This is a genomic window from Pseudonocardia sp. MH-G8, assembly GCF_002262885.1.
GTDB lineage: Bacteria > Actinomycetota > Actinomycetes > Mycobacteriales > Pseudonocardiaceae > Pseudonocardia.
In genome coordinates, this window is sequence record NZ_NKYF01000012.1 from 1 (window position 1) to 57,671 (window position 57,671).

A 57,671-nucleotide genomic window follows, 5' to 3' on the forward strand; every position below is an offset into this window, starting at 1 on the left:
CGGGCACCCCGACGGCCGGCCCGATCCCGACGCCGACATCGACGCCGATCAGCGGCTGCGCCGCTACGACCCCCGCATCCTGGACCGACCGGCCACCGACCCACCACAACCACCGCCAGGGCAGGAAACGGGCCCGGACCCACCACCCGACGACGAACCGCCCTTCTGAGCCCCGGCCGACGTGGTCGTCGACGTGATGGCCGTCGCCGAGCGCCGGCTGATCACTCAGCCCACTGCGAGCCGGCGGAGGTAGGCGTCCCGGGACGGCTCGAGGTGCGCCACGCAGACCTTCACGAGCCGGTCCGGATCGCCGTCCTGCAGCGCTTGGATCATCTCCCAGTGCTCGGCCTGGGCGCGCAGGAGGTACTGGTCGTCTGCGACCGTGAGGGAGCGGATCGAGGAGGCCATGCGGGCGTGGTGGCGCACCGCCTCGACGAGGGTGCGGTTGTCCGACAGGCCGAACAGGATGGCGTGGAAGGCCAGGTTGGCCCGGTGCGCGCTGCGCCGGTCCTGGGCGGCGATCGCCGCGTCGTGCGACTGCTGGCACTCCACGAGCGGGTCGAGCCGCTCGGGCGGCACCGGCACGGTGATGCTGCGCGCGCAGTTGGCCTCGAGCAGCGTGCGGACGTCGTAGAGGTCGCGGACCTCCTTCGCCGTGTAGGAGCGGACGAACGCCCCGACGTTGGCCCGGCGCTCGACGGCGCCCCGGGATTCGAGCGTGGCGAGGGCGCTGCGAACCACGTGGCGCTTCGCGCCGAACCGCTCCATGAGGTCGTCCTCGACGAGGCGCTCTCGCGGGTGCAGGACACCGAGGGCGATCTCCTCCTCGAGTTCGGCGGCCAGCTCGGCGACGATCCCGGCGGCCCGCGTCCGCACCGCCCCGTCGTCACCCATCCGACCGGCCTCCTCGCCCTCTCCCCGGTCCGTCCATGCTCCCACGACGGCCTCCGGTGGCCGGGCCCCTCAGGGCACGAACGGGCTCAGCACCAGCACGACCGCGAACCCGGTGAGGCCGACGAGCGACTTCATGACGGTCCAGGACTTCAGCGTGTCGGCGACGTTCATGCCGAAGTACCGGTTGGCCATCCAGAACCCGGAGTCGTTGACGTGGGAGAACCCGGCGCCGCCGCAGGCGATCGCGATGCAGGTCAGGGCGACCGTGGCCGGGCTCGCGCCGAGCGACTCCGCGAGGGGGGCGCTGAACGTGGCGCCGGTGACCATGGCGACCAGGCCCGAGCCCTGCGAGATCCGCATGACCGCGGCGACGACGAAGCCGAAGACGACGAGCGGGATGCTGGCGTCGCGCATCGCCGCGGACAGGGTGTCGCCGAGCCCGGACGACACCAGCACGCCGCCGAACACGCCGCCCGCACCGGTGACGAGGATGATGTTGCCCGCCGGGCCGAGCGCGGTGCCGGCGAGCCTGCCGAGCTCGGCCCGCCCGATCCCGCGGCGGACGCCGAACACCCACATGCTGAACAGCACGGTCAGCAGCAGCGCGATGACGGGGTTGCCGACGAAGGTCAGCGCCGTGGCAACCGGCGACTCGCCGCCCATCAGGCGCCCGACGGTGCCGACGAGGATGAGCAGCAGGGGCATCAGCAGCGCGAGGACCACGGACCCGAAGGAGGGCAGGTCCCGCTCCGGCTCCGTCCGGACCTCGACCGCGGACGTCGCCGTCGCCGGGGAGGTCGCGCCGCCGCCCGTCGTCGGGGCGGCCGGGGCCACGACGTCGGTCGAGCCGACGATGGCCGTCGGCGGGACGACGTGGATGCGGCGCGCGATGAACCGACCGAACAGCGGGCCGGCGACGGCGACGGCGGGGATCCCGCAGACGGCGCCGAAGAGCACCACGAGACCGATGTCGGCGCCCATGATCCCGGACGCCGCCAGCGGGCCGGGGGAGGGCGGCATGAACGTGTACGCCGCGCTCAGCCCCGCGCACAGCGGGATGCCGTAGTGGAGCAGGGACTTGCCGGTGCGCTGCGCGACGCCGTAGAGCATGGGGACGAGGACGACGATCGCCACGTCGATGTAGACCGACGTCGCGACCAGGAACCCGGCCAGTCCGAGGCCCCAGGAGATGGTGCGTTCGGAGAAGCGCTCCACGAGGGTGACGGCGATCCGTTCGGCGGCTCCGGCGTGCTGCAGGATCATGCCGAAGATCGCGCCGAGCGCGATCACGAGCGAGAGCTCGCCGAGCGAGTCGCCCATCTCGCCGACGATCAGGTCCATGAGCTGGGTCGGGCCGTTCCCGACGGCCAGGCCGAAGGCGAGCGTGGTGAGCAGGAGCGCGAGGAACTCCTGCACCTTCAGCACGATGATCAGGGTGAGGAGGACGCCCACGGCGAGCACGGCAGCCGTGACGACCCAAGTCTCGTAGGACAACATCGTCTCCAAAATGGTCAGGCGGGACCGCGGCGCGACGGGACGCTCGCGCGGGTGTCGACGGCCTGCAGGAATCGGAAGTCGCAGCCTTCTTCGGCTTGCGTCACCTCGTCGACGTAGAGCTTCGCGTAGCCGCGTTCGGGCCGCGGACGTGGCGGCGCGGCGGTGGCGGCACGGCGGGCGAGCTCGGCGTCGTCGACCTCGAGGACCAGGGAGCGGTGGGCGACCGACAGCGCGATCGTGTCGCCGGTGCGGACGAGGGCGAGCGGGCCGCCGACGGCCGCCTCGGGGGAGCTGTGCAGCACGATCGTGCCGGCCGCGGTTCCCGACATCCGCCCGTCGGAGATGCGGACGATGTCCTTGACGCCGGCCTTCGCCAGCTTGCGCGGGATGGGGATGTAGCCGGCCTCGGGCATTCCGGGGAAGCCGACGGGGCCGATGTTGCGCAGGACGAGCACGTCGGACGCGTCGACGTCGAGGTCGTCGCGGTCGATCCGCTCGGCGAGGTCGGCCGCGTCCTCGAACACGACTGCCCGGCCGCGGTGCTCCAGCAGCGCGGGGGTGGCGGCCGACTGCTTGATGATCGCGCCGCCCGGCGCGAGGTTCCCGTGCAGGACGGCGATGCTGCCGCCGCTGTGGATCGGGTTGTCGCGGGGGCGGATGACGTCCTGCGGGAACGGCGCCGGGGCGTCGTCGAGCTCCTCGCCCAGCGTCCGCCCGGTGACGGTCAGCGCGGTCGGGTCGAGCTGGTCGCGCAGCTCCAGCATCAGCCGGGGGATCCCGCCGGCCCGGTGCAGGTCCTCCATGTAGTGGTCGCCGGAGGGCTTGAGGTCGACGAGTACGGGAGTCTCGCGGCCGAGCGCGTCGAACGCGTCGAGGTCGAGGCGGTAGCCGCAGCGGCCCGCGATGGCGGCCAGGTGCACCAGCGCGTTGGTGGAGCCGCCCATGGCGAGCAGGATCCGGAAGGCGTTGTCGAACGCGGCCGGTGTGAGGATCCGGTCGAGCGTCAGCGCTTCCTCGGCCAGCCCGACCGCGCGCGTGCCGGTCGCCTCGGCCACGCGCATCCGGTCGGCGGTCACGGCCGGGGGCGTGGCGCTGCCGGGCAGGGCGACGCCGAGGGCCTCGCTCACCGCCGCCATCGTGCTGGCGGTGCCGGCCACCGAGCAGGTGCCGACGCTGCCGACCAGCCGGCCGTTGACCTCGGCGATCTCGTCGGCGTCGATCTCCTCGGCCCGGTAGCGGCCCCAGAAGGCGCGGCAGTCGGTGCACGCGCCGACGGTGCGCCCGCGGTGCGAGCCGGTGAGCATGGACCCGGTGACGAGCTGGACGGCCGGCTTGCCCGCCGACGCGGCGCCCATCAGCTGCGCCGGGACGGTCTTGTCGCAGCCCCCGATGAGCACGACCGCGTCCACCGGGAGGGCCTTCAGCATCTCCTCGGTGTCCATCGCCATCAGGTTCCGGAGGAACATGCTGGTGGGGGAGGCGAAGCTCTCGTGCACCGAGATCGTCGGGAACGACACGGGCAGCCCGCCGGCGAGCATCACGCCGCGCTCGATGGCCTGGATCAGCTGCGGGACGTTGCCGTGGCACGGGTTGAAGCCGCTCTCGGTGTCGACGATGCCGATCACCGGGCGGTCCAGCGCGTCGTCGCCGTAGCCGGCTCCCTTGATGAACGCCTTGCGCAGGAACAGGGCGAATTCGGCGTCCCCGTAGCTGGTGAGGCTCCCCCGGAGGCCCTGGTGCTGCGACGGCATCGTCATCATCCTTTTTATTGATAATCGGTGACCGGAGGGATGAGACCACGTTCGAGCAGGTGGGCGCAAGCGCCGGGCTGCGCGTGCGCTCAGCGCAGGGCTGCCCCGTCCCGTGACCAGGCTTCCCAGAGGCGCGCGTAGCGACCACCGGCCGCGACGAGCTCGTCGTGGGTGCCCCGCTCGACCACCCGGCCCGTCTCGAGGACGACGACCAGGTCCGCGGCGGCCGCCTGCGTGAGCCGGTGCGCGATCACGAGTCCGGTGCGCCCGTCGAGAGCGACCGCGGCGGCCCGCTCGAGCTGCCGCGCGCCGGAGCTGCCCGCCTCCGCGGTGGCCTCGTCCAGCACCGCCACCGGACGGTCGGCCAGCACGAGGCGCGCCAACGCCAGCTGCTGGGCCTGCTCGACGGTCAGGACGATGCCGCCGGCGCCCACCACCGTCGACAGGCCGGACGGGAGGCCGTCGGCCCAGCCGAGCGCGCCCACCGCGTCGAGGGCGGCGCGCAGCTCGTCGTCGGTGGCCTCGGCGCGGGCGAGCCGCAGGTCCTCGGCCAGCGGCCCCGCGAAGACGTGCACCTCCTGGGTGATCAGTGCGACCGTCTCGCGGATGCCGTCGGGTCCGAGCTCGTGCAGCGGCGCGTCCCCGATCCGCACGGTGCCCGCGGTCGGTGTGTGCACCCCGGCCACCAGCTTCGCCAGCGTCGTCTTGCCCGCTCCGCTCGAGCCGACCAGCGCCACCGTGGTGCCGGGGTCGACGTCGAGATCGATGTCGTCGAGCACGAGGTGCCCGTCGACGTAGCCGAAGGACGCCCCCTTGACCGTGATCCCGGCGTCCACCGGTCGCGTGGTGCGGACCGGCGCCGGTGGCGCGGGCAGGTCGGCGACACCGATGATCCGGGCGAGGCCCGCACCCGCGGACTGCACGGTGTCCAGCAGGAACAGCACCTGGTTGACCGGGTTGAACAGGTTGATGAAGTACAGCGCGGCCGCGGTGGCGGTGCCGATCGTGGCGGTGCCGCTGCGCACCAGCAGGAACCCGGTGGTGAGCACCGCGACGGCCCCGACCAGCTCCGCGCCGTTGAGCCGCCCGAAGAACCGCGTCTGGAAGCGCACCACCTCCATCGCCAGCCGCACCACCTCCGCTGACCGGTTGCGGACCAGCCCGGCGTGCTGCTCCACGAGCCCGAACGCGCGTACCGTCGCGACCCCGCCCACGGTCTCGAGCAGCTGCTGCTGCTGTGCCCCGCCGGCACGGCGCTGCGCAGTGTAGAACGGGCCCGACCGGCGCAGGAACCAGCGTGCCGTCGCAACCTGGATCGGCACCGCGAGCAGGGCCGCGATCAGGAACCGCCAGTCGAGCACGGCCAGGCCCACCAGGGTCAGCGCGATCATCAGGGCGGCGCGGGCGAAGTCGGGCACCGCCTGGCGCACCGCATCGCCGACCAGTGCGACGTCGGTGGTCACCCGCGACGTCAGGTCCCCCGAGCCGGCGGCTTCGATCTGCTCCAGCGGCAGCCGCAGCGCGCGGTCGACGAACCGCTCGCGCAGGGCGGCGAGCATGGTCTCGCCCACCCGGGCCACCAGGCCCACCCCGACGACGGCGAGCACCCCCTCGACCACCGCGACGGCCACGAGCGCGAGCACCGGGCCGGTGACCGCGTCCGCGCCCTGCCCGGTCGCCACGATGTCGACCACCCGGCCGAGCAGCGGGGCGGTGAGCAGCGCGCTCGCTGTGGCGGCGACCAGCGCCACCAGCGCGGCGAGCGCCCGGGTGCGGTGCGGGCGCAGCAGCTCGCGGAGCACGGCGAGCACGCGCGCACCGGAGGTGACCGGGAGGAGCGTCGGCTCGTTCACAGCTCCACCACCCGATCCGCGACACCGAGCAGCGCGGGGCTCGAGGTGACCACGACCGTCGTGCGGCCGGCGCGCATCCGCCGCAGCCCGGTCGCGATCTCCGCCTCCGTGACGGCGTCGACCGCGGTGGTCGGGTCGTGCAGCACGAGGACGGTGGCGTCCGCGGCGAGCGCGCGGGCCAGCGCGATCCGCTGCCGCTGCCCGCCGGACAGCGCGCTGCCCTGTTCGGCCACCTGCGTGGCGTCGCCGTCCGGGAGCACGTCGGTGACCTGGTCGGCGCGCGCGGCCGCCATCGCGGGCTCGACCCGCTGCCCGCCGGCCGCGACGTTGTCGCGCACGGAGCCGGCGAACAGCCGCGCATCGTGCGTGGCGACCAGCACCCCGGCACGTGCCGAGCCGAGTTCGGCCGTGGCGAGGTCCTTGCCGTCGAGCTCGATCGTTCCGGCCGCGGGCTCGACCTGCCTGCCCAGGCACGCCAGCAGCGCCGTGGCCGCTGCCGGATCGAGGGACCGGACGCCGAGCAGCTCACCGGGCGCGACGTCCAGGTCGACCCCGTGCAGCGGCCCGCAGTGCAGGCCTCGGACCGTCAGCCGTCCCGGGCCGTCGGGCAGCTCGTGCGTCCCGCCGTGCACCGCGGAGGCGGTGGACAGCAGCTCGGCGACCCGGGTGGCCGATGCCCTGCCCTGCGCGAACCGCGCGCTCACGCGACCGAAGACCTGCAGCGGGCCGAGCAGGAACTGGGCGAGCCCGACGGCGGCGACCAGGCCACCGATCGAGAGCGCGCCGTCCGCGGCGAGCCGCCCACCGACCAGCGCCACCAGTGCGAGGAACAGACCGTTCGCCGTGAGCACCGCGCCCGAGTAGCGCGCCTGCGCGCCGGTGGCGTGCAGGGTGGCCTCCAGCGCGTCCTGGCTGGTGGTGGCGTAGCGGGCCACGGCGGTCGGTTCGGCACCGATCCCCTTCAGCACCCGGATACCGGCCACGAGGTCGGCGGCCACGCCGGACGCGCGAGCCGCGCGCTCCTGCTCCGGAGCGCTGCGCCGTTCGAGCGGCCGGCCCAGCAGGTGCACGAGGTACAGCAGCGGTGGGGTGCCCAGCAGGACGAGCAGCCCGAGCGGCACCGACGTCCGCAGCAGGGAGATCGCCGCGACGACCAGCGCCGCCAGCGCCGCGAGACCCATCGGGAGGGCGAACAGGGACACCCCCACCCGCTTCGCGTCCGCGACGGCGACAGAGGTGAGCTCGCCCGGCAGCCGCCCGCTGTCGGCCCCGCCGGTGGGGTCGAGCACCCGGTCGGCCACCAGGTGGCGCAGGCGCTGGTCGGTCCGCACGTCGGCGAGCCAGGCGAACCGCGCCCCGAACCGGTAGCAGGTCGACAGGAACGCGAAGTCCACGGCGAGCACCGCGAGCCACAGCACGAGCGCACCGACGTTGCCGGTGCTCACCGCGCGGTCGATCACCACCCCGACGAGAACGGGGACCAGTGCTTCGCCGACCTGGTGTCCGCACAGCAACAGCGTGGCCGCGGTGACCGCGCGACGCTGGTCGCGGAACGATCCCGTCAACACCGCACGACCAGCGAGCACCTCCGGCACCGGCTGAGGCTACCCTCGCCGTGCCTCCGCGAGCAGGCCGGTGAGGAGCGCGGTCAGTTCCTCCGGCGTGGGCGTCCGCGGGTTGTTGCGGGTGACGGCGTCGGCGAGGGCGGTGCGGACCAGGTCGGGCACCATCTCGTCGGTGACGCCCAGGTCGGGCAGCGGCTCGCGCATGCCGAGCCGCTCGGTGAACTCCCTGACCGCCGCGACGGTCCCGGCCGCCGCGGCGCCCGGCTCCACGACGCCCAGGCAGCCCATGTCCACCGCCACCTGCGCGTACTCCGGGGTGCTGGCCGGCAGGTTGAACGCCAGTACGCGGTCGAGCACGGCGCCGAGCGCGACCCCGTGCGGTGTGCCGGTGTGCGCGGTCAGCGCGTGCGCGATCCCGTGCACCAGCCCCAGCCCGGAGATGCTCAGGGCGAGCCCCGCGAGGTGCGAGCCGAGCAGCAGCTGGGCCCGGGCCTCCCGGTCGGCGCCGTCCTCGACGGCGCGGGGGAGCCAGTGGTGGACGAGGCGGACCGCGTGGTGGGCGTAGGCCTCCGACACCGGGTTGCGACCCCGCGAGGTGAGCGACTCGATGCCGTGGACCAGGGCGTCCACGCCCGTCGCGGCGGTGGCGCGCGCAGGCAGCCCGACGGTGAGGTCGGGATCGAGCACGCTGACCCGCGGCGCGACCGAGGCGTGCCCGAGGTAGACCTTGCAGTGCCGCCCGGTGTCCTCGATGACCCCGAAGCCGTTGGTCTCGGCGCCCGTTCCCGCGGTCGTGGGGACGGCGACGACCGGCAGTCCCGGCCCGACCGGTTCGGCGGCGAGGTCGAGTGCGGCGGCGGCGCCGGCGTTGACGGCCAGCAGCGCGATGCCCTTCGCGGCATCGAGGCTGGAGCCGCCCCCGACCGCGACGACGGCCGCGTCGCCGAAGGCACGGGCCCGCGCGGCGCCCTCGTCGATCGTCGCCACCGACGGGTTCGGCTCGACCTCGGCGAACACCCCGGTGTCCAGGCCCGCCCCGGTGAGCACGGCGCGCACGCGGTCGAGGATGCCCGCGGCCGCGATCCCCCGGTCGGTCACGACGAACGCGCGGGACCGCCCGACCGAGGCGACGGCCTCGGGCAGCCGGTCGAGGGCCCCGCGGCCGAACTCGATGCGCCCGGGCGGGGTGATGGTGAAGCTGCTGGTGGAGATCATGCCGCCCACCGCCGGACGGCGGCCTCGTCGAGCCGTACGCCCAGCCCGGGAACCGGGGGCACGGCGAGGCAGCCGTCCGCGTCGATCCGCAGCGGTTCGGCGAGCATGAAGTCGCGACGCTCCGGCGTCCAGCCGGGCGGGTCGTAGGGGTACTCGAAGTACGGCCCGCCGCCGACACCGGCCGCGACGTGCAGGTTGGCCAGTACGCCGATGCCGTTCGTCCAGGTGTGCGGGGTGAAGGCGCGGTGCTTGAGGTGGGCGAGCTCGGCCAGCATCCGCGCGCGGGTGATCCCCACGGCCAGCACCACGTCCATCTGGTAGACGTCGAGCGCGTCGTTGTCGAGGTAGCCGAGGATCTGGCCGACGCTGTCGAGCATCTCCCCGCCCGCGATGCGCACCCCGGTGGCGCTGCGCAGCGCCGTGAGCCCGGCGACGTCCTGGTAGGGGAGCGGCTCCTCGACCCAGAAGACGCCCAGGTCGCGCAGCCGCTCGACGGTGTGCCGCACCGTCGCGTAGTCCAGGGCGGGCTGGACGTCGCCTGCCATCCGCCAGGACTGGTTGAGGTCCACCATGATCTCGAAGCCGTCGCCGACCGCATCGCGGGTGGCGGCGACCGCCGCGACGCCCTCGTCGATGCGGTCGCGGTCGATCCGGATCTTCATGGCGCGGAAGCCCTGCTCGCGCAGCGCCAGCGCGGACTCGGCGCGCTCGGCGGGCGCCTTGAGCTCGCCGCAGGACGCGTAGACCGGCACCCGTCGCTGCGCGTTGCCGAGCAGCGCGGCCACCGGCAACCCGGCCACCTGGCCGAGGAGGTCCCACAACGCGACCTCGAGCGGCCAGAACCGGCCCGCGTGGAAGTTGATCGTCTCGATCGTCCGGACGTGCTGGGCCATGTCGAGCGGATCGCGCCCGACGAACAGGTGCTCGTGTCCGGGGAAGCCGTCCATCGTGTCGCCCGAGCCGATCCCGACGAGCCCCTCGTCGGTCTCCACGCGGACGATCGTGGCGTCGAAGCGCTCCCGGGGACGGGGGTCCCACGCGGCGGCGAACGGCGGGTCGAGCCGCAGCTGCAGGCGGTCGAGCCGGATGTTTGTGATCTTCATGGGGAAGCGGGCCCTCCGTGGTCCTCGAGGCGTCACGGTGGCAGCCTGGTCTCCCTTGCGGCAACTGCCGTTGCGCATATGGCACTCAGGGAGCGGACGCATGGCGGCACGCACGTACGCAGCAGGACTGCGGCGCGACCTCGACGTCCTCGAGGTGCTCGGTGGCGAGGAGGCGTCGCGTCGGGGTGGCCTGGGGGTCCTGCGCGTGGCCGAGCTGGTGGGCCGGGAGAAGACCCAGGTCTCCCGCTCACTGGCGTCGTTGGCCGAGGAAGGGCTGGTGGAGCGGGATCCGGAGCTGCTGGCCTACCGGCTCGGCTGGCGGGTGTTCGCGCTTGCGGCCCGCACGGCGGAGGCCCGGTTGGCCGAGGTCGCGGCGCCGCACCTGCGTCGTCTGGTGGCGCAGGTCCACGAGACGGTTCACCTGTGCGTGCTGCGCGGCGGTGGGGTCCTGACCCTGCTCAGCGAGGCGCCGCGGCACGCCTTCCGAGGTCTGGGGTGGGAGGGCGTGAGCGTTCCCGCGCCGCGCACGTCGGCCGGCCGGGTGCTCGTCTCCGATCTCGACCGCGCTGCCCTCACCGAGTGGTTCCCGGCGCAGGAGTTGCGCGCCGCGCCGCCGCAGCAGCGGATCCGGACCATCGACCAGCTGGTGGCCGAGACGCGCTGGATCGCGGCCCACGGGTACGCGAAGGTCGACGGGGAGTTCGAGGAGGGACTGGTCGGCGTGTCGGCGCCCGTGCGCGACTTCCGCGGTCAGATCGTCGCGGCGATCAACATCTCCGCGCCGAAGGGTCGGTTCGGGCACAGGCTCGACGCGGGAGGGGAGGCCACCGCGGCCGTGGCCCGGCAGCTGTCCCAGGACCTCGGACACCGCCACGGCGAGGCCTCCCCGTAGGTCACCGGGAGCGGGCGTCGTCCCGGACGGTGATCGCGGCGGCGGGGCAGCCGGTCGCGGCGTTGCGCGCGACCTGCCACTGCGGCGCCGGTGGAGCGGGGTCCAGCAGCTCGACGATCGCGTCGTCGTCGCGCTGGTCGAACACGTCGGGCGCGGTGAGCACGCACTGCCCCGAGCCGACGCACGCGTCCTGGTCGACCTCGATCCTCATCGGTCCCCCCAGGTGACGGGCAGGCTGCGCACGCCACCGGTGATGTGGTCGGTGCGGACGTCGAGCGCGTCGAGCTCGATCGCCAGGCGCAGCCCGGGCAGCCGGCGGGCGAGGGTGGCGAACACGGCTCGCAGCTCGGTGCGGGCGAGGCTCGCACCGATGCAGAAGTGCGGCCCGTGGCCGAAGCCGACGTGCCCGCGCTCGGCGCGATCCGGGTCGAACGCCTCGGCGTCGGCGAAGACCGTGTCGTCCCGGTTCGCCGCGTTGATCGACAGGATCAGCGCGTCGCCGCGGCGGATGGTGACCCCCGACATCTCGACGTCGGTGTGGGCGTAGCGCAGCAGCCCGAGGTCGCCCGGGGCGCCCAGCCGCATGATCTCCTCGATGACGGCGTCGATGCGGCCGTCCGGGTCGGCGGCCAGCGCGTCCCACTGCTCAGGACGGCTCAGCAGGAACAGCGTGCCCAGGCCGATCCGGTTGACCGTGGTCTCGTGCCCGGCGAACAGCAGCCCGACGCAGAGCCGGACCATCTCCGGGTAGCCGAAGCTCTCGTCCTCGGCCTGCGCGCGCACGAGGTCGGTGATGACGTCCTCGCCCGGCTCGGCGCGCTTGCCCTCGGCCAGGCCCGCCATGTAGCGGCCGAACTCCTCGCGGGCCTCGCGCGCGTCCTGGCCGGAGAAGGTGGCCATCCGGTCCGACAGCGAGCGGAAGTGCTCGCCGTCGGCCTCCGGCACCCCGAGCAGCCGGCAGATCACCGCAACCGGCAGCGGGAAGGCCAGCTGCGCGTGCAGGTCGACCCGCCCGTCGGGCGAGGCGGCGTGCGCGGCGAACATCTGATCGACGTAGCCGTCCACGAGCTCCTGGACGTGCCCGGCGAGCAGGCGCATCCGCTTGGCGGAGAAGGCGGGGGTCAGCAGCCGGCGCATCCGCCGGTGGTCGGCCTCCTCGGACTCGTGGTCGCCGCTCGGGCCGTCCTGCACGGCAGCGGTGCTGATCCGCGATGCCCGCTCGGGCTCGGGGTGCGAGCGGCCGAACCGGCCGTCGCCGAGCAGGTCACGGACCTCGGCGAAGCGGGTCACCAGCCACGCCGGATCGCCCGCGGGCGTGAGCACCGGCGCGATCGGGGCCTCGCGGCGCAGCACCTCGTAGAACGGCGCGAGGTCGAGCAGGTTGGGCCGGGTGAACGGGAGCTGCGGGCGTTGTTCGGCGAGGGTCATCGATCGTCCTCCTGGGGTCGGATGACCCCACGGTACGATTAATTGGCAGTTGCTGCCACAAAGTCTGACCGATTAGGGTGCCTGCCGTGGCGCAGCAGGGCGGTACGCGACGAGGGCGTCCGCCGCTCGGCGAGCAGGGACGCCGCCGGCAGCGCCTGGAGATCTCCCGGGAAGCGGTGCGGCTGTTCCGCGCGCACGGCGTCGCCGGCACGTCCGGGGTGCGGATCGCGGAGGCCGCCGGGGTGTCCGAGCGGACGCTGTGGCGGCTGTTCCGGACCAAGGAGAGCTGCGTGGAGCCGCTGCTCACCGAGGCCCTCGACGGGTTCTGCGCGGTGCTGCGCTCCTGGCCGGCCGGGGTCGAGCTCGCCGAGCACCTGCAGGTGGCCTACACCTTCGTGCCGCGACCGTCGCGACCCGACATCGGCATGGACGCCGACATGGACACCGACTCGGACACCGACGCGGTGCTCGCGGTGGTGCGGATGACCCGTGACGACCCGGCGCTGCGCGCGGTCTGGCTGGTGCTGCAGGAACGTGCCGAACCGACCCTCGCCGAGGTCCTCGCGCCGAGGGCCGGGCTGCCCCCGGGCGCGTCCGAGGTGCGCGTGCTCGCCGCCACGGTGAACGCGGCGCTGCGCGTGGTCACCGACGACTTCGCGCACACCGCGGCGGACGGCGTGACCTCGCACGACGTCGAGGGGCACCGGCAGCGACTGGCCGAGACGCTGCGCGCCGCCACTCGGGTGCTCGCGCCCGGTGGGGCGTAACTCACGTCGATCTCCGCAGCGATACGGGCGCAATGCCCGAAAGATGAGCTTTGCACCGTCGGTCCGGACCGCTACAGTGGCGAACGCGAAGGGGAGTAGTCCTCCGCGGCGGTGCCGTCAGTACGGGTCAGGACGAGCTGGCCCCGGTGCCGCCGGTCCGGATCATCGGCCCAGTCAGGGCTCCCGGGCGGACGAGACTTTCAGCACTCGATGCTGTGCTGAAAGGGATCGTCATGAACGTGCCCGTCTGGATCTGGTTCGCCACCATCGCGCTGGTCATCGGGATGATCGTGTTCGACTTCGTCGGACACGTGCGCAAGCCGCACGAACCGACGCTGCGTGAGTCGGCGGTGTGGTCGATCGGCTACATCGCATTCGCCCTGGTGTTCGGCGTGGGTGTCGGGCTGTTCTCCGGCTGGACCTACGGCGGTGAGTACATCGCCGGCTGGCTCACCGAGAAGGCGCTGTCGGTCGACAACCTGTTCGTCTTCCTGCTGATCATGACGAGCTTCGCGGTGCCGAAGATCTACCAGCAGAAGGTCCTGCTGATCGGCATCGCGATCGCGATCGTCATGCGCGGCATCTTCATCGCGATCGGTGCCGTGGTCATCGAGCAGTTCGCCTGGGTCTTCTACCTGTTCGGCGCCGTGCTGTTCGTGCTGGCCTACAAGCAGATCAAGGAAGCGGTCGCCACCGACGACGAGGACGGCGACGCGGGCGACAGCCGCCTCATCCGGGCGGTGCGCCGGGTCGTCCCCACCAGCTCCCAGTACGACGGCGACAAGCTGCGCACCCGCGTCGACGGCCGGGCGGTCTTCACTCCGATGTTCCTGGTGATCGTCGCGATCGGGCTGACCGACCTGCTCTTCGCGTTCGACTCGATCCCGGCGATCTTCGGTCTGACCCAGGAGCCCTACCTGGTGTTCACGGCGAACGCGTTCGCGCTGCTCGGCCTGCGCCAGCTGTACTTCCTCATCGGCGGGCTGCTGGAGCGCCTGGTCTACCTCGCGCACGGCCTGTCGGTCATCCTCGCGTTCATCGGCGTGAAGTTGGTCCTGCACGCGCTGCACGAGAACAACCTGCCGTTCCTCAACGGCGGTCAGCCGGTGCCGGTCTGGACCATCCCGACGTGGCTGTCGCTGCTGGTCATCTCGGGCACGATCGCGGTGGCCGCGGTGGCCAGCCTGATCACCTCGCGCCGCCGCGCCGCGGCGGTCGAGGCGACCACGGCCGAGGTTCCTGCCCCGGCCCGCGACTGACGACGGCAGTGCCGCAGTGCTCTACGGCCTGGCAAATCATGAGGGGTGCTGAGTCATGCCGATCACGTTCTATACCCCGGACTTCTACGTGTTCAACAACTTCTCCGCGCACGCCGTCGAGTTCGAGGGGGAGCTCTACTCGACCGCCGAGCACGCCTACCAGGCGGCCAAGTGCATTGACCCGGAGGGGAAGGCGGAGATACGCCACGCTCGCAGTCCCTTGCAGGCCAAAAGTTTGGCAAACGGGAAGTACAGGACTGCCAGGGATCCTGACTGGAGCGACAAGAAGCTCGTCATCGTGGAGGAGATCCTTCGGGCGAAGGTGGCGCAGCACGCCGAAGCACGAGAAGCTCTGATCAAGAGCTGTGGCGAAGAAATCGTCGAGGACTCGCCCACCGACTACTTCTGGGGCGCCGGCGCCGACGGGACCGGGGCAGAACATCCTCGGCAGGATCTGGATGAAGATCCGCGACGCGGACACCTGAGCCGCCGGTGGCGCAAGTGGGACAGCGTCCCGTATTATCCGGGACATCGTCCCACTTGCTTGGAGGAACGCCGGAGATGACGACGTACGTACTGGTGCACGGGGCCTGGCACAGCGGGCAGGCCTGGGCTCGGATCGTCCCCCGGCTGGGGTCCTCGGGGCGCCGGGTGCTGACGCCGACCCTGACCGGCTACGGGGAGACCCGGCACCTGATGGGGCCCGAGGTGGGGCTGACCACCCACGCGGACGACGTCAGCAACCTGCTCGTCGACGAGGACCTGCGCGACGTGGTCCTCGTGGGGCACAGCTATGCCGGGATGGTCATCTCCGCCGTCGCCAACCGCGTTCCCGAGCGGATCGCGCGGCTGGTGTACCTCGACGCGATGGTTCCGGCGCACGGGGAGACCGCGGTGGACGTCATGCCGATGTCGAAGGTCCTCGTCGATGCGGCGCAGGCGTCCGAGAGCGGGTGGCGGGTCCCTCCGCTGCCGGAGATGCCGCCTCCGATGGGCCTGTTCGGGGTGACCGAGCCCGCCGACGTCGCCTGGGTTCGCACGATACTGTCCGACCATTCCGTCCGCTGCCTGCAGGAACCGGTGCAGTTCGACGACCCCGAAGCGGACCGCATCCCGCGCACCCACATCCACTGCACCGTCCGGCCGGAGGGGTTCGAGGCGAGGCGCGTCCCGCCGGTGCAGCCCAACGGGGAGCCGGCGCACGTCCTCGAGCTGCCGACCACGCACGACTGCATGATCACCATGCCGGACGCGTTGGCCGACATGCTGGGTGACCTGGGCTGACCGGTCGCCGCGAGAACCGATCGACCTAGGGTGGTGGCATGACCGACGAGGGGAGGGGCAGGACGTCGCCCAAGCGCGTCGACGCCCGTCGCAACGAGGTCGCCGTCCTCGAAGCCGCCGCGGCCGTGTTCGTGGCCTCCGGGGTGGACGCGCCGATCCGCGACATCGCCGCGCGCGCAGGCGTCGGGACGGCCACCGTCTCCCGCCACTTCCCGACGCGCGCGGACCTGATCGTCGCCGTCTACCGCCACCAGGTGGAGCAGCTCGTCGACGCGGGCCGGACGTTCGCGGCGACCGCGGAGTCCCCGCACGCCGCGCTCGCGCAGTGGATGAACCTCTTCGTCGACTTCGTCGTGACGAAACAGGGCCTGGCCACCGTGCTGCAGTCCGACGAGCCCTGCTTCGACCCGCTGCACGCCTACTTCGTGGATCGGCTCGAACCGGTGTGCGCGCAGCTGCTCGCCGCGGCGGCGGAATCGGGCGAGATCCAGCCGGGGCACAGCCCGCACGAGCTCATGCTCGCGGTCGGTGGCCTCTGCGCGGCGGCCGGCCGGGGAGGCGACTACGACGCCCGCCGGGTCGTCGGGTTCCTCGTCGCGGGGCTCGCCACGGCCTAGGTTTCATGTGCACATCGCCGTCGGCACCGGGGAGATCAGCATGGGCACGGACACCTTCTGGGACGACGTCGAGGACCACCTCGTCCGCTACATCCCCGCCTTCACCCCGCGCATCATCGAGCGCGCGCAGGGCTCCTACGTCTACGCCAGCCAGGGCAACGCCATCCTCGACTTCACCTCGGGGCAGATGAGCGCGGTCCTCGGCCACTCCCACCCCGCGATCGTGGAAGCGGTCGCCGACTCCGTGGCGTCGATGGCCCACCTGTTCAGCGGGATGTTGAGCCGGCCCGTGGTCACCCTGGCGAAGCGGCTGTCGGAGTCGCTGCCCGACCACCTCACGAAGATGCTCCTGCTGACGACGGGTGCGGAGGCCAACGAGGCCGCCCTCAAGATGGCCAAGCTGTACACGGGCAGGTACGAGATCGTCTCGTTCGACCGCTCGTGGCACGGCATGACCTCGGGCGCCGCCGCGGCCACGTTCTCCGCGGGGCGCCGCGGCTACGGACCGGTCCTGCCCGGCAACCTCACGCTGCCCACGCCCAACGCCTACCGCTCGCCCTTCCGTAACGCCGACGGTTCCTACGACTGGCAGGCCGAGCTGGAGTACGGGTTCGCGACGGTGGACACGCAGTCCACCGGCTCGCTGGCCGCGTGCCTGGTGGAGCCGATCCTGTCCTCGGGCGGCATCGTCGAGCTCCCGCCCGGCTACCTCGCGCGGCTGAAGGAGATGTGCGTCGAGCGGGGCATGCTGCTGATCGTCGACGAAGCCCAGACCGGACTCGGGCGCACCGGCGCCATGTACGCGTTCGAGCACCACGGTGTGGCACCGGACATCCTCACGCTGTCCAAGACCCTGGGCGCGGGGCTTCCGGTGGCCGCGGTCATGACGAGCGATGAGATCGAGCGCCTCTGCGCCGAGCGCGGGTTCCTCTTCTACACGACCCACGCGTCCGATCCGCTGGCGGCGGTGGTCGCCAACACAGTGCTCGACGTCATCGCACGCGAGGGTCTCGTGGAGCGCGCCGCGAAGCTCGGCGACCACCTCACCGACCGGCTCACCGACCTTCAGAGCCGGTACGAGGTGGTCGGTGACGTGCGCGGGCGCGGGCTGCTCCAGGGCATCGAGCTGGTCACCGACAAGGAGACCAAGGCGCCGGCGGACGCCCTCGGCGCCGCCATCACCACAGCCTGCCTGGAGCGGGGCCTGCACATGAACATCGTGCAGCTGCCGGGGATGGGCGGGATCTTCCGGATCGCCCCGCCGCTCACCATCGCCGAGGCCGAGCTCGACTCCGGGTTGGACATCCTCGAAGAGTCGATCCGAGCAGCGACCCCGCTAGCGGGGCACCCGTCCGACGTCGGCGTCGAGACCTGAGCGGTCCCCGCTCGCCGCAGGCTGTTATGAGGGCGGCAGGGAGAAGAGCCCTCGTGGTCCCCGGTACCGGACACCCCTGTACGGCCGGTTCAGGGCCTCCTTCACGTGCCACCACGCGTCCCGCTCCGTCTCGGCGTACCCGTGGGACGTCTTCCCGCTGTCGAGTACGACAGTCCAGCGGTACCGACCGGTTGCCTCGTTGAACGTGACCGACCCCCTCCTCTGCGACTCGATCATCAGTCGTGCCTCCGTCTCGTCTGCCGCCTCGCCCATCGCGAACCCTTCGGATGTCTCGGTGACCCAGAACGCCATACGGGCAGGATAGACCGCAAACGCGCCATACGGATAGCAGAGAACGTGATCGGGTTTATGCGCGCCATGCCGGTGCAATCGGCCGTGACCAGGACATATGGTGCCCAAGTGGGCCCGAGCTACGTCACGACGACAGAGGCAGCGAAGCTCGTCGGCCTGTCCAAGCGGACGTTGCAGCGGTATCACCGGGACGGCGTCCTGGAGCCGGAGTACGTGACCGCCGGTGGACATGCCCGCTGGGACCCAGACAAGATCATTGAACAGCTCAAGGCACGGCGGAGGCGCTCGGAGTAGCGGGACCGCGTGAGTCGGCGCAGCCTCATGAACGTTCGGACCGGGTGCGTGCGGCGATCCGACGGTCAGGAGTTCGCGTCCACCCGCTCGACGCTGCGCCGGTGCAGCCGGTAGGCGAGGACGATCGAGACGAGGGCTGCGGCGATGAAGCAGAGGAAGATGGGGCTCTGCAGCATCGTCATCGGGGAGATCGCAACGGTCTGCCGCAGCGACAGTTCGAGCATCGGGCCCAGGATGAATCCCATGACGAACGGGGCGACCGGCAGCCCGCGCTTCGCCATCGCCCATCCGGCCACGCCGGCGACGAGGCAGACGACGATGTCGAACACGCTGTTGCGTGCGGTGTAGGCGCCGACGCCGCAGCAGACGAGCACGACCGGCCCCAGGACGCCGTAGGGGACCCGGGCGATCTTCGCCCACACCCCGGCCAGCGGGAGGTTGAGCACCAGCAGGATGACGTTGGCGACGAAGAAGCTGGCGATGACGGCGGCGGTGATGTCGCTGTTGGAGGTGAACATCGTCGGTCCGGGCACCACGCCGTAGACCATGAGTGCGGCCATGATCAGCGCCATCGTCGGTCCGGTCGGGATGCCGAGGCTGAACAGGGGCACGAACCCGCTCATCGCGGTCGCGTTGTTCGCCGCCTCGGGCCCGCCGATGCCCTCGACCGCGCCGTCGCCGAACCGCGAGCCGCCCTTGCGTTGCGCGCGCCGCCGTTCGCTCGCGTAGCTGAGGAACGTCGTGGTCGAGGGCAACATCCCCGGGACGAGCCCGAGCGCGAAACCTGTGAGAGTGCCGCGGCCCGCTGCTCCCGCGCTGCGCCGCAGCTCGTCGCGGGTGGGCAGGAAGCTCCCGACGGGGGCGGCGTGCGCCGGCGGCGTGCCGCGTTCGAGGGTGCGCAGCACCTCCGCGATGCCGAACAGGCCGATCATCACCGGAACGATGTCGAAGCCCTGCATCAGCTCGAGCGAGCCGAAGGTCAGGCGCTGCTGGCTGCTGGTGAGGTCCAGCCCGACGGAGGCCAGCAGCATCCCCGCCGCGGCCATGCCGATGCCCCGGACGATCGAGCCGGACGAGAGCCCGGCGATGGCGGTGAGGCTGAACAGCACCAGGCCGAGCATCTCGGGCGGTCCGAACTCGAGCGCGAACCCGGCCAGGTGCGGCCCGATCAGCCAGACCCCGAGCGTGCCGAGGATCCCGGCCACGAAGGACGCCCCCGCGGCGATGGCCAGGGCCGCCCCGGCGCGGCCCCGCCGGGTCATCGGGTAACCCTCCATCGCGGCTGGCAACGACGACACCTCGCCGGGGATCTTGAGCAGGATCGCGCTGGTCGACCCGCCGTACATCGCGCCGTAGTAGATCGCGGCGAGCACGACGATGGCCGTGGCAGGACCGAGGTAGGTGGTGAGCGGGAAGAGGATCGCGACGGCCGAGACCGGGCCGAGGCCGGGCAGCACGCCGACGACCGTCCCGGCGAGGCAGCCGAGGAGTGCCAGCAGCAGCACCTGCGGCTGGAAGACCGTGGCGAAGCCGGCGAGGAGTTCGGACAGACCCATGCGAGGCGTCCCCTTTCAGAACCTGAGGATCCCGGCGGGGAGGACCACTCCCGTGAGTTCGAACAGCGCGACGAACACGGCGTTGATCGCCACGGTGTAGGCCACCGAGCGCCACCAGCCGTACCGGGAGATCACCCGGAGGAACACGAAGACGACCGCGACGCCCGCGACGACGTAGCCGAGCGTTCCGAGCAGCAACGCGTACGCCGCGACGAGCAGCAGGCAGACGAGCATGTCGGCCCGGGGACGGGCGGGGCGGGCGTGCCCGTCGTCCGCGGGCTCCTCGCCGGCGGCGACCGAGGGCCGCTCCCCGCAGCAGGTCGTGGCCACGAGGATCACTCCCAGGACCAGGACGTACCAGCCGGCCATGTCCGCCTGCGCAGCGGCGTCGACGGTGAGCAGCAGTCGCAGCCCCTCCTCGAGGGCCGCCCCGGCGAGCAGCAGGAGGACGAGCATGGGGGAGTAGGCCAGCAGGGTGCGGGTGCGCGGGGTCGTGCGTGGCCTCGTCGTGGCCATGGGACCTCCTCGGGACTCAGCCGGCGACGCCGATGCGCTCGGACAGGGCAGTGAAGCGGTTCGTCTCGTCGTGGATCTCGGCGCGCAGCGCGTCGCCGGTCCGCACGGTGGGCGAGAGCCCGACGGCCGCGAGTTGCGCGGCGACGTCCGGGTCCTCGGCGATGGCCCCGACGGCGTCGGCCAGCTTCCCGGTGAGGCCGGCGGGGATCCCGGGTGGTCCGGATACGCCGACCCAGTACTGCATGTCGAGATCGGGGTGACCGAGCTCGACGGTGGTGGGCACGCCGGGCAGCTTGTCGACGTGGGTGTCGCCGGTGAGCGCGATCGCTGTGAGCTTGCCCGTCGTGTGGAGGCTGAACGCGGAGCTGGCCCCCCCGGCGCCGAAGTCGATGTCGCCTGCGGCGACCGCCCGCATCACCTCGCCGGAGCTGCGGAAAGGCACGCGTTTGACGCGGGCGGCGTCGATGCCGTTCCCGGCGAGGAACTGCAAGGTGGCGTAGTCGCTGGTGCTGCTGCCGCCGATCCAGCCGACGGTGAAGTGGTCGGGGTCGGCCTTCGCGACCGCGACCACGGCGTCGTAGTCCTGGAAGGGCGCGTCGCCGCCGACGACGTAGACGTGCGGGCCCTGCGCGAACTTCGCGACGAACGTGCGGTCCGACCAGTCGTAGGGCAGGTAGGGCAGTAGGCCCTGGATGGAGCTGGACCCGGCGCCGTCGGCCAGCAACGTGTACCCGTCCGGTGCCGCCGAGCGGACGGAGCTGACTCCGATGATCTGGTCGGCGCCCGGCTTGTTGATCACGTTGACCGGAACGCCGAGCTCGTCGGACAACGCCTCGGCCGCGGCCCGGGCGGCGATGTCGGTGGACCCTCCCGCCGAGAAGGGCACCACGTAGTCGATGGAGCGGCTCGGGTAGCTGCCGATCGGCTCGTCCTGCGCGGCGCAGGACGCCAGCAGCATCCCTGTGAGCAGGACGGCGACCGCGCGCGGCAGCAGGCCGGTCCGCATGCCCCTCACCCCGCCCGGAGCCGGTCGCGTGCCCGCTCGGTGGCGGCCGTGTCGGGCGATCCGTCCTCGGCGAGCACCACGCCGTAGTGCTCGCCGGCGGCGCGGACGCTGACCCTGCCTTGGACGACGTCGGTCGCGACGAGCTCGGCGGCGCGCTCGAGCGGGTCGCCGTAGCCGCCGGAGCCGGGGCTCTCGATGCGCACGACGTCGTCGCGCTCGAGTGCGATCCCCGATACCCGGCCGCCGGGCAGGACCCGTTCGCCGTCGGTTCCAGGGCGGATGACGAACCGTCCAGTGCTGCCGTCCCCACCACCGTGCAGGCCCAACGGCGGGAACGTCTGCCGATCGGCGTGGGCCGAGAAGTCCGCACGCCCGGACAGGACCCGGATGTCGCGGCGGACTCCCAGCCCGCCGCGGTGGGTCCCCGCCCCACCGGAGTCGGTGATCAGCTCGTAGGTGTCCACGCGCAGCGGGTACTCCAGTTCGAGCGCCTCGATCGGCAGGTTCGACGAGTTGGTGACGTGCACCTGAACGGCGTCGAGCCCGTCCCGGTCCGACCGGGCGCCCGCGCCACCCGCGATCACCTCGGGGTAGACGAAGAAGTCCTCGTCGGGCCCGGCGAACGTCACGTAGGTGATGGAGCTGTGCGAGCCGGCGGGAACCCGGCCGGGTACGGCCTGGGCCAGCGCGGCGAGCAGCACGTCGGCCACCCGCTGGCAGGCGTCGGTGCGGGCGGCGACGGCGGCCGGTGGCCGCGGGTTGACGATGCTGCCCAGCGGCGCGTCGATGCGCACGGCGTCGAAGAAGCCGCCGTTCGCGGGGATGTCGGGATCGAGCGCGGCCTTGAGGGCGTAGTAGACCGTGGCCTCCAGCGCCGACCGCACGACGTTGATCGCGACGTCGGCCTGGCGGCCGGTGCCGTCGAAGGAGATCGAGACCTGGTCGCCCGCGATCGTGACGGCGGCGACGATGCGGATCGGCTCCTGGTCGGGAGAATCGCTGTCCAGCCAGTCGGCGGCGGAGTAGGTGCCGTCGGGAATGGCGGCGACGGCGACCTCGAGGCGTCGGCGCGCGTACTCGAGCAGCTGCTCCGACGCGGCCTCGAGCACCGCGCTGCTGTGCTTGGCGTGCAGTTCGGCGAACCGCGTCCCCCCGATGTGCACGGCGGCGAGCTGCGCGAGGAGGTCCCCGCGGCGCTCCTCGGGCAGCCGCGAGTTGAGCGTGACGAACGCCAGCGCCTCCTCGTTGACGGCGCCGTCGATCATGAAGCGCACCATCGGGATGCGCAGGCCCTCCTGGAAGATGCTGGTGGAGTCCCCGGAATTGCTGCCCGGCACGTGCCCGCCCACGTCGGAGTGGTGGGCGATGTTCGCGCTGAACCCGACCAGTCGGCCCTCGTGGAACACGGGTGCGGCCATCGTGATGTCGGGCAGGTGGGTGCCGCCGCCCGTGTAGGGGTCGTTGGTGATGTAGACGTCGCCCGCGCGCAGGTTTTCGGGGCCGTGGCGGTCCAGCAGGGCGCGCACCATGCCCTTCATCGAGCCCATGTGGATGGGGATGTGCTCGGCCTGCGCGATGAGCCGGCCGTGGGCGTCGAACAGGGCCGTCGAGCAGTCGACGCGTTCCTTGATGTTGGTGGAGTAGCTGGCGCGGCGCAGCACCGCGCCCATCTCCTCGGCCACCGACAACATCGCGTTGCCGATCACCTGCATGCTCACCTGGTCGACCTGCACCCCGGTCACTGGCTCACCACCTCGATCAACAGGTTTCCGAAACCGTCCACGGTCGCCGACCAGCCCGGTGGGACCAGGGTGGTCGAGTCGAGCTGCTCGACGACGGCGGGCCCGACGATCACGTCGCCGCACAGCAGCCCGGCGCGGTCCAGCACCGGGGTGGGCAGCGCGCCGTGTTCGGCGCCGAAGTCGACCTCGCGTGTGCCCAGCAGCGCGTCCGTGCCGGGCCGGCCGCTCCCCGTCGACAGGCGGGGCAACTCCGGCTTGCCGACGTGGCCGTGTGCGACGGCCCGGAGGTTGACCAGCTGGACGGGGGAGTCCGGGTGCGCGAACCCGTAGGCCTTCTCGTGCTGGGCGTGGAAGTCGGCGACGACGGACGCGAGTGCCGCCGGGTCGAGGCCCGAGGAAGGCAGGTCGATCCGCAGCTCGAAGTTCTGCCGCGGGTACCGGGCGTCGGCCAGCACCGTCACCTCGTGTCTCTGGGCGATGCGGGCCTCGTCGGCGAGCCACGCGCTGCCCTCGGCGACCAGTTCGGCGATGGCCGCGTTGAGGTCGGGCAGCGCGTCCGCTTCGGCCCGGCGCAGGAAGGACCGGGTGAACTCGCTGCGCACGTCGCTCACCAGCAGGCCGAGCGCGCACAACGTGCCCGGTCGCGGCGGGACGAGGAGCCGGGTCATGCCGACCTCGGCGGCGACCTCGGCCGCGTGCAGCGGACCGGCGCCGCCGTAGGCCATGAGCACGTACTCCCGCGGGTCCTCCCCGCCCTCGACCGAGACCTTGCGCACCGCGCGGGCCATGTGCGAGTTCGCCAGCCGGCCGATCCCGCGCGCAGCATCGAGCACCGTCGTGCCGAGCCCGTCGCCGACGCCGCGCACCGCCCGCTCGGCGGCGACCAGGTCGATGGGCATGGTGCCGCCGAGCGCGCTCTGCGGGTTCTGCCGCCCGCGCACGACGTTGGCGTCCGTGGTGGTGGGGAGGGTGCCACCGTGGCCGTAGGCGGCGGGGCCGGGCCGTGCGCCGGCGCTCTCCGGGCCGACCCGCAGTCCTCCGGCGGCGTCGACGGAGGCGATGCTGCCGCCACCGGCTCCGATGGTGTGCACGTCCATCGACGGCACCCGGATCGGGTAGCCGCCGAGCCCACGCTCGTTCGCCGGCAGCGGTTGCCCGCCGCGGATGAGGCACACGTCGGTGGAGGTGCCGCCCATGTCGAAGGTGATGAGGTCGTCGATGCCGGCGAGGCCCGCGAGGTAGCAGGCACCGACGACGCCGGCGCTCGGCCCCGACAGCAGGGTGGTCACCGGCCGTTCGGCCACGGTGTCGGTCGAGGCGAGACCGCCGTTGGACTGGATCACCCGTGGCCCGACGGGCAACCCGGCCGCGTTCACCCGCTCGCCGAGCCTGCGGATGTAACGGGCGACGACCGGGCCGATGAACGCGTTGATCACGGCGGTGGAGAAGCGTTCGTACTCGCGGAACTCCGGCGCCACGCGGCTGGAGCGGGAGACGAACAGATCCGGCCGCCGCCGGGCGAGCGCCTCCTCGAGGCGGCGCTCGTGCACCGGGTCTCGGTAGCTGTGCAGGAAACAGATGGCCACCGACTCGGCGGCGGAACCCTCGAGCGCGTCGACGGCCCGATCGACCTCCGCTTCGGTCAGTTCCTGCACGACGTCGCCCGCCGACCCGAGCCGCTCCGCGACGCGGAACGTGCGGTCGCGGGGGACGAGCACCGGGGGCTTGTCGGCGAACAGGTCGTAGAGGTGTGGCCTGCGCTGCCGGGCGATCTCCAGGACGTCCGGCACCCCCGCGGTCACCAGCAGCGCCGTGGGCGCACCCTTCAGCTCGAGCAGCGCGTTGGTGGCGACCGTCGTGCCGTGCCCGAGGTAGCTGACGTCGGCCGGCGCGCGCCCGGCGTCGTCGAGCACCGCCAGGATGCCCTCCGCGACGGCGATCGACTGGTCCTGCCCGGTGGAGGGCAGCTTGACGACGTGGAACCCGCCGGTCTGCGTGTCCAGCGCGGTGACGTCGGTGAAGGTGCCCCCGACGTCGACTCCGATGCGGATCATGCTGTCCTTCCGGTTTGGGTGTGCGCCGGCCCGGAGGCGGCTCTGGCGAGGGCGAGCCGGCTGGGCAGCGCAGGGCCGCCCCGTTCGAGCAGCTGGTCGACGGCCAGCGAGGCGAGGACGGGGGAGAGCTTGAAACCGTGTCCGGAGAATCCGCTCATGGTGACGATGCGGCGCAGGCCCGGCGGTGCGCCGATGAGCCCGTGACCGTCGGGCGTGTAGCCCTCGACGAACGCGCGGGCGTCGGCGGCCCGCGGTTCGAGCCCGGTGAACAGCTCTCCGACGGCCGCCTCGATGCGCCGCGAGTAGGCCGCCGGGACCGTCGCGTCGAACGCGGACAGCTCGGGCACGGTCTCCTTGGGGACGTGCAGGTTCACCTTGACGAGACCGTCACCCGCGGGTGGGAAGAAGGACAGGTCCGCTTCGGGGCCGCTGCGCCGGAGGCCGACGGGGAAGCGCTCCGGCGCGAACGCGGCGGGCTCCGTGGCGCGGAACCAGTGCAGGACGACCCGGCGCACCTCGTAGCGGCCGTGGACACCGGGCACCAGGTCTGCCGTCCACGGTCCGCCGCACACGAGCACCCGACCGGCGCGGACCACGCCGTCGCTGGTGTGCACACGCACCTGGTCCCCGGCTTCCTCGATCGCGGTGCAGCGCACGCCGGTGCGCACGGTCGCGCCGAGATCGCGGGCGAGGCCGGCCGCCGCTCGGATCGCCGTGCTGGGGAAGAGCAACCCGCCTTGCGGGTCGATCACACCGGTGTCGTCGGCGTGCAGGCGGTGCTGGGGGTGGCGGGCGGCGAGCTGGTCGTGGTCGAGGACCTCGTGCGGCAGGTCGAACTCACGGGCGCTGCGCAGCACCTCGGCGACGTCGGGGTGCTCGGGCGCGCCGATGGTCAGCGCCCCGCTGCGCAGCAGCAGCCGAGTGCCTGTCGTCTCGGAGAGCTGCTCCCACATCGACGACGCGCGCTGCAGCAGGGGTACGTACCAGGCACCCTCCTTGTAGGCGACGCGGAATATGCGGGTCCGGCCGCCCGCGGCCCCGCGCTCGTGGCCGAGGGGCTCGTGCTGTTCCAGGCCGATGACGCGCAGGCCCTCGCTCGCCAGGTGCCAGAGCGCCATGCTCCCCATGGCCCCGACACCGACCACCGCGACGTCCGCGTCGAGCGGACGGCGTCGCTCGGAGCCCGGATCGGGCATGTGCACCTCCGTGTACGAACCTGAGATGCGAGCAATGTAGGGAACACGACAAGAAGGGGTCAATGCTGTAGTGAAAACTTCAGGTAACGCGTCGCGGGTCGCGCCGCTGCACGAACGCGTCGCCGCGCTCGGGTACACGCTGTCGACGAGCGAGCGCACGGTCGCGGAGTTCATGGCCGACCACCCGGAGGTCGTGGTCTCGTGCTCGGCGATCGAGCTGGGGGCGCGGACGGGCACCAGCGACGCGACCGTCGTGCGTGCCGCGAAGGCGCTGGGCTACCAGGGCTTCCGCGATCTGAAGCGGAGCATGATCGAGGTGCTCGCGCGGCAGCGGGACCTGGCCGCCACGATGGACGACCGGCTTGCCCGCGTCGCCGCCGGATCCGACCAGGTGCTGCGGGTGCTCGACGACACGATCGGTCTGCTGGCCCAACTGCGCCGCAGCCTCGACCCGGAGGCGTGGCAGCGCGCCGTCGGCGCACTCGCGGCGGCTCCCTCCGTGATGACCTTCGGCATCGGTCCGGCCGCCTCCCTCGCCGACTACCTGTGCCTGTCGCTCAAGCGGATCGGTGTTCCCGCCCGCGGGAGCGGTCTGACGGGATTCCGGTTGGCCGACGATCTACTGGCTCTGCGCGCGGACGACGCGGTGGTGGTGTTCGCCCCGATCCGGCAGTTCCGGGAGATCTCCGTGATCGTCCGACACGCCCGTGCGGTCGGCGCCCAGGTCGTGCTCGTGACGGAGAGCCTCGGGATGGCCCTGGCGCCGCAGGTGCACGCCGTGCTCGCCACCCCGCAGTCGACCACGACGGCGGCCAGCGAGATCACCGGCGGGCTGGTGCTCGCACACGCGCTGACGCTGAGCGTGGCGTCGGCGGCGCGCGACACCGCGGTCGAGGCGCTGCGGCTGGTCAACCAGCTGCGCGCCGAAGTCGTGGGCGACGAGCTCGACGTCACGCCCCTGCCCCCACTCGACTAGCTCAGCACCCGTGGGGCGTCACGGGTCCGGGAACATGCGGGTCATGGTCTCCTCGTCGCCCGCGGGGATCCGGTCGATGCCGAGCATCTTGTCGATGACCATGTTCTGGAAGCGGTGCAGCGGCTCCTCGAACCGGAAGCACATGCGTCCGCCCCGGTAGGCCGGGTTCTCGATGCCCTCCTGGACGCGTTCGACGATCTCGAGGTCCTGGCGGTTGACGAGGTCCCAGAACTGCTCGAGCTGGGCGAGGCCGTCCTGCGCCGTGGGGTCGTCGAGCGATTCCGGGTGGCAGAGCAGGACCGCGGTCTCGACCGTGCGGTTCGCGCTCACCGGCTGGTTGAGCAGCACGAAGGCGTGGTTGGGCAGCACGACCAGCGCCGTGCTGGGGAAGAGCCAGACGAACCGGCCGCTCTCGGCGTCCTGCGCACCGAGCGAGCTCAACGGCCGCAGCCCGTCCCAGCCACCGGCGTCGGTGTTGCGCGACACCGGAGTGGTGCTCATGCCCGTGTACATGCCGGGGCCCTGCCAGCGGTAGTGGTCGGAGAACTTGGAGACCTTGTTCAGCTCCGGGTGCACCCAGGGCAGGTGGTAGTACTCCATGAAGTTCTCGCCGACGAGCTTGTAGTTCGCGGCCACGTCGTAGGTGCGGCGGCGCTGCGGCACCCACTCCTCGAGCCGGTGGTCGGTGAAGCGGCGGGGGAGGTCGCCGAGCTGGGTGGCCAGCGGGGCGGGATCGGCGGCGAGGTTCACGAACAGGAAGAAGCCCCAGGTGTCGACGGCGACCGGGAGCAGGCCGTAGTCGGCGCGGTCGAAGCCCTTGGCCACCGAGGTGTCGAAGACGGGTTCCTGGCCTGCGGGGACGTCGGAGCCCTCGAACAGCGGGGTGCCCAAGCAGGATCCGTCGGTGTCGTAGGTCCAGCTGTGGTACGGGCAGCGGATGCGGCCGCGGTGGCCGACCTCGCGTGCGCCCGGGGAGAGCAGCTTGGTGGCGCGGTGGCGGCAGACGTTGTGGAACGCCCGCAGCCTGCCCCCGCGGTTGCGGGTGACGATGATCGACCGGCCCGCGACCTCGACGACCACGCACGCGCCCGGGCGGTCGACGTCGGCGGCGAGCCCGACCGCGACCCACCCGGTGGTGAAGACCCGCTCCTGCTCGAGGGCGAAGAACTCCGGCGCGCAGTAGGCGTCGGGGATCAGCGTGGACGCCAGCTCCACCGGGAGCCGGGTGTGGCGGTAGGTGGCCTCGTCGGTGAACCGCGCCGGGTCGACCGGGCGCGCCGGCAGCGCGGCATGGGGGTCGACGGCCCGGGCCGCCGTCGCGTCGATCGTCATCGCGGTGGTCTCCCTTCGGGTTCAGACGTGGAAGCTGCGCGGGAACGACGGGTCGGTCAACGCCGGGCGCGTGATCGAGAAGGCGTCGATCGGGTGCGACGGTGCGCGCTCGAGCGCGAGGTCGGCGAGCAGGCCGCCGATGAGCGCGGCGAACTTGAACGCGTGCCCCGCGCCGATCGCGACGGCGATCTGGGGGTGCTCGGGCAGGGTGTCGAGCACGAAGTCCTGGTCCGGGGGCACGGTGTACAGGCAGGTCTTCGAGTACAGCTCGGGCCCGCCGAAGCGGGGGATGTGCCGCTCGACGAACTCGGCGTAGCGCTCGCGGCGCACCGGGTCGGGTTCGAAACCGCGGGTGTCGGCCGTGGTCTCGGGCCCGCCCATGTGCTGGCCGAGTTTGGTGGCGACCTCGCCGTAGACCGGGAAACCGTAGAAGTTGTGGCTGCCGTGCCACATGAACACCGGGAACCGGGCGGGGGAGAACTCCGCGAGGTGCGGCGTGGCGTAGTAGGTGACCTGCTCCTGCAGCACCGTCAGGGGCAGCGCCACCCCCGTCTCGGCGAGCAACTGGTTGGTCCAGGCGTCGGCGGCCACGACGACGCGGTCGGCCCGCAGGGTGCCCTCGTCGGTGACGACGGCGACGCCCTCGCCGTCGGGGCGCACCGCGTGGACGCGGGTGTGCGGCCGTACCTCGGCGCCGTGGGCCCGGGCCAGCGCGATGTGCACCGCGTTGGCACGTGCGGCGTCGACGATGCCCGATTCGGCCTGGTAGAGCGCCTGTTCGCCGCCGCCGACCCGGAACTGCGGCCACCGCCCGACGAGCTCGTCGGCGTCGAGGAGCTCGTAGTCCACGCCGAAGCGGTCGAACACCTCGGTGTAGCCCTCGATGTTGCGGGTGCCCGTGGCGGTGCCCCGCCGGGCGACCCGGTCCTCGATGACGAGCCCGCCCGTGCGGGTGACGATCTGCTGGCCGGACTCGGCCTCGACCTCGTGCCATGCCGCGTAGGCCGGTGCGGCAAGCGCGGCGTAGTGCGCCTGGTGCTGCGCGAGCCGGATGATCCGGGAGTGGTCCTGGGAGGCGCCGCGGTGGTGGCCGAGCTCGAACTGCTCGATCCCGAGGACCCCGGGGCCGAGCTCCGTGGCGAGGCGGTGCAGCGCCGCGGAGCCCAGCCCGCCGAGGCCGACGACGATCGCGCGATGACCCGTCATGACGGGAGTGTCAGCGCCACCGACCTTCCGCGTCCATCGAAGAATCGAACCCAGGATCTTGTACGTTCCGTACATGATTGATCGGCGGCTCCGCGTGCTCCAGGCGATCGCGCGGCACGGAACCGTGACCGCCGCCGCGCAGGTGTGTCGGCTGACCCCGTCCGCGGTCTCGCACCAGGTCCAGGCCCTGGCCCGCGAGCTCGACGTCGCCCTGCTCGAACCCGCCGGCCGCGGGGTGCGGCTCACCCCCGCCGCGCGCACCCTGCTCGCCCACTCCGAGATCCTCACCGCGGCGTGGGAGCGCGCCCAGGCCGATCTCGACGTCCACCGCGCCGGCGACGTGGGCGGGACGCTGCGCTTCTGCGGCTTCTCCAGCGCCGCCGCGGCGGTGGTGCCCCGGGCGCTGGACCACCTGCGCCGCGGGCACCCGGCGCTGCGCGTGCACCTGCGGGAGGTCGAGCCCGCGCGCGCGTTCGACCTGCTCGCCTCCGACGACACCGACATCGCGGTGGTGGTCGCGACACCGGACATCCCACCCGTGACCGACGCCGCCTTCGACCAGCACGCCCTGTACGACGAGCCCCTGGACGTGCTCGTGGGGCCCGATCATCCCCTGGTCGGCGCCGCCGAGGTCGCCCTGAGCGACCTCGCGGCCGACCCGTGGATCTGCAGCGATCCCGGGCGCGCCTACCACCAGCTCGTCACCCTCGCGTGTGCGAGCGCAGGCTTCGCCCCCGACATCGCCCACTACGCCGACGAGTGGGACACCGGCGCCGCGCTGGTGGCCCGCGGGTTCGGCGTGGCCATGGTCCCCCGCCTGGCCGACCTCCCCGCCAGGCACGACACGCGACGCATCGCGATCAGCACGCCGCCGGTGCCGATCCGGCACGTGATCACCGCCGTCCGCGCGGGCTCGCAGGGCAGGCCCACCATCGCCGCCGGACTCGAGGCACTGCGCCACGTCACCGCCGTGGCCCCGTTGGGGCTCGACCCCGCCGGCTCGGAGGTCCTCAGCTCCCGAGCCCGGGGAGCGCACGACGATCCAGCCACGCGGTGAAGAACGCCGAGAGGTCCGTGCCGGCGTGCCGCCCGGCGAGCTCGACGAACTGCGCGGTGGTCACCGTCGCGTGCCGGTGCCGCGCCGTCCACTCCCGCAGCAGCGCGAAGAAGGGCTCGTCGCCGATCCGGCCGCGCAGCGCGTGCAGCACCAGCGCGCCCCGCTTGTAGATCCGCTCGTCGAACATCCGCGCCGGGCCGGGGTCGGCCAGGACGAGGTCGGCCGGCTGCGCAGCCACCCGCGCGTGCCACTCCCGGGCGTGCGCCGCGGCGGCGCGGCCGCCGGAGGACTCCGACCAGAGCCACTCCGCGTACGTCGCGAAGCCCTCGTTGAGCCAGATGTGGCGCCAGTCGGCGATCGTGAGGCTGTTGCCGAACCACTGGTGCGCCAGCTCGTGCACCACGAGCCGCTCGTGGGTGCGCCGCCCGTCGAGGTGGTTCGATCCGAAGATCGACATGCCCTGGGCCTCGATCGGGTCATCGAGCTCGTCGTCGGTGACGACGAGCTGGTAGTCGGCGAACGGGTAGGGGCCGAAGAAGCCCTCCAGCGCGGTCATGATGGCGGGGTGCCGGCCGAGGTCGCGTGCGGCGTTGCGGCGCAGCCGGGCCGGGATCACCGCCACCTGGGGCACCGGGCCCTCGGCGAGCACGACCTCCTCGTAGCGGCCGATCTGCACGCTGACCAGGTACGACGGGGTGGGCTCCGCCCGCTCGTACACCCACGTCCGCGTGCCCGCCGAGCGGCGCCGCGCGGAGAGCACACCGGTGGCCGCCACCGTGTACGGCGCGGCGGTGGTCACGGTGATGCGGTAGGTGGCCTTGTCCGAGGGGTGGTCGTTGCACGGGAACCAGGACGGCGCGCCCACGGGCTGGCTCGCGACGAGCGCGCCGTCGGTCAGCTCGTCCCAGCCGACGTCGCCCCATCGGCTGGCGACCGGTGCGGGGTTGCCGACGTAGCGCACCTCGACGGTGAACCGGCCCGCGACGGGGCGGTCCGGCGTGATGTGCAGCTTGCCTGCGCGGTGGCGGAACTTCGCCGCCTCGCCGTCGACGAGCACCCGCGGCACGCGGAACGCCTCGAGGTCGAGGCTGAACCGGGAGAGCGGCGCGTCGGCCACGGCGGTGAGCACCGCCCGCCCGGTGAGCCGGTTGGCCGCGACCTTGTAGTCGATGTCCAACTCGTAGTGCGCGACCCGGTACCCGCCGTTGCCGTGGGTGGGCAGGTACGGATCGTCCGACCGGGCTGCGCCGGCCGTCGGCTTGCTCAGCCCCACGAGGTGATCGGGTTGCCCAGCCAGCGGGTCGCGGCCGGGACGGTGTCGCCGCGCGTGACCAGCGAGCCCGGTCCGACGGTCGTCCCCACGCCGATGCCCGCGCCCGGGAGGATGATCCCGTTGGGCCCGAGCGTCGCGCCCGCGTCGATGCGCACCTCGTCCATGCTCATGATCCGATCATGGAACAGGTGGGTCTGCACGACGCAGCCCCGGTTGACGGTGGCGCCGTCGCCCAGGTGCACGAGGTCGGACTCGGGCAGCCAGTAGGTCTCCAGCCACACGCCGCGCCCGATGCGAGCGCCCATCGTCTCCAGCCACGCCGTGAGCACCGGGGTGCCGCTCGCCGGCCCGACCAGCCACGGCACGGCCAGCACCTCGACGAACGTGTCGGCCAGCTCGTTGCGCCACACGAACGAGCTCCACAGCGGGTGCTCCACCGGTCGGAACCGGCCCACGAGCAGCCACTTCGCCGCCGTGGTCACGCCGGCGGCCGTGATGCCGGCACCGAGCAGCAGCGGGCCCGCGAGCACCGCGGCCACCAGGAACCCGCTGGTGGCGTGGATCGCCACCAACTGCCCGACGACGAGCACGGCGAGGGCCGCGGAGCACATCACCGGCACCACCCGGCACAGCTCGATCAGCCCACGCGCGATCTTGAGCCGGCGCGGCGGGTGGAACGTGCGGCTGGTGTCGCCCTGCTCGACCGCCCGGCGCAGCGGCATCGGCGGCAGGCCGAGCCAGGACGAGCCCTTCTTCGCCTTGCGCGGTGTCGCCGAGAGCACGCCGACGAGCCCGCGGTTGGGTACCGACCGGCCCGGAGCAGTCATCCCGGAGTTGCCCAGGAACGCCTGCTTGCCGACGCGCGAGGGCGCCACGTGCATCCAGCCGCCGGAGAGCTCGTAGGTGCCGACCATGGTGTCGTCGGCGAGGAACGCGCCGTCCGCCACCGTGGTCATCTTCGGCAGCGCGATCACCGTCGACGCCTCCACGTCGCGGCCGACCTCCGCGCCGAGCAGCCGCAGCCACGCGGCGGTGAACCGGCTGGAGTACAGCGGGAACAGGCCCGTGCGGGCCATGCCCATCAGGCGCTCGGTGCTCCAGACCTGCCAGCCGGCGCGGCTGTGCACCGGGTGGAAACCCTCGGCCATGTTGATGCCGAGCAGGCGCACCCCGGCCACGACGAGCGCCGCGTACGTCAGCAGGTACGCCACCGTCGCGGGGGCCACCACGAGCAGCGCCCCGGTCGTCGCCTCGGCGGGGGACGCCGCGCCGACGACCCCGGCCGCGAGGATGGCGAGGGCCGGCAGCGCCGCCGCGGCGGGAACGAGCCCGAGCGCCATCGACGTCACGCCGTAGGCCAGCGCCCACGAGCGCGAGTGCGCCGGGCGGGTCGACGGCCAGCGCACGTCGCTCTTGCCGGTGCGCCCCGCGGGCGAGCCCGCCCAGCGCTGGCCCGCGGGCACGGCGCCGCTCACGGTCGACCCTGCGGCGATCTCGGCGCCCTTGCCGATCCGCGCGCCCGGAAGCAGGGTGCTGCGGGAGCCGATGGTGGCGTCGGCGCCGATGCGGATCTTGCCGATGTGCACGACGTCACCGTCGACCCAGTAGCCGCCGAGGTCCACCTCCGGCTCCACGGCTGCGCCGCGCCCCAACTTCAGCATTCCCGTCACGGGAGGGGCGGAGTGCAGGTCCACGTCCTTGCCGATCTTCGCCCCGAGTGCGCGTGCGTAGCGGCTGGTCCACGACGCGCCGGAGACGCCGGTGGCGCCGGACAGCTCGGCGAGGCGGGTGGCCGCCCACAGCCGCACGTGCACCGAGCCACCGCGCGGGTGGCTGCCGGCACGCACACCGCGCAGCAGCAGCCGGGCGCCACCCGCGGCGATCCCGATCCGCCCGGCCGGGCTGAACAGCACGAGCCAGGCCACTGCGAGCGACCACCACGGGACGGTGGGCGCCCAGGGAACCGCGATGGCGGCGACCGTCGAGAGCGCGGCGGCGATGCTCGCCCAGCGCAACCCGACCAGCGCCAGCATCGGCACCATGAGCAGCGCCTGCGCGAGTGCCGCCCGCCGCGGGATCGGAGCGACGTGGCGCCGCGTGGTGCTGGTCGCGCTCAGCGCGTCCAGCCGGGCCGCGAGGGACCCCAGTTTCGGGTGCAGGTACAGGTCGTTGACCGACACCTGGGGGTGCCGGGTACGGATGCGTGCCACCAGCTGCGCCGCGGTGAGGCTGCCGCCGCCGTGGGTGAAGAAGTCGGCCTTCGGGTCGGCCACCGCCACGCCGAGGATCTCCGACCAGCCCTGCGCCAACCAGCCCTCGGTGGGGGTCAGCAGGCCGGCGGCGACCGGGTCGGCCCCGCTCGCCGCCGGGAGCGGCCACGGCAGCGCGTTCCGGTCGACCTTGCCCGACGTGCGCGTCGGCAGGTCGTCGAGCACCGCGAGCAGCGGCACGAGCGCGGCGGGGAGCCGCTCGCGCAGGGCGAGCGCCGCGGCGTCGGTGTCCAGCTCGCCGTCGGGCACCACGTACCCCACCAGCACCTGGTTGCCGGCCCGGGTGCGGCGCACGGCCGCCGCCGCGCCGCGGACGCCGGGCAGCGTGAGCAGCGCGGCGTCGACCTCGCCCAGCTCGATGCGCCGCCCGCCGAGCTTGACCTGCTCGTCGCCACGCCCGAGGAACACCAGGCCGGCCTCGTCGGCGCGGACGACGTCGCCGCTGCGGTAGGCGCGCTCCCAGCCCAGCGAGGGCAGCGGCGCGAACTTCGCGGCGTCCTTCTCGGTGTCGAGGTAGCGGGCGAGCCCGACCCCGCCGATCACCAGCTCGCCGCTCTCTCCCATCGCGACCGGCTCTCCCGCACCGTCGACCACGGCGAGAGCCCAGCCGTCGAGCGGCAGCCCGATCCGCACCGGTCCGTCGCCGGTGAGCTGTGCGGCGCACGCGACGACGGTGGCCTCGGTGGGCCCGTAGGTGTTCCACACCTCGCGACCCTCGACGGCCACCCGCTCGGCCAGCTCGGGCGGGCACGCCTCCCCGCCGAAGATCAGCAGGCGCACGTCCTCCAGCGCCTCCGGGGGCCAGAGCGCGGCGAGCGTCGGGACGGTGGAGACGATTGTGATCCGCTGCACCTGGAGCCACGGCCCGAGGTCGACCCCCGTGCGCACCAGCGCCCGGGGCGCCGGGACCAGGCAGGCGCCGTACCGCCACGCGAGCCACATCTCCTCGCACGAAGCGTCGAACGCGACCGACAACCCGGCCAGCACGCGGTCACCGGGGCCGATCGGTTCGTCGGCGAGGAACAGGCGGGCCTCGGCGTCGACGAACGCCGCGGCGGAGCCGTGGCTGACCGCGACACCCTTCGGGGTGCCCGTCGAACCGGAGGTGAAGATGATCCACGCGTCGTCTCCGGGGCCGGGGGTGCCCGGCGTGCCGATCGGGGCCGCGTGCGTCGCCATCGACCCGTTGTCGCCGAGGACGACGCACACCCCGGCCTCGCCGAACACCTGCTCGGCCCGTTCGTCGGGATCGTCCGCGTCGACGGGGACGTACGCGGCGCCCGCGGCGAGGATGCCCAGGATCGCGACGTACAGCTCGGCGGTGCCGGAGGAGATCCGGACACCGACGCGGTCACCGACCCCGACACCGGCGTCGGCGAGGCGCCGCCGGACCACGTCGATCTCCTCGGCGAGCCTGCGGTAGCTGAGCACCGTGCCGCCGGCGTCGACCGCGGCCTCGTTGGGGTGCTTCGCGGCGGTCTCGGCGAGCACGTCGAGCAGCGTGCGCCGCGACGGTGCGGGTACGGCGGGGTAGAGCGCGGGAGTGCTGGGCAGTGCGAGTGTCACCGGGCACCGGCCGGGGTGGGCTCGGTCCGGGCACGAGGACGGCAGCGTGCAGCGCGCGAGCGCATGTCTCACCTTCCGGGGTGAACGTGCTGTGTCGACAGCCGGGTCGAGGCTGGATGCGGCACAGGCGGCACCACCCGGGGCACAGCGATCTCGGTACCCAGACTAACGGTAGGTGTTCCGGCGGTCGCGCAGACGTGGGTGAGTTCACGGGGGAGCGCCCACCTGACGATCGGCTTGCGGAACGTGCGGCTGACCGGCCGGAGCCCCCCGGCGGGCGCGGGATCGGCCAGGATCTTCAGTGGGACACGGCGATCGGAGGAGCGATGCAGGTACTGCCAGGTGCCGGGCGCCGGGACGCGGTCGCCCGCAGGCTGGCCGCCGAGTTCGACGGCGTCCTCCCGTGTGTCATCGTGGAGGCCGAGGTCGCGGCTGCGGAGGCGGAGTTGCGCGGCCAGGTCCCGCCCGGATCGCTCGACGAGTTGCTCCACCACCTGGCCGGGTACCGGCTGCGGCAGCGTGCGGGTGCCCACTGACGACCCGCGGGGCGAGGAGGATGCGTGCAGGCTCGGCTGCTGCTGGTGGAGGACGACGAGCGGATCCGCCAGGCCCTCGGGCTCGCGCTCGCGGACGAGGGCTGCGACGTGGTGGAGGCGGCGTCCGGGGAGCAGGCGCTGGCGCTCCTCGACACCACCACGGTGGACGTCGTCCTGCTCGACCTCATGCTGCCGGGGGTGGACGGCCTCGAGGTGTGCCGAACCCTGCGCGCCCGCGGTGACCTCCCGATCATCATCGTCTCGGCGAGGACGGACTCGGCCGATGTGATCGACGGGCTCGAGGCGGGCGCGGACGACTACGTCACGAAGCCCCTGGTGGCGAGCGAGCTCTCGGCGCGCATCCGGGCGCTCCTGCGCAGGCGCCACAGCACCGGGGAACCACGGTTCTCGTTGCGCATCGGCGACGTCGAGATCCTCCCTGACGAGGACGTGGTGCGCCGGGCCGGCGAGGAGGTCCACCTCACCCGCACCGAGTTCCGGCTGCTCGCCGAGCTCGCCGCCGCGGCAGGCCGCGTCGTCAGCCGGGAGGAGCTGCTCAAGCGGGTGTGGGGTTACGACTACTTCGGCGACACCCGGCTCCTCGACGTCCACATCCGGCGGTTGCGCCGCAAGATCGAGCATGATCCCGACGACCCGGAGCGCGTGCTCACCGTGCGCGGGCGCGGTTACAAGGCCGGCTGAGCCCCGCGTGCCGATCATGCGGCTCACGCTGCGCTGGCGGATAGGTACGGCCTTCGGCCTGGCGTGGCTCCTGCTCACCGGCGTGCTCGCCGCGGCGACCTGGAACCTGGCCGCGGGCTACATGCTGGGGCAGCGCGAGATGAGCGCGGTGCGCCAGGCCGAGGTCAACATCCGCCTCGTCGACGACTCGCTGCGGTCCGGCGCGGAAGGGCTCGACGAACTGCTCACCGGCCTGACCTCCGACTCCGATTCCACCGTGTTCCTCTCCAGGCCGCAGGGGTGGATCACCAGCGGTCGGCGGGTCGACCCCGCGTCCCTGCCCGACCCCCTGCTGGCGCTCGCGCGCAGCGGGGTGCCGGACACCCGGCGCCTCACCGTGGAGCACATCCCGGTGATCGCCGTGGCCCTCCCGGCAGGCAGCGGGCCCGACGTCTTCGTGGAGCTCTTCCCGCTGGTGGAGCTGGAGCGGACGCTGCGGTTCCTCGGCATCGTCCTCGTCTGCGGGGTCGCGGGGGGTGGACTGCTGGGGTTCGCGCTCGGCGCGTGGGCGAGCAAGCGGGCGTTGCGTCCCCTGACCGAGCTCACGGGCGCCGCGTCCCGGATGGCGAGCGGCGACCTGCGGACCAGGCTCCCGGAACACACCGACCGGGACCTCGCGGCGCTGGCGTCGGCGTTCAACGACACCGCGGAGGCGCTGGAGGCGCGGGTGCTGCGGGATGCGCGGTTCGCCGGCGACGTGAGCCACGAGCTGCGCTCCCCGCTCACGACGATGGCGAACGCGGCCGCCGTGCTGCGGCGCCGTCGCAGCGAGCTCGCCGGGACGGCGGGCCGGGCACTGGACCTGCTGCTGTCGGAGGTGGACCGGTTCGAGCGGATGGTCGTGGACCTGCTCGAGATCTCGCGTGACGACCAGGACTCCGACGACCCGTCCGGTGAGGTCGTGAACCTGGGCGAGCTGCTGCGCAACGTTCTCGACGTGCGGGCGCAGGCGCCCCCGGTGGTCGAGATCGAGGACCGGCCGCTACTGGTGCAGGGCGACCGCCGCAGGCTCGACCGGATCGTCGCCAACCTGCTCGACAACGCCGACCGGTACGCCGGAGGGGCGGTACGGGTGGCGGTGCGCCGGCGCGACGGTCGTGCTCGCCTCGAGGTCGACGACGCCGGACCGGGTGTGCCCGAGGAGTTGCGGGAGCGGGTGTTCGAGCGCTTCGCCCGCGGCGTCCAGGCGGGGCAGCGGGGCCCGGGCGGGGGGAGCGGGCTCGGGCTCGCCCTGGTCGCGCAGCACGTCCGTCACCATCGCGGCGCGGTCTGGATCGAGGACCGCCCCGCGGGCGGAGCACGCTTCGTGGTGGAACTCCCGGAGGCCGACCACTGAGCGTCGGCCCCACGTTCGGGTGGCGCCTTTCGTCAGCTGATCGTCAGGTTTGCGAGACCGGCTGCCGGGAGCTGCGAACTGCCTCTCCCGGGGGCGTCCGAATCCCCCGTCCTGCCTGGTCAGGCGGTGGATGTCGGTATCGAGTGCCGGTGTTCGCAGGCGTCCCCTCGGCGGGATCGGCCGTCGTTAGGGTGCTGGTCGGCGGACGGCGTGGGAAGCAGTTCGGGAATGACCACGAGCGTCCGTCGTGTCGTGATTCTGCGAGAAACCGGGGTTCGCACCTTCCATGCATTCACCGAAATTCCACTCCACGGTTCCGCGTCGCGTGCGGAGCCGCCTGCTCCCGGTGACGGCCGTCGTCGGCGCGGTGGCGCTGGTCGTGAGCGGGTGCGGGACGCCGACGCCCGATCCGCTGCCACGCCGCGAGGTGCCGGCCCACGAGGCCGTCGACATCGCCGCGCCCTGCTCGGGTTCGCTGCCCGCCACGACAACGGCAGCTACGACGCCGGCAGCCGACACGGAGGGCGCCGACGTCGACGCCCGGTTCGACGCCGGCACGAACGCGATCATGCTCACCGGTGGGGAGAACGTCTCCATCCCGGCGCTGAGCGAGGAGATCGCGGATCCGGCGGCGCTGCGCGAGGTCGAACCGGGGGAATGGATGCTCGGCGCCGACCTCGTCGTGCTCTCCGGAGCGTCTCTGCGGGTCAGTGCCCCGGACGTGCGCTGGCTCAAGATGGCCAGCGGTGACGGCGCGGCCGTGGCGCTCCGGGCGCTCGGCGGCTCCGTGGACATCGCCGGTTCGTGCATCACGTCGTGGAACGACGCCGCCGGCACCGTCGACGAGGAGTACCGCGACGGCCGCAGCTTCCTCCTCGCCAGGGACGGCGCCTCGCTGACGATCGACGCATCCGAGATCCGCTACCTCGGCTCGGGCGAGGTCGAGTCGTACGGGCTGTCCTGGCGCACCGCGGGGACGACCGGGAGCATCACCGACAGCGTGGTGTCGCACCTCTACTACGGCCTCTACTCCTACGAGATCACCGGGCTCCAGGTGCTCGACAACGAGTTCCACGACAACGTTCTCTACGGCGTGGACCCGCACACCGGATCCACCCAGATGGCGATCGAGCGGAACGTGGTGCACCACAACGGGAAGCACGGGATCATCCTCGCGGAGGACTGCACCGACAGCGTGATCCGGGACAACATCGTCTACGCGAACAACCACCACGGCATCGTGATGTACCTGCACTCCGACCGGAACCTCATCGAGGGCAACGAGTCGTTCGGCAACGCCGCGCTCGGCATCAACATCAACGAGTCGAACGACAACATCATCCGCGCCAACAAGGTGTACGACAACGCCGACTCGGCCGTCGGGATCGGTCAGACCTCGAGGCAGAACCTGGTGGAGTCCAACCAGTTGCGCGGCAACGAGAAGGACGGCGTCCGGCTGGTCAGCCTGGCCGCCGAGACCACGGTGCGCGCGAACACCATCGGCGGCAACGGGCGCTACGGGATCTACATCGACACCGAGGGCGCGTTCGACCTCGTCGACAACGTCGTCTTCGGCAGCGAGGCCGGCTTGATGGTGCGCGGACGCGAATCGGTCGACGAGGGCGACAACGAGTGGTTCGGCAACACCGAGGACGACGTGATGCTGAGCTGAACCGGCCTCAGCCGACGTCCTGGTGCACCCGGAACGGGTCCAGTGCCGGAACCGCCGCGCCGCGCTTGGCCTTCGGCGCCTCCGCCACCTGCGGCTCGGGCGTCGGCTCGGGTGCCGACTCGGGCTGCTGGTCGCGCTGCTGGTACGCCTCGCGGACGGAGTTGGAGATGCGGCCGCGCTCGGAGACCTGGTGGCCGTTCTTGCGGGCCCACTCCCGGATCGCGGCGGTGTATTCGCGGTCGGCGCTGCCGCTGTCGGTTCGCGGGGTGACCGCGGCGGCGGTGGGGGTGGCGGTGGTGGTGGTGGTGCGCGACCGACCCGCACCGCCTGCCCGCCGTGCGGCGGCGATGTAGGTGGCCAAGGAGTCGCGGAGCTCGCTCGCGTTCCGGTCGGACAGATCGATCTCGTACTCGCGACCCTCGAGGGTGAAGGTCACGGTCTCGGCGGCTTCGGTGCCGTCGAGGTCATCCACGAACCGGGTTTCCACGCGCTGTGCCACAAGTCACTCCACTTCCGATTACGCAGCCTCCTCGACAGCCGATATGCGGGAGCTGCAGCCGGTGGCGAGCCTACAAGACAATGTTCGGGGCACCGCGTTGGTAGGTGTTCCTATTCGTTTGGTGCCGGCGGGTGGTTCGGCAGGTGGTTGAGGACCAGGTCGTGCAAGTCGCGGCTGCGCAGGACGCCGGCGCGGTAACGAGCGGCGAGCGGCCCGGACACCGGCCGGCTGGTGATGAGCGGGACGGGCTGCTCGTGGCGCCCGCCGTGGGAGCGGAGCGCTGCGTGGAGTCCCGAGAGGTCGTGGTCGCGCTCGCGCGCACCGAGTGCGACGTGCGCCGCGGCGGTGACGGCGAGGTCGCCGATGCGGTCGACCGGATGCTCGTAGATCGTGGCGGCGTCGCCGCGGTCCCAGACCTCCTCGACGCCGGGCAGGGCGGCGAGGACCGCCCGTGCCCGTGCGCGTGCCGACTCGGGCAGGTAGAGCCAGGCGAAGGACCCCAGCGCGCCGTGGTGCCTCACGTAGGGGTCGGTGATGGGGAGGACGACGTCGTGGACCTCGACGCCCGCGTCCTGCAGCACGTCGGTGAGGTAGTGGACGGTGGGCGTCCCGTCGGGTGCGTGCTTGGCGTTCATGCCGTGGTCGGCGGTGATGCCGACGGTGAAGCCCTCGTCGAGGTACTCGCCGAGCAGGGTGTCGAACGCGACGAGGAACCGGTCGGAGAGCTCCTCGCCGGGCGCCGTCGCGTGCTGGACGCGGTCGGTGAGCGAGACGTAGAGCAGCCGCAGGTCCCGGTGGTGGCGGTAGATCGCGAGCCCGAGGCGCATCGCGTAGTGGCTGGCGTCCCAGTCGTAGATGCCGGGTGCCTCGACGCCGACGAGGTCCTGGAGGTCCTCGACGCCGTACGCCGGCAGGCCGGTACCGGCTGCTTCCTCCACGCTGATGCTCGGGACGCCACCGTGCCCGAGCAGGCGGCGCAGCTTCTCCTTCGTGGTGACCATGAGGGTCGGGACGTCGTGCGCGGCCAGGACCGCGTGGATGCTGGGCGCCCGCAGGAACTTCGGGTCGTTCAGCAACTCCAGCGTCCCGTCCTCGAGGCGGCAGTAGTTGCCGGGGACGCCGTGCAGGGCGGGCGACACCCCGGTGACGATCGACAGGTTGTTCGGGTTGGTCAGGCTCGGCATCTCCGAGGCCCCGAGGCGGTACTCGCCGCCGGCGGCGAGCATCCCGGCCAGTCGCGGCATGATCGCGCGGTCGAGGGCGTCGTCGAAGTAGTCGGGGTCGCCGCCGTCGACGGTGAACACCACCGTGGGCTCCTGGGGCACCCGGTACACGCGGTCGTTGGCGGTGATCGTCCTCGCGGTGGTCGTGTTCATGGGGCGGTCCTTCCTCTGGCCAGCGTGACGAACTCCTCCTCGGGCCGGCTGAGTGACCGGCCGTGCCTGAGGACGAGGTGGACGGGGCGGGTGGCGGGCGCCGGGTGCAGGTCGAGCTGCACGACCTGCCCCAACCGCAGCACGGCGTCCGCGGCGACCCTGGTCACGCAGGCGATGCCGAGGCCGGCGACGACCGCCTGCACGACGGCGGTGGTGCTGCTGATCGTCCAGATCCGGGCCCGCGGGATCCCCCACTGCTCGAGGAGATCGAGCTGGTAGGCGCGGGTGGTGGAGCCGTGCTCGCGCACGAGGACGGTGCTGCCCCGCAGGTCCGCGGGCACGACCGGGCCGCTCGCCAGCGGGTGGCCGGCGGCGGCGATGACGACCTGGGGTTCCTCGGCCACGAGCACGTGCTCGTGGCCGGGGCGGGGACCGGCGTCGGCGGCGACGGCCAGGCCGACCTCGCCGGCGTCGAGCAGCCGGAGGGTCTCGGTGGTGTTGTCGATCCTGAGGTCGAGGCCGACGTGGGGGTGCAGGCCGGCGTACTCCACCAGCAGCCTGGGGAGGACCCCTTCCCCCGCGGTGGCGGTGCCCCCGATGGACAGCGTGCCGCGGACGGGCCCGTGGCCCAGCCTGCGCAACCGGTCCACGGCCTCGTCGTAGGTGTCGAGGACGCGGCGGGCGTAGTCGAGCAGCGTGCCACCCGCGGGTGTGGGGTGCAGCGAGCCCGACTCGCGGTCGAACAGCCGCGCACCCATCTCCGCCTCCAGCTGCCGGACGTGGGTGGACACGGTCGACTGGGCCATGTCCAGCGCCCGCCCCGCTGCCGTGAACCCACCGGTCTCGCAGACGGCGACGAAGACCTTCAGCCGCTGCAGGCTCGGGCCGCTCACGTCCCGGACCTCGCGGGCACCGGCGCCGCCGCCTCGTCGGCAGGTTCGGTCAGCACGCCCGGCCGGCGACCGCTCATGATCGCCGTGACCTGCGCGGGCGTGATCTCCCCCTGCCACCGCGAGATCACGAGCCCGGCGACGGCGTTGCCCAGCGCGTTGACCACCGCGCGGCACTCGGACATGAACCGGTCGATCCCGAACACCAGCATCACCCCCTGCACGGGGATGAGCGAGAGCGAGGACACCGTGGTCGTCAGCATGACGAAGCCCCCTCCGGTGACGCCCGCGGTGCCCTTGGACGACAGCAGCATGACCAGCAGCAGGACGAGCTGTTCGCCGAAGGTCAGCTCGATCCCCAGCGCCTGGGCGATGAACATGCTCGACAGCGTGAGGTAGAGGCAGGTCCCGTCGAGGTTGAACGAGTAGCCGGCGCTGACGCTGATCCCGGCCGTGCCCTTCGACACCCCGACGTTCTCGAGCTTGCGCACGATCCCCGGGATCGCGACCTCGGAGGACGAGGACCCGAGCGCGAGCAGGATCTCCGATCGGAAGTAGCGGAACGTGCGCAGCGGGTGCAGCCCGACGAGGAGCAGCACCGACCCCAGCACGACGAGCACGAAGACGAGGGAGGTGGCGTAGAACGTGCCGACGAGGGTCAGCAGCGCGCCGATCGTCGCGGCCCCGAAGTTGCCGGTCGTGTAGGCCATCGCGCCGAACACACCGACCGGTGCCGCGTACGTCACGAACCTGACCATGGTGAACAGGACGTGCGAGAGGCGCTCCACACCGCGGGCGATCGGGCGGGCGGGCTCGCCGATCACGGCCAGCGCCACGCCGAAGAGGACGGAGAAGAACAGGATCTGCAGCACCGCACCCTCGGCGAAGCTGCCGACGATGTTCTCCGGGACGAGCTGGGTGAAGTAGTGGGTCCAGTCCACCGACTCCCCGGCCGCGGTGCGTTCGGCGACCTCGTCGCTGACCGCCAAGGAGCCGGCGTCGACCCCCATGCCCGCGCCCGGGCGCACGAGGTTGACCACGACGAGCCCGAGGACGAGGGCGATCGTCGTGACGATCTCGAAGTAGACGATCGAGCGGAGGGCGACCTTTCCGACCTGGCGCAGGTTCGCGACCGTCGCGATCCCGGCCACGACCATGCAGAAGATGATCGGCCCGAGCAGCATCGTGAGGAGGCTGACGAACGTGTCGCCCAGCACCTCGAGCGACTTCCCGAACTCGGGGGCGACGAGGCCGGTCACCGCGCCGAGCACCATCGCCGCCAGGATCCACACGTAGAGCCGGCGGTACCAGCGGGGTGCCGGTACCGGCACCGCTGTGTCCGGGTCGTTCATGTCTGCTCACCTCCACCGGGGACGCGAGTCGACGGAGGATGCCGGTGCGTCCGGCTACGGAGCTTGCGTGCCGAACCGCGATCCGCCGGAAACCGCGGTGGTCGGCGAGGTGAACATCCCCGGGCGCGGATGCGGGCAGGCGATGGTGGCCATCGACGGAACGCTCACCGGTCCGGCGGCGCCTGGAAGCCTCCGATCTCCTGCTCGAGCAGTTCGGCCAGCCGCAGCGGGGTGCGGTCCTCGTACATCGGACCGACGAGCTGCACCCCCACCGGCAGGCCCTCGGGGGAGCGGCCCGCGGGTACGGCGGTGGCGGGCAGCCCGGGCATGGTGGCCAGACCGGCCCAGACGAGCTGGTCGAGGTACGGGTACGCCACACCGTCGATGTCGATCCGGCGGCCCAGCAGGTCGGGGTCGTGGTCGTGCGGGAACGCGGGAGTCGGCGTGATCGGGCAGACCACGGCGTCGAACTCGGCGAACAGCTGCCGCCAGCCGTGGCGGTGGAGCTGGCGACGGTTGTCCGCCGCCATCCAGTCGCGGTGGCTCAGCACCATGCCGCGCAGCCGTGCCGCGGCGAGGCTCTGGTCGTCCGCGTCCAGTGCGGCGGCGCGGATCCGCAGCTGCTCGTACGCGTCCACGGGAAAGTGTGCAGCGGAGCTCGAGAACATCAGCTGCGTGTAGAGCGTCGCGGCCTCGCTCGGATCGGGCAGCAGGGGACTGTGCCGCTCGATGCGCGCGCCGCCGGCGGCCAGCGCGTCGACGACCCGCTGGAGACCGGCTCGTACCGCGGACCCGGTCGGGATGAGGGGATGGTCGTCGAGGACCAGCACCCGGAAGTCGCCGATCCGGTCGTGACGGGCGGGCGGCAGCGTCACGTGGTGCGCCACGCCGAGCGTCAGCGGGTCCGGTCCGGCCATCACGTCGAGCAGGAGCGTGAGGTCGCGGGCGGTGCGTGCCATCGGGCCGACGACGGCGAGGTCGAGGTCGGTCGGCAACGCCGGTCCGGGCGGCGCGACCATGCCGCGGTTCGCCGCCAGCCCGAGCGTCGGTTTGTGCGCGTACACCCCGCAGAAATGCGCGGGCGTGCGCAGCGATCCGCCGATGTCGGATCCGATGGACAGCGCCCCGAACCCGGATGCCAGTGCCGCCGCGGAACCCCCCGAGGACCCGCCCGGCGTGCGGTCGTGATCCCACGGGTTGTGGGTGGTGCCGTAGATCTCGTTGAAGCTCTGGATATCTTGGAGCCCCAACGGCACATTGGTCTTGCCGAGCACCACCGCGCCTGCGGTCCTGAGACGCGACACCTGCACCGCATCCTCGTTCGGAACGTGGTTGCGGTGCGGCGGCATGCCCCAGGTGGTGGGCAGCCCGGCGATGTCGTAGGACTCCTTGACCGTCACCGGAACGCCGAGCAGCGCCCGGTTCTCCCCGCGGGCGCGCGCCTGGTCGGCGCGGTGGGCGGCGGCCCGCGCCCGGTCGAAGTCCGGCACGCAGATCGCGTTGATCGTCTTGTCGTCGCGTTCGATGCGGGCTATCGCCTCGCCGGTCAATTCCACCGAGCTCACGTCACCGGCGCGCAAAGCGCCCACACACTCTTCAGCTGATCGGAAACCCCATTCCATGAATCGGAAGCTACCAGTCCGCCGGAGTCGCCCGGTCCGGCGAGCGGGGCTCGACTTCCGCTTCTGTCGGAGCTTCGAGAAGCGGAAGAATGCCAGGTCACGGTGTTGATCGCGGTTATCTCCCACTGATGCGGCCACGAAATGTGGATTCGTGCAACGGGATGGATGTCTCAATCGCCGGTTCCCCCACCCGATGTCCGTCGGCGGGCCCCATCCCGGCATGCTGAGCTCGTCACAGGCGGGCCGCGTGCATCGCGGTCGAGGGCTGTCGGCCGATGGAGGGGCTGCAATGCGTGCTGAGCTCGGCGTGCTGGGGGAGACGACCGGGCGGGTGGGTGGTCGGGAGATCGACCTGGGGCCCGCCCGGCAGCGGGCCGTGCTCGCCGTCCTCCTCGTCGACGCCGGCCACGCGGTCCCGCTCGGCGAGCTCGTCACCCGGGTCTGGGGTGACCGTCCACCGCTGCGTGCCGCGGGGACGCTGCGGAGCTACCTGTCCCGGCTGCGCGCCGCGATGGCCCTGATGGGCGAGGGTGGGATCCGCCGCGGACCCGGCGGGTACCTCGTGGAGATCGATGAGGCAGCCGTCGACCTGCACCGGTTCCGTGACCTGTCGGCGCGGGCCCGCGCGAGCGGCGGGGCCGCGTCCGTGGAGCTCTACCGCGAGGCGCTGGCCCTGTGGCGCGGCGACGCCCTTGCCGAACTCGACACCCCGTGGGCCGTCGATGTCCGGCAACGCCTCGCCGCGGAGCGGTTCGCCGTGCGGCTGGACTGGCACGATGCGCGGCTGCGACGGGGCCGGCACGCGGAGCTGGTGGCCGAGCTCGCCGCGCTGGCCGTGGCACACCCGCTCGACGAGCGTGTCGTCGGCCAGTGCATCACCGCGCTGTGTCGCAGTGGCCGCCAGGCCGACGCGTTCACGATGTACGACCGGATACGTCGGCGGCTGGCGGACGAGATGGGTGCCGACCCCGGCCCGGCCCTGCAGCAGCTCTACCAACTGATGCTGGACGGCGAGGCCGGGGCACCCGTGGATCCCGCGGCCGACCGGATCGACCACGCCCCGGTCGAACGGGAGACGCCGAGGCAGCTGCCGTCGGACGTGCCCGGATTCGTCGGTCGTGCCGGCGAGATCGAGCGCCTCGACAGGCTTCTCGACCACGCCGGGCCGGACAGGCAACCGGATTCGGCCCCGGTCGTCATCTCGGCCGTCCACGGCACCGCGGGCATCGGGAAGACCGCGCTCGCGGTGCACTGGGCGCAACACGCCAAGCAGCACTTCCCGGACGGGCAGCTGTACCTCAATCTGCGCGGCTGCGGCCCGGACGATCCGGTCAGCGCCGCGGACGCCCTCGAGACGCTGTTGCGGACGCTGGGCGTGGCACCCGACCGGGTCCCGCCGGGGGTCGACGAGCGCTCGGCGCTGCTCCGCAGCCGGCTGGCCGCACGCCGGATGCTGATCCTGCTCGACAACGCAGGGGACAGCGACCAGGTCCGGCCGCTGCTTCCCGGGAACGGCGGGCTGGTGCTGGTCACCAGCCGGCGGCGGTTGCACGCGCTCTCGGTCCGTGAGGGCGCGCGGCACATCGCGCTGGACCTGCTGACCGTGCCCGAAGCGCTGCAGCTGCTCGGTGAGGCGATCGGCCAGGACCGCGTCGACCGGGAACCGGCGCACGCTGAAGCCGTCGTCACGGCCTGCGCCCGCTTGCCGCTGGCGTTGCGGCTGGCGGCCGAGCGGATCAACCGCTTCCCGGACGCGTCGCTGGCCGAGGTCGTCGCCGAACTGACCGACCACCGCAGGCGGCTCGGCGCGCTGACCATCCAGGACTCCGACGACACCGACCTGCGCTCGGTCTTCGCCTGGTCCTACACCACGCTCGAACCCGACGCCGCCCGCATGTTCGCCCTGCTCGGCCTCTACCCGGGCAACGGCATCAGCGTCTCGGCTGCGGCCGCGCTGGCAGGGGTCGACCCGGCGCAGGCGCGCGACGTCCTGGACCGGCTGACGACCGTGAGCCTGCTCGAGCAGCGCTTCCCCGAACGCTACGAGCTCCACGACCTGCTACGTGACTTCGCGCGCGAGCAGCACCGTGCCGACGCCGACGCGGCCCACTCTCGGCTCGTGGCGTGGTACGTCCACACCGCGGCGAGCGCCCGCGCCCACCTGTCCGGCACTCCCCATCGGATGCCCGTAACCGCAACGCCGCCCGAGGGCGTCGTACCGATGCGGTTCACCTCGCTGCAGGACGCCGTCGCCTGGTTCGACCGCGAGCGCACCGCGATCGTCGAGGTCGTCACGACCGCAGCTGCCCACGGCCACCCGGAGAGCGGTGCCGTACTCAGCCAGCTCAGCTGGAACTACTTCTACATGCGCGGATACCCGCAATCGATGATCGAGCTCGGGGAAGCCGCGGTCCAGCTCGCCGTCACGACCGGCAACGCGTTCCTGGAGGCGAAGTGCCGCAACGGCCTCGGCGTGGCGTACGGCCGGGTCGAGGGGTTCGAGCAGGAGATCGCGAGTTGCCAACGGGCGTTCACGATCTTCGGCGAGCTGGGTGAGCTCACGGAACAGGCAACCGCGCTCCTCAACACGGGGAGCGCGTACAACAGGCTCGAACGCTTCGACGAGGGCAGGGCGATCCTCGAGCACGCCCAACAGCTGTACACCCGTGATCACAACTCGCTCTACGCGGCCTTCGCCCTGAACAACCTCGCCGAGTCCTACCTGGGACTCGGTCGGTTCGATGAGGCGCTCGACCGCGCCCATCGGGCACTCGAGGCCCTCCAGGACGGCGCCGAGCAGTTCCGGCTGGTGGCCGTCTTCGAGACCATCGCGCACATTCATGCCATGCGCGGTGACCACCATTCCGCCGTCCAGGACTACCGCAATGCCCTCGACGTCGCGCACCGGACGGAGACCACGTACCTGGAGGTTTCGATCAGAGCCGAGCTGGGGAAGCAGCTGATGGCGATCGGCGAACACGACCAGGCGATCGCGGTCTGGCGGGCGGCCACCCGGATCCCCTCAGCAGGCGGGCGAGACCCCGCCGTGGACGAGATCGAGGCGCTGTTGGCGTCGGCGACCGTCGATCGAGCAGAAGCCTCCGGACCTCCTCACCCTCGGTGACGGTGATGCGGGCATCGCGGCCTTGCGGTGTTGCGGGGTCGTTGTGCGTGCGTTGAATCCGCTGCTCCGCGAGCTATCACGAATGGGTGACGCGGCCCCCGTGTGCGTCGTTAACCTCCTGCGTCACCTACCGGTGGCGGCTGCAGCAACGGAAGGAATGCAGGAATGGCGGGTTACCGCTCGAAAATCGTGGCGTCGTTGGTGCTCGTGGCGGCCACTGCGGGAACGGTCGTGACGTCGAACGTGGCGTTGGCGGCCGAACCGTCGACGGCGGGACTGTCGACAGCGACGACCGCAACTGCGCGAGAGGGACAGGAGCACCAGAAGCCGCTGCTGGAGTTCGCGACGGCGGACAACACGGGCAGCTTCTACACCCTCGACCCGGCCGAGGCCGACCGCGCACAGCGCGAGTACGGCTTCACCCCGAAGTCCGACTCCCGCGGCATCTCCATGCTCACCGAGGAGGCCGAGGGCGCCATTCCGGTGTACCGGCTCCGCAAGCAGGACGGTCACCAGACCTACCTGCTCAGCGTGAACGAGGACGAGATCTCGCGGATGAGCGGCCGGTTCGAGAACGAGGGTGTGGTCGGTTACGTCTACGCCGACCAGGAGGACGACGCGATGCCGCTCGTGCGGTACAGCAAGAACTCCGACTGGAGGGTCGGGCGCGAGGGCCGGGTCGACCTCGTCGTCGCCGGCTACGGCGTCGACGGCGTGATGGGGTACGTCCCGCGCAGCTGATCCGGGTCCCACGGGCGCGGCAGGCGGGAGCAGTTCGAGGGGTCGCTCCCGCCTGTCCGTCCTCTGACATGATGAGCAGGTGGAACCCCGCTCCGGTCACGATGTGGCGCAGCGGTCCGCCCGGCCCAAGCGGGCGGACGCGCGCCGCAACGAGGAGGCGCTGCTCGACGCGGCCGCCGCGGTCTTCGTCAGGTCCGGGGTGGAAGCGCCGGTCCGGGACATCGCGGCCGAGGCGGGCGTCGGGATGGGCACGATCTACCGGCACTTCCCGACGCGGGCGGACCTCATCCTCGCGGTCTACCGGCACCAGGTCGAGGCCTGCGCCGAGGCCGGTCCGGCCCTGCTGGCGAGCAGCGCCACCCCCTACGCCGCGCTGGGGCGTTGGATCGACCTCTTCGTCGATTTCCTGGTCACCAAGCACGGGCTCGCCGCCGTGCTGCAGTCCGACAACGCCGGCGCCGACTCGCTGCACGCCTACTTCCTCGACCGCCTCGTGCCCGTGTGCGCCCAGCTGCTCGACGCTGCCGCCGCGTCCGGCGAGATCCGGGCCGACCTGCGGGCCGTGGAGCTCATGCGCGGTGTCGGGAACCTCTGCATCGGCGCCGAGCACGATCCGAGCTACGACGCGCGCCGCCTCGTCGACCTGCTCATCGCGGGACTCCGCCGACCGCTCTGACCACGGGCACGGCAGCGGAGGTCGGGCGCCGGATCAGCCGGTCCGCAGGCCGTTCAGCACGGTGGTCAGCAGGCGCTGGGACCGTGCGTGGTACGCGCGATCGTCGAGGCGCCACAGGAAACCGACCAGCAGGAGCATGTCGTCCGCATCGATGTCGGCCCGCACCCGGCCTGCTCCCTTGCCCGCGTCCAGCAGCAGGGTGATCGCCGCGGCCACGCGGTCGTAGTACTCGCTCGACAGGTCGGCGCGCGTGGCGGCCTCGACCGCCTGCGCGACACCGTGCTTGATCCTGCTGTACGCGGCCAGGCGGTCCAGCCAGAGGCGCAGCGCCTCGACCGGTGGATGCTCGGCCAGCAGTGCGGGCGCGGCCTCGATCAGCGCCTCGACGTCGCGGCGGTAGAGGGTGAGCAGCAGCGCCTCCCGATTCGGGAAGTGCCGGTACATCGTGCCCTGGCCGACGCCGGCCCTCTTGGCGATCGAGTTGAGGGTCGCGGCGCTCGACTCGCCCAGTGCCGCGCGTGCGACGTCCAGGATGCGAGCACGGTTCTGCTCGGCGTCGGACCGCATCGACGCTCGGCCGGCCTCGACCACGTGAGCCTCCCATCTCCGCGCGTGCGCGACGGTTCCGCGCACCGTACCGCGGCCGCGGCATCTGAGGTGATCACCCGGAATGTCCGACCCGCCCGATTTGTAAACGTATCGCCCGGCTAATCGGATATACATCGCGAATCTCGCAGGTGCGTCTATTCGGCGCCAACGCCCTACCGTGTTCCAAGTCACCCTCGGTGGAAATCGTCGTTCGGGACCGGCATTCTTGCGGTGCACCGCAGGGGAGTATCCCGGTCGCGGTGGCGTCGTCAGCACGGCGAGAGGCTCCGCGGCCCAGGAATGCCAATCACGCGGGTCTCGGACCCGGCGCCATCGGTTCGCGGTCCGACACGGACGCGGAGGGGAGAGACCTCGGGGCGGCCCGCTGCTGCCCGAGATTCGTGGAGAGGTTCCCCCGTGAACGTGCCCGTCTGGCTCTGGTTCGCCACGATCGGCGGCCTGGCCGCCGTGATCCTGGCCGACCTGTTCCTGGTCGACCACAAGCCGCACGCCGTGACGATCAAAGAGGCCACCTACTGGGTGCTCTTCTACGTCGGGCTCGCGGGGTTGTTCGGTCTCGGCCTCTGGTTCTTCGCCGGCGGCCAGTACGCCGGGGAGTTCTTCGCCGGCTACATCACCGAGTACTCGCTCTCGGTCGACAACCTGTTCGTCTTCGTGATCATCATGTCGTCGTTCGCGGTGCCGGCGATCCACCAGCACCGCGTGCTGCTGGTCGGCATCGTGATCGCGTTGTTGATGCGCGGCCTGTTCATCGCCGCCGGCGCTGCCGTGATCAACGCCCTGAGCTGGGTCTTCTACCTCTTCGCCGCGTTCCTGATCTACACGGCCGTGAACATGGTCCGGCAGGGAGTGGGAGGCGACGACGAGGAGTGGAAGGAACCCAAGGTCGTCGGGCTCATCCGGCGTGTCCTCCCCGTCACCGACGAGTACCACGGCTCCAGCACCACGGTCCGGATCGACGGCAAGCGCTGGGTCACCCCGATGCTCATCGTGATGATCGCGATCGGGCTCACCGACCTGCTGTTCGCGCTCGACTCCATCCCTGCGATCTTCGGCCTGACCCAGGAGGCGTACCTGGTCTTCAGCGCCAACGCGTTCGCGCTGATGGGCCTGCGCCAGCTCTACTTCCTCCTCGGCGGGCTGCTCAAGAAGCTGATCTACCTGTCCTACGGGCTCGCGGTGGTCCTCAGCTTCATCGGTGTGAAGCTCGTGCTGCACGCCCTGCACGAGAACGAGCTGCCGTTCCTCAACAACGGTGAGCCGATCGCGGTGCCGGAGGTCAGCATCGGGGTGTCGCTGTCCGTGATCGTCGGGGTGCTGGCGATCACCGCGATCACCAGTCTGGTCGCCGTGCGTCGCAACCCGGCCCTGGCCGACTGACGCGCCTCGCCGCGAGCACCGCGGGCTCGCATCCGGCGTGGGAGACTTCCCGCGTGCGGTTCAGGGCCCGGTTCGCGGAGCTCCGCACCGCCCTGACCGGCCTCGATCCCGGCCTGGTCCGGTTGCGCCTCGCCGGCACCGCCACGGCGGCGATGGTGCTCGCCGCAGCGGTGTTGACCGGTGTGCGGCTGCTGGTCGCGTTCCCGGTCACCGTCGTGCTGCTCGCGGCGGTGCTGGCGATGGTCAGCAACCTCGCGGTCAACGAACCCGACCTGCACAGGCGGCGGGTGACCACGCTGCTCATGCTCGCGCCGGCCGTCGTCGCGGTCGCGGGCGGCACGCTGCTCGCTCCGTACCGCGTCGTCGCCGATGTCGTCTTCGTCGCCGTGATGGTGGCGGCGGTGTACGTGCGCAGGTTCGGTCCGCGCGGGGTCGCACTGGGCATGGCCGCCGTCATGCCGTTCTTCTTCACGCAGTTCCTCGGGGCCGTACCGGCCCAGCTGCCCTGGCTCGTGCTCGCTGCCGCGGTCGGCATCGGGTCCACGCTGCTGCTGCGCGACCTCGTGTTCGCCCAGCGTCCGGAGCGGGCGCTCGAGCAGCTGCTGCGTGCCTTCCGCGCCCACGTCCACGCCCTCGTCGACGCGGTCGCCGACCTGCTGCGGGCGTCGCCGTCCCAGTTGCAGAGCGAGCTGGAGGACGTGCAGCGGCGCAGGACCCGGCTCAACGAGACGGCCCTGCTCGTGGCCGACGCGCTGGAGACCGAGCACGCCGCCACCGACCCCGACGAGCTCGCCCTGCGCGTCCTCGACGCGGAGCTGGCCGCCGAACGCCTCGCGCTCATCGCGCAGCGGCTCGCCTGCACCCCCGGCGGGGCCGAGGCGGGCGGGATGGACGACGACCGGCGGCGTGCACTGCTCGCGGCACTGCGCGCGCTGAGCGCGGCATCGGCCACCGGCACACCGCCCGGGTTCGTCGCGATCCTGCTGGACACCGCGAGGCGCAGCGTCGCCGCCCTGACCGTGGAGCCGGACGGGGCGGCTGCGCGCGTGCACCGCATGGCGTTCGCGGTGGTCCGGCTGGCCGACGCGTTGGAGATCGCGCGCGAGCCGGAGGCGTCGGACCGGGCCCGCGGGGAGGAGGCGGAGCGGACCGGGACGGACACGGGACGCGGGAAGGACCCTGGAGGTGAGCAGGACGACCAGCCGTCGGGGTTGCGGATCACCACGCGGCAGGCCGTGCAGGTCGGGGTGGCCACCAGCCTCGCGATCGTGGCGGGCGAGCTCGTCTCGCCCGCGCGGTGGTACTGGGCGGTGATCGCGGCGTTCATCGTGTTCGCAGGCACCAGCAGCCGGGGCGACGTCCTCAGCCGCGGCTACGAGCGGGTGGTCGGGACCATCGGCGGGGTGCTCGCGGGCATGGGCCTCGCGGTGCTCGTCGGCGATCGTCCACCCCTGGTGCTCGTGCTGCTGTTCTGCTGCGTGTTCCTCGCGCTCTACCTGGTGCGGGTCTCCCAGACCTTGATGGCCTTCTGGATCACCGCCGTGCTCGCGCTGCTCTACGGCCTGATCGGCCAGTTCGACCTCACGACGTTCGTGGTGCGCGTCGAGGAGACCGCGGTGGGCGTGGCGATGGGGATGCTCGCGGGCTACCTCGTGCTGCCCAAGCGCACCCGGGATGCGTTCGAGGAGGCCCTCGACGAGCAGGTCGACGCCGTCGACGCGGTGCTGCGGGCGGCGGTCGACCGGATCGTGGGCCGCGAACCGGAGACACCGGCGGTGGAGCTGGCGCGGGACGCAGGAGACGCGCTGGGCACGTTGCGCCAGCGGGCGAAGCCGCTCGAGCGCGCGTTCCTGCGGCGGCGGGGCCGCATCGGCTACGAGCGCGCGTTGCGCGTCCTGACCGGCGTCGACCACTACGCCCGGGGGCTCGCCCGGTTCTCCGACGCGGTAGTGGAACCCGGATGGGCCGACACGCTGGAACCGGCCGCGCAGCGCGTGCGGGCCAACCTCGACGGGCTGCGCGCCGTGCTGCTGCACCGGGAGGAGGGCGGGGCGGCCATCCGCTCCGCGGAGGACGCGGTCGACGCGGCGGAGTCCTACGCCTCGCAGGGGCACGACGCGCGCCGGCGCACCGAGCTGCTCGCGGCGGTCCGGCTGCTGCGCCGGATCGACCAGGCGGTGGTCGGGTTCGCCACCGACCTCGCCGCCACGGATCGGGAGCGGCCTGCCGATGCCGTGCCCCGGAGGTGAGCGCGGGGCCGCGGGTCACGCCCCTTCGACGGCGACGCCGTGGCGGGTGGCGAGCTCGGCGAGGCCGTCGTCGTTTCCCTGCCCGATGGCGCGCAGCCGCCAGGTGCCCTCGCGCCGGTAGATCTCCGCGAGCAGCAAGGTGGCTTCGGTGGTGGCGGCGTCCAACGTGGACGTGGCCGCGGTGGCCGCGTCGCCGTCGACGCTGAGCGTGACCGCGCCGAGGTCGCCGAACGTGGCGTCCCCGCTCAGCGCCGCGGCGATGACGATCTTGCTGTGCTGGTCGGAGACGAGGTCGAGGTCGATGCGGATGCTCTGCTCGCTGTCGCCGTCGGCGGCCAGGACCACGGCGCCGTGCTCGCTGACCGGCGCGTTGTAGAAGACGAAGTCCTCGTCGGCGATGACCTGCTCGTCCGCGTCGACCAGGAGGGCGACCACGTCGACGTCGGTGCCGTCGGCCAAGGCGTCCGCGCGCCAGGCGACGTTGACCGTCCACACACCCTCGTCGGGGAGGTCGATCACGGCGCCGCGGGGCAGGACCGGCACCCCGGCCCCCGCTGCCTCGCAGCGGTGTCGCCCGACGTAGCCCGGCTCGACGGCCTCGGGGCACGGTGCGGGCACGGTGATGCCGAGCGCCACCTGCCCGCGGTGCAGGGGGAGTTCCGCCTCGCGGATCCGGGTGAGCCGCCGGTCGGTCTCGCCGCCGGCCATCAGGATCACGTCGGTGACGCCCGCGCTGAGGTTCACCGCCGCGGCCCCGCCCAGCGCGGTGACCTCGGTGCGCACGGCCGCGGCCTGGGGGTGCGTGCCGCCGAGGACGAGCACCCGCCGCCCGTACAGGGGCCCGCGCGTCACCACCCGGGGAGTCCGCGGACGCCGGGGTGCCGGCCGGGCAGCCTGCGGCTCGCCCGGGCGGACGTCGTCGAGCAGCCGCAGCACGGTGGCCTCGTCGAGCACGACGATGCCCTCCTCGCGGGCGCGCTCCGCCTTGCGGGTGCCGAGGCCGGGCTCGTTGCAGATCAACGCGCTGGTCAGGCGGCTCACCGAGTTCTGCACGTCGAGCCCGGCGGCGGTGAGCCGCTCGACGAGCGTGACCCGCGGTTCGCCGGTCGTGCCCGTGACGGCCACCTTCATGCCCTGCACGAGCGGCCGTCCGACGGCCAGCCGGCCGGGGTAGCGCCACGGGCACGGCGGCGTGGTGACGCGTGGCGGGTAGCGGGTGGCGCCGGTCCGGCCGTCACAGCCGATCAGCGGCAGCGGCATGCCGAGCTGTGCGGCGAGCAGGAGGCTGTGGGTGAGGACGCGGGACAGGACCTGCGTGTCGTCCTCCGCGTCGTGGGCGCGCCGCTGGGGCACGCCCCAGTAGCCGGCGAGCGTGGCGAGCTTGTGGTTGGGCACGTCGATGCCGAGGCGACGGCTCAGCGCGAGCGTGCACAACCGCTGCCGCACGGGCAGCTTCAGCCCGGCGCGCTCGGCCTCGGCGGCCAGGAAGCCGTGGTCGAACGCGGCGTTGTGCGCCACCAGGATGCGTCCGTCGAGCACCTCGAGCAGGTCGGGTGCGATCTCGTCGAAGCGGGGCGCCGCGGCGAGGCGCGCCCGCGTGAGGCCGTGGACGTGGACCGGACCGGGGTCGCCGCCCGCGTTGACGAGCGAGGCGAACCGCGGCCCCGCCGGGCGGCCCGCCGCGTCGAGGGCCATGGCGGCCACGCTGAGCACGCGGCCGCTGCCGGGGTGGAGGCCGGAGGTCTCCACGTCGACCACCGCCCATGCCTGGTCGGGGTCGAGCAGCTGCGCGGTGGTCACGTCGGTGTCCTTCGAGAGCGGGGGGAGCGGCGAGGGGGAGCGGCGGTGAGGCAACGCCGACTGCGACGTCGCTGTGCGCACGTGATCCGTTACCGGTGCCGCGACGCCCGCCGCACGAGGCGTCGAGCTCGAGATGTTCACTGTGCTCGGCGTTGCCGTGGGGCAGCGTCGCGAGTGCCAGGAAGGTGGAGACGATGAGCAGCTACGACGTCATCAGCCCGGTGGACGAGAAGGTGCTGACGAGCGTCGAGTTCCCCGGCCGCGTGGAGGTGCAGGAGCGCGTCGCGCGGGCCCAGCGCGCCTTCCGGACGTGGCGCGAGGTGGCGCCGTCCGAGCGAGCCCGGCTCCTGCGCCGCTTCGCCGAGGTCGTGGACGGCGACATCGAGCACCTCGCGCAGCTGGAGGTGCGCAACTCCGGCCACACCATCGGCAACGCCCGGTGGGAGGCGGGCAACGTCCGCGACGTCCTCGCCTACTACTCCGCCGCACCGGAGCGCCTGACCGGCCGGCAGATCCCCGTCGCCGGGGGTGTGGACATCACCTTCCAGGAGCCGCTGGGCGTGGTCGCGGTGATCGTGCCGTGGAACTTCCCGATGCCGGTCGCGGCCTGGGGCTTCGCGCCGGCGCTCGCGGCGGGCAACACGGTCGTGATCAAGCCCGCCGAGTACACCCCGCTCACGGCGCTGCGCCTGCAGGAGCTGGCCGTCCGGGCGGGGCTTCCCGAGGACGTGCTGCAGGTCGTGCCCGGCACGGGCGCCGAGGCCGGCGAGCAGCTGGTGACGCACCCGCTGGTCCGCAAGGTCGTGTTCACCGGCTCCACCGCCGTCGGCAAGCAGATCATGCGCCACTGCGCGGACCAGGTGAAGTCGCTGACTCTCGAACTGGGCGGCAAGAACGCGAACATCGTCTTCGCCGACGCCGACCTGGAGCGCGCCGCCGCCACGGCGCCGGGAGCGGCGTTCGACAACGCGGGGCAGGACTGCTGCTCCCGCTCGCGCGTGCTCGTGCAGCGCAGCGTCTTCGACCGGTTCATGGAACTGCTCGAACCCGCGGTCCGGGGCTTCGCCGTCGGCGACCCGGCCGAGGACACCACCGCCATGGGCCCGCTGATCTCCGCGGGCCACCGCGACAAGGTCGCGTCCTACGTCGACGACACCGCTGCCGTCGCGTTCCGCGGAACGGCCCCGGACGGCCCCGGCTTCTGGTTCCCGC

Annotated in this window: 46 protein-coding genes and 1 pseudogene (1 of these 47 running past the window's edge); 20 read left to right on the forward strand and 27 right to left on the reverse strand. The window is 72.5% G+C overall.

The window, feature by feature from the left end:
- Positions 1-225: 225 nt before the first annotated feature.
- From CFP66_RS24805 to CFP66_RS24835, 7 genes are all read right to left on the reverse strand, one after another.
- A complete protein-coding gene (locus CFP66_RS24805; RefSeq protein ID WP_094927570.1) occupies positions 226-894 on the reverse strand; it encodes a GntR family transcriptional regulator in 669 nt (222 codons plus the stop codon).
- A gap of 69 nt (positions 895-963) precedes the next feature.
- Positions 964-2,391, reverse strand: coding sequence for a GntP family permease (locus CFP66_RS24810; protein WP_233159695.1), 1,428 nt, complete (start codon positions 2,389-2,391; stop codon positions 964-966).
- A gap of 14 nt (positions 2,392-2,405) precedes the next feature.
- A complete protein-coding gene (locus CFP66_RS24815) occupies positions 2,406-4,142 on the reverse strand; it encodes an IlvD/Edd family dehydratase (protein ID WP_198961656.1) in 1,737 nt (578 codons plus the stop codon).
- Positions 4,143-4,231: 89 nt separating this feature from the next.
- On the reverse strand, positions 4,232-5,995 hold the full coding sequence (locus CFP66_RS24820) for an ABC transporter ATP-binding protein (protein WP_094927573.1): 1,764 nt from the start codon (positions 5,993-5,995) through the stop codon (positions 4,232-4,234).
- Positions 5,992-7,590 carry an ABC transporter ATP-binding protein gene (locus tag CFP66_RS24825; RefSeq protein ID WP_094927574.1) on the reverse strand — a complete coding sequence of 533 codons (1,599 nt, stop codon included), beginning with the start codon at positions 7,588-7,590 and terminating at the stop codon, positions 5,992-5,994. The genes CFP66_RS24820 and CFP66_RS24825 overlap by 4 nt, the downstream gene beginning before the upstream one ends.
- Positions 7,591-7,599: 9 nt before the next feature.
- Positions 7,600-8,775, reverse strand: a complete 1,176-nt coding sequence (locus tag CFP66_RS24830) for an iron-containing alcohol dehydrogenase family protein (RefSeq protein ID WP_094927752.1) — start codon at positions 8,773-8,775, stop codon at positions 7,600-7,602.
- A complete protein-coding gene (locus CFP66_RS24835; protein WP_094927575.1) occupies positions 8,772-9,878 on the reverse strand; it encodes a mandelate racemase/muconate lactonizing enzyme family protein in 1,107 nt (368 codons plus the stop codon). Before CFP66_RS24835 ends, CFP66_RS24830 begins: the two co-directional genes overlap by 4 nt.
- A gap of 100 nt (positions 9,879-9,978) precedes the next feature.
- Here CFP66_RS24835 and CFP66_RS24840 point away from each other — a divergent pair, with 100 nt between their 5' ends.
- Positions 9,979-10,770: an IclR family transcriptional regulator gene (locus CFP66_RS24840; protein ID WP_094927576.1), complete on the forward strand. Its 792-nt coding sequence runs from the start codon at positions 9,979-9,981 to the stop codon at positions 10,768-10,770.
- 1 nt (position 10,771) lies between these two features.
- Here CFP66_RS24840 and CFP66_RS24845 read toward each other — a convergent pair whose 3' ends face one another.
- Positions 10,772-10,981, reverse strand: coding sequence for a ferredoxin (locus CFP66_RS24845; RefSeq protein ID WP_094927577.1), 210 nt, complete (start codon positions 10,979-10,981; stop codon positions 10,772-10,774).
- Entirely contained in the window at positions 10,978-12,198 is a 1,221-nt protein-coding gene (locus CFP66_RS24850; protein WP_094927578.1) for a cytochrome P450, read from the reverse strand. The genes CFP66_RS24845 and CFP66_RS24850 overlap by 4 nt, the downstream gene beginning before the upstream one ends.
- Positions 12,199-12,284: 86 nt before the next feature.
- Here CFP66_RS24850 and CFP66_RS24855 point away from each other — a divergent pair, with 86 nt between their 5' ends.
- The 6 genes from CFP66_RS24855 to CFP66_RS24880 all read left to right on the forward strand — a co-directional run bounded on the left by CFP66_RS24855 (position 12,285) and on the right by CFP66_RS24880 (position 17,500).
- Positions 12,285-12,965 carry a TetR/AcrR family transcriptional regulator gene (locus tag CFP66_RS24855; protein ID WP_094927579.1) on the forward strand — a complete coding sequence of 227 codons (681 nt, stop codon included), beginning with the start codon at positions 12,285-12,287 and terminating at the stop codon, positions 12,963-12,965.
- Positions 12,966-13,198: 233 nt separating this feature from the next.
- Positions 13,199-14,224 (forward strand): TerC family protein, encoded by a 1,026-nt coding sequence (locus CFP66_RS24860; protein WP_094927753.1) that lies wholly within the window; start codon positions 13,199-13,201, stop codon positions 14,222-14,224.
- A gap of 55 nt (positions 14,225-14,279) precedes the next feature.
- On the forward strand, positions 14,280-14,789 hold the full coding sequence (locus tag CFP66_RS24865; RefSeq protein WP_094927580.1) for an NADAR family protein: 510 nt from the start codon (positions 14,280-14,282) through the stop codon (positions 14,787-14,789).
- The gene (locus CFP66_RS24870; RefSeq protein WP_094927581.1) at positions 14,786-15,508 is read left to right on the forward strand and encodes an alpha/beta fold hydrolase; all 723 of its coding nucleotides are present in this window, start codon (positions 14,786-14,788) and stop codon (positions 15,506-15,508) included. Before CFP66_RS24865 ends, CFP66_RS24870 begins: the two co-directional genes overlap by 4 nt.
- 38 nt (positions 15,509-15,546) lie before the next feature.
- Positions 15,547-16,125, forward strand: a complete 579-nt coding sequence (locus CFP66_RS24875; RefSeq protein WP_094927582.1) for a TetR/AcrR family transcriptional regulator — start codon at positions 15,547-15,549, stop codon at positions 16,123-16,125.
- A gap of 40 nt (positions 16,126-16,165) precedes the next feature.
- The gene (locus CFP66_RS24880) at positions 16,166-17,500 is read left to right on the forward strand and encodes an aspartate aminotransferase family protein (RefSeq protein WP_094927754.1); all 1,335 of its coding nucleotides are present in this window, start codon (positions 16,166-16,168) and stop codon (positions 17,498-17,500) included.
- A gap of 24 nt (positions 17,501-17,524) precedes the next feature.
- Here the strand turns inward: CFP66_RS24880 and CFP66_RS24885 are convergent, their stop codons facing one another.
- Positions 17,525-17,812, reverse strand: a complete 288-nt coding sequence (locus tag CFP66_RS24885; RefSeq protein ID WP_094927583.1) for a hypothetical protein — start codon at positions 17,810-17,812, stop codon at positions 17,525-17,527.
- A 66-nt stretch (positions 17,813-17,878) separates the two neighbouring features.
- Between CFP66_RS24885 and CFP66_RS50390 the strand changes: the two genes are divergently transcribed.
- On the forward strand, positions 17,879-18,106 hold the full coding sequence (locus tag CFP66_RS50390; protein ID WP_369805156.1) for a MerR family DNA-binding transcriptional regulator: 228 nt from the start codon (positions 17,879-17,881) through the stop codon (positions 18,104-18,106).
- 65 nt (positions 18,107-18,171) lie between these two features.
- On the opposite strand, the gene CFP66_RS24895 is transcribed toward CFP66_RS50390, so the two are convergent.
- From CFP66_RS24895 to solA (CFP66_RS24920), 6 genes are read right to left on the reverse strand one after another with little or no spacing between them, the layout of a single operon-like run.
- Complete coding sequence (locus tag CFP66_RS24895) at positions 18,172-19,662, reverse strand: tripartite tricarboxylate transporter permease (RefSeq protein ID WP_094927585.1); 1,491 nt, start codon at positions 19,660-19,662, stop codon at positions 18,172-18,174.
- 15 nt (positions 19,663-19,677) lie between these two features.
- On the reverse strand, positions 19,678-20,178 hold the full coding sequence (locus CFP66_RS24900) for a tripartite tricarboxylate transporter TctB family protein (protein ID WP_094927586.1): 501 nt from the start codon (positions 20,176-20,178) through the stop codon (positions 19,678-19,680).
- Positions 20,179-20,194: 16 nt separating this feature from the next.
- Positions 20,195-21,184: a tripartite tricarboxylate transporter substrate binding protein gene (locus CFP66_RS24905; RefSeq protein WP_094927587.1), complete on the reverse strand. Its 990-nt coding sequence runs from the start codon at positions 21,182-21,184 to the stop codon at positions 20,195-20,197.
- A 5-nt stretch (positions 21,185-21,189) separates the two neighbouring features.
- Positions 21,190-22,926: a hydantoinase B/oxoprolinase family protein gene (locus tag CFP66_RS24910; protein WP_233159696.1), complete on the reverse strand. Its 1,737-nt coding sequence runs from the start codon at positions 22,924-22,926 to the stop codon at positions 21,190-21,192.
- Positions 22,923-24,980: a hydantoinase/oxoprolinase family protein gene (locus CFP66_RS24915; protein ID WP_094927588.1), complete on the reverse strand. Its 2,058-nt coding sequence runs from the start codon at positions 24,978-24,980 to the stop codon at positions 22,923-22,925. The genes CFP66_RS24910 and CFP66_RS24915 overlap by 4 nt, the downstream gene beginning before the upstream one ends.
- Positions 24,977-26,176 carry an N-methyl-L-tryptophan oxidase gene (gene solA, locus CFP66_RS24920; protein ID WP_094927589.1) on the reverse strand — a complete coding sequence of 400 codons (1,200 nt, stop codon included), beginning with the start codon at positions 26,174-26,176 and terminating at the stop codon, positions 24,977-24,979. The genes CFP66_RS24915 and solA (CFP66_RS24920) overlap by 4 nt, the downstream gene beginning before the upstream one ends.
- Positions 26,177-26,246: 70 nt before the next feature.
- On the opposite strand from solA (CFP66_RS24920), the gene CFP66_RS24925 reads away from it, so the two are divergent.
- Positions 26,247-27,152, forward strand: a complete 906-nt coding sequence (locus CFP66_RS24925) for a MurR/RpiR family transcriptional regulator (protein WP_094927590.1) — start codon at positions 26,247-26,249, stop codon at positions 27,150-27,152.
- Positions 27,153-27,170: 18 nt separating this feature from the next.
- On the opposite strand, the gene CFP66_RS24930 is transcribed toward CFP66_RS24925, so the two are convergent.
- Entirely contained in the window at positions 27,171-28,484 is a 1,314-nt protein-coding gene (locus CFP66_RS24930) for an aromatic ring-hydroxylating dioxygenase subunit alpha (protein WP_094927591.1), read from the reverse strand.
- A gap of 21 nt (positions 28,485-28,505) precedes the next feature.
- The gene (gene solA / locus CFP66_RS24935; RefSeq protein WP_094927592.1) at positions 28,506-29,690 is read right to left on the reverse strand and encodes an N-methyl-L-tryptophan oxidase; all 1,185 of its coding nucleotides are present in this window, start codon (positions 29,688-29,690) and stop codon (positions 28,506-28,508) included.
- Positions 29,691-29,763: 73 nt separating this feature from the next.
- Between solA (CFP66_RS24935) and CFP66_RS24940 the strand changes: the two genes are divergently transcribed.
- Complete coding sequence (locus tag CFP66_RS24940) at positions 29,764-30,747, forward strand: LysR family transcriptional regulator (RefSeq protein ID WP_094927593.1); 984 nt, start codon at positions 29,764-29,766, stop codon at positions 30,745-30,747.
- Here the strand turns inward: CFP66_RS24940 and CFP66_RS24945 are convergent.
- Together CFP66_RS24945 and CFP66_RS24950 are read right to left on the reverse strand one after the other, a co-directional pair.
- A complete protein-coding gene (locus tag CFP66_RS24945) occupies positions 30,701-32,020 on the reverse strand; it encodes a M1 family metallopeptidase (RefSeq protein WP_094927594.1) in 1,320 nt (439 codons plus the stop codon). The genes CFP66_RS24940 and CFP66_RS24945 overlap by 47 nt on opposite strands.
- Complete coding sequence (locus CFP66_RS24950; protein ID WP_233159697.1) at positions 32,011-35,856, reverse strand: Pls/PosA family non-ribosomal peptide synthetase; 3,846 nt, start codon at positions 35,854-35,856, stop codon at positions 32,011-32,013. The genes CFP66_RS24945 and CFP66_RS24950 overlap by 10 nt, the downstream gene beginning before the upstream one ends.
- Before the next feature lie 326 nt (positions 35,857-36,182).
- Between CFP66_RS24950 and CFP66_RS24955 the strand changes: the two genes are divergently transcribed.
- The 4 genes from CFP66_RS24955 to CFP66_RS24970 all read left to right on the forward strand — a co-directional run bounded on the left by CFP66_RS24955 (position 36,183) and on the right by CFP66_RS24970 (position 40,141).
- Positions 36,183-36,392, forward strand: coding sequence for a hypothetical protein (locus CFP66_RS24955; RefSeq protein WP_094927595.1), 210 nt, complete (start codon positions 36,183-36,185; stop codon positions 36,390-36,392).
- A gap of 24 nt (positions 36,393-36,416) precedes the next feature.
- The gene (locus CFP66_RS24960; protein ID WP_094927596.1) at positions 36,417-37,094 is read left to right on the forward strand and encodes a response regulator transcription factor; all 678 of its coding nucleotides are present in this window, start codon (positions 36,417-36,419) and stop codon (positions 37,092-37,094) included.
- A 16-nt stretch (positions 37,095-37,110) separates the two neighbouring features.
- Positions 37,111-38,469 (forward strand): HAMP domain-containing sensor histidine kinase, encoded by a 1,359-nt coding sequence (locus CFP66_RS24965; protein ID WP_233159717.1) that lies wholly within the window; start codon positions 37,111-37,113, stop codon positions 38,467-38,469.
- Positions 38,470-38,794: 325 nt separating this feature from the next.
- Positions 38,795-40,141 carry a right-handed parallel beta-helix repeat-containing protein gene (locus CFP66_RS24970; RefSeq protein WP_143517375.1) on the forward strand — a complete coding sequence of 449 codons (1,347 nt, stop codon included), beginning with the start codon at positions 38,795-38,797 and terminating at the stop codon, positions 40,139-40,141.
- A 130-nt stretch (positions 40,142-40,271) separates the two neighbouring features.
- Here the strand turns inward: CFP66_RS24970 and CFP66_RS24975 are convergent.
- The 5 genes and pseudogenes from CFP66_RS24975 to CFP66_RS24995 form a co-directional block, all read right to left on the reverse strand.
- A pseudogene (locus CFP66_RS24975) lies at positions 40,272-40,640 on the reverse strand (Lsr2 family protein); the annotation flags it as partial.
- Between the two features lie 110 nt (positions 40,641-40,750).
- Positions 40,751-42,016, reverse strand: coding sequence for an alkaline phosphatase family protein (locus CFP66_RS24980; protein ID WP_094927600.1), 1,266 nt, complete (start codon positions 42,014-42,016; stop codon positions 40,751-40,753).
- Entirely contained in the window at positions 42,013-42,909 is an 897-nt protein-coding gene (locus CFP66_RS24985) for a LysR family transcriptional regulator (RefSeq protein ID WP_158228205.1), read from the reverse strand. The genes CFP66_RS24980 and CFP66_RS24985 overlap by 4 nt, the downstream gene beginning before the upstream one ends.
- Positions 42,906-44,258, reverse strand: coding sequence for a cation:dicarboxylate symporter family transporter (locus CFP66_RS24990; protein ID WP_094927602.1), 1,353 nt, complete (start codon positions 44,256-44,258; stop codon positions 42,906-42,908). Before CFP66_RS24990 ends, CFP66_RS24985 begins: the two co-directional genes overlap by 4 nt.
- A gap of 164 nt (positions 44,259-44,422) precedes the next feature.
- A complete protein-coding gene (locus tag CFP66_RS24995; RefSeq protein ID WP_094927603.1) occupies positions 44,423-45,880 on the reverse strand; it encodes an amidase in 1,458 nt (485 codons plus the stop codon).
- A gap of 289 nt (positions 45,881-46,169) precedes the next feature.
- On the opposite strand from CFP66_RS24995, the gene CFP66_RS25000 reads away from it, so the two are divergent.
- The 3 genes from CFP66_RS25000 to CFP66_RS25010 all read left to right on the forward strand — a co-directional run bounded on the left by CFP66_RS25000 (position 46,170) and on the right by CFP66_RS25010 (position 50,421).
- Complete coding sequence (locus CFP66_RS25000) at positions 46,170-49,004, forward strand: BTAD domain-containing putative transcriptional regulator (protein ID WP_158228206.1); 2,835 nt, start codon at positions 46,170-46,172, stop codon at positions 49,002-49,004.
- 165 nt (positions 49,005-49,169) lie between these two features.
- Positions 49,170-49,745: a hypothetical protein gene (locus tag CFP66_RS25005; protein WP_094927605.1), complete on the forward strand. Its 576-nt coding sequence runs from the start codon at positions 49,170-49,172 to the stop codon at positions 49,743-49,745.
- A gap of 79 nt (positions 49,746-49,824) precedes the next feature.
- Positions 49,825-50,421, forward strand: coding sequence for a TetR/AcrR family transcriptional regulator (locus CFP66_RS25010; RefSeq protein WP_233159698.1), 597 nt, complete (start codon positions 49,825-49,827; stop codon positions 50,419-50,421).
- A 33-nt stretch (positions 50,422-50,454) separates the two neighbouring features.
- Here CFP66_RS25010 and CFP66_RS25015 read toward each other — a convergent pair whose 3' ends face one another.
- The gene (locus CFP66_RS25015) at positions 50,455-50,988 is read right to left on the reverse strand and encodes a TetR/AcrR family transcriptional regulator (RefSeq protein WP_094927757.1); all 534 of its coding nucleotides are present in this window, start codon (positions 50,986-50,988) and stop codon (positions 50,455-50,457) included.
- 438 nt (positions 50,989-51,426) lie between these two features.
- Between CFP66_RS25015 and CFP66_RS25020 the strand changes: the two genes are divergently transcribed.
- Both CFP66_RS25020 and CFP66_RS25025 read left to right on the forward strand, forming a co-directional pair.
- Positions 51,427-52,410: a TerC/Alx family metal homeostasis membrane protein gene (locus CFP66_RS25020; RefSeq protein ID WP_094927607.1), complete on the forward strand. Its 984-nt coding sequence runs from the start codon at positions 51,427-51,429 to the stop codon at positions 52,408-52,410.
- Between the two features lie 53 nt (positions 52,411-52,463).
- Positions 52,464-54,659, forward strand: coding sequence for an FUSC family protein (locus CFP66_RS25025; RefSeq protein ID WP_094927608.1), 2,196 nt, complete (start codon positions 52,464-52,466; stop codon positions 54,657-54,659).
- A gap of 15 nt (positions 54,660-54,674) precedes the next feature.
- On the opposite strand, the gene CFP66_RS25030 is transcribed toward CFP66_RS25025, so the two are convergent.
- Positions 54,675-56,459, reverse strand: a complete 1,785-nt coding sequence (locus tag CFP66_RS25030; RefSeq protein WP_233159699.1) for a TerD family protein — start codon at positions 56,457-56,459, stop codon at positions 54,675-54,677.
- A 194-nt stretch (positions 56,460-56,653) separates the two neighbouring features.
- Between CFP66_RS25030 and CFP66_RS25035 the strand changes: the two genes are divergently transcribed.
- On the forward strand, positions 56,654-57,671 hold the 5' portion of the coding sequence (locus CFP66_RS25035) for an aldehyde dehydrogenase (RefSeq protein WP_094927609.1). 347 nt of this gene lie beyond the right edge of the window; the window shows 1,018 of its 1,365 coding nt (coding positions 1-1,018); it begins with the start codon at positions 56,654-56,656; its stop codon lies beyond the right edge, outside the window.

Excerpts from the sequence above, each read along its gene's own strand:
- CFP66_RS24805 (WP_094927570.1), bottom strand. The coding sequence starts at position 894 with ATGGGTGACGACGGGGCGGTGCGGACGCGGGCCGCCGGGATCGTCGCC.
- CFP66_RS24810 (WP_233159695.1), bottom strand. The coding sequence starts at position 2,391 with ATGTTGTCCTACGAGACTTGGGTCGTCACGGCTGCCGTGCTCGCCGTG.
- CFP66_RS24815 (WP_198961656.1), bottom strand. The coding sequence starts at position 4,142 with ATGCCGTCGCAGCACCAGGGCCTCCGGGGGAGCCTCACCAGCTACGGG.
- CFP66_RS24830 (WP_094927752.1), bottom strand. The coding sequence starts at position 8,775 with ATGATCTCCACCAGCAGCTTCACCATCACCCCGCCCGGGCGCATCGAG.
- CFP66_RS24835 (WP_094927575.1), bottom strand. The coding sequence starts at position 9,878 with ATGAAGATCACAAACATCCGGCTCGACCGCCTGCAGCTGCGGCTCGAC.
- CFP66_RS24840 (WP_094927576.1), top strand. The coding sequence starts at position 9,979 with ATGGCGGCACGCACGTACGCAGCAGGACTGCGGCGCGACCTCGACGTC.
- CFP66_RS24845 (WP_094927577.1), bottom strand. The coding sequence starts at position 10,981 with ATGAGGATCGAGGTCGACCAGGACGCGTGCGTCGGCTCGGGGCAGTGC.
- CFP66_RS24850 (WP_094927578.1), bottom strand. The coding sequence starts at position 12,198 with ATGACCCTCGCCGAACAACGCCCGCAGCTCCCGTTCACCCGGCCCAAC.
- CFP66_RS24860 (WP_094927753.1), top strand. The coding sequence starts at position 13,199 with ATGAACGTGCCCGTCTGGATCTGGTTCGCCACCATCGCGCTGGTCATC.
- CFP66_RS24865 (WP_094927580.1), top strand. The coding sequence starts at position 14,280 with ATGCCGATCACGTTCTATACCCCGGACTTCTACGTGTTCAACAACTTC.
- CFP66_RS24870 (WP_094927581.1), top strand. The coding sequence starts at position 14,786 with ATGACGACGTACGTACTGGTGCACGGGGCCTGGCACAGCGGGCAGGCC.
- CFP66_RS24875 (WP_094927582.1), top strand. The coding sequence starts at position 15,547 with ATGACCGACGAGGGGAGGGGCAGGACGTCGCCCAAGCGCGTCGACGCC.
- CFP66_RS24880 (WP_094927754.1), top strand. The coding sequence starts at position 16,166 with ATGGGCACGGACACCTTCTGGGACGACGTCGAGGACCACCTCGTCCGC.
- CFP66_RS24885 (WP_094927583.1), bottom strand. The coding sequence starts at position 17,812 with ATGGCGTTCTGGGTCACCGAGACATCCGAAGGGTTCGCGATGGGCGAG.
- CFP66_RS50390 (WP_369805156.1), top strand. The coding sequence starts at position 17,879 with ATGCCGGTGCAATCGGCCGTGACCAGGACATATGGTGCCCAAGTGGGC.
- CFP66_RS24895 (WP_094927585.1), bottom strand. The coding sequence starts at position 19,662 with ATGGGTCTGTCCGAACTCCTCGCCGGCTTCGCCACGGTCTTCCAGCCG.
- CFP66_RS24900 (WP_094927586.1), bottom strand. The coding sequence starts at position 20,178 with ATGGCCACGACGAGGCCACGCACGACCCCGCGCACCCGCACCCTGCTG.
- CFP66_RS24905 (WP_094927587.1), bottom strand. The coding sequence starts at position 21,184 with ATGCGGACCGGCCTGCTGCCGCGCGCGGTCGCCGTCCTGCTCACAGGG.
- CFP66_RS24915 (WP_094927588.1), bottom strand. The coding sequence starts at position 24,980 with ATGATCCGCATCGGAGTCGACGTCGGGGGCACCTTCACCGACGTCACC.
- solA (WP_094927589.1), bottom strand. The coding sequence starts at position 26,176 with ATGCCCGATCCGGGCTCCGAGCGACGCCGTCCGCTCGACGCGGACGTC.
- CFP66_RS24930 (WP_094927591.1), bottom strand. The coding sequence starts at position 28,484 with ATGACGATCGACGCGACGGCGGCCCGGGCCGTCGACCCCCATGCCGCG.
- solA (WP_094927592.1), bottom strand. The coding sequence starts at position 29,690 with ATGACGGGTCATCGCGCGATCGTCGTCGGCCTCGGCGGGCTGGGCTCC.
- CFP66_RS24940 (WP_094927593.1), top strand. The coding sequence starts at position 29,764 with ATGATTGATCGGCGGCTCCGCGTGCTCCAGGCGATCGCGCGGCACGGA.
- CFP66_RS24955 (WP_094927595.1), top strand. The coding sequence starts at position 36,183 with ATGCAGGTACTGCCAGGTGCCGGGCGCCGGGACGCGGTCGCCCGCAGG.
- CFP66_RS24965 (WP_233159717.1), top strand. The coding sequence starts at position 37,111 with ATGCGGCTCACGCTGCGCTGGCGGATAGGTACGGCCTTCGGCCTGGCG.
- CFP66_RS24980 (WP_094927600.1), bottom strand. The coding sequence starts at position 42,016 with ATGAACACGACCACCGCGAGGACGATCACCGCCAACGACCGCGTGTAC.
- CFP66_RS24990 (WP_094927602.1), bottom strand. The coding sequence starts at position 44,258 with ATGAACGACCCGGACACAGCGGTGCCGGTACCGGCACCCCGCTGGTAC.
- CFP66_RS24995 (WP_094927603.1), bottom strand. The coding sequence starts at position 45,880 with ATGGAATGGGGTTTCCGATCAGCTGAAGAGTGTGTGGGCGCTTTGCGC.
- CFP66_RS25000 (WP_158228206.1), top strand. The coding sequence starts at position 46,170 with ATGCGTGCTGAGCTCGGCGTGCTGGGGGAGACGACCGGGCGGGTGGGT.
- CFP66_RS25005 (WP_094927605.1), top strand. The coding sequence starts at position 49,170 with ATGGCGGGTTACCGCTCGAAAATCGTGGCGTCGTTGGTGCTCGTGGCG.
- CFP66_RS25015 (WP_094927757.1), bottom strand. The coding sequence starts at position 50,988 with ATGCGGTCCGACGCCGAGCAGAACCGTGCTCGCATCCTGGACGTCGCA.